This window comes from Enterobacteriaceae endosymbiont of Plateumaris consimilis, assembly GCF_012563145.1.
Classification (GTDB): domain Bacteria; phylum Pseudomonadota; class Gammaproteobacteria; order Enterobacterales; family Enterobacteriaceae.
Window position 1 is genome coordinate 175,346 of the sequence record NZ_CP046230.1, and the last position, 57,671, is coordinate 233,016.

Here is a 57,671-nt window from a genome sequence, read left to right on the forward strand (position 1 = left end):
AATCCAGTCAGGGGAGAATACTAAATAATAAATTTTATTTATTAATTTATGATTATATCTTTTTTCAATATTTTAAATTATATTAATAAAATTATGAATTATTAATTATTTATTTATTAATTTACTATTTTTATGAATATAAATTTAAAAGATCTTCTTCAACAAGACATTTTAAATGAACTTTTATCTATTAAAGATATGGTTCGTTGGTCAGCTAGTTGTTTTAGTATATCTAATATATGGTATGGACATGGAACTGATAATCCTTTAGATGAATCTATTCAATTAATATTACCTATATTAGGATTACCACCACATATATGGAATAATATATGTGATGCAAAATTAACTTTAAAAGAACGAAAATTAATATTTAAATTAGTGTCTAAAAGAATAAATAATAGGATACCTATAGTATATTTAACAAATAAAACTTGGTTTTGTGGACATGAGTTATATATTGATCAGAGAGTATTAATTCCTAGATCACCAATATCAGAATTAATTAATAATAAATTTCAATCTAATGGATTAAAATTAACATTTACTCCTAAAAATATATTAGATTTATGTACTGGAAGTGGATGTATTGCTATTGCATGTGCATATTTATTTCCTAATGCTCATATAGATGCTATAGATATTTCTTTAGATGCTATTAATGTCACCGAATATAATGTTGAATTACATGGTTTAGAAAACCGTATTACTCCAATTCATAGTAATTTATTCGAAAAATTATATAACTTTCCTACTTACGATTTAATAATAGCTAATCCACCTTATATTGATAAAAAAGAATTAAAATATTTACCTAAAGAATATTCATATGAACCACAATTAGGTTTAATATCTAAAAATAATGGATTAGATATTATTAATGATATAATCTTAAATTCTTTTTTTTTTCTTAAAAAAAAGGGTTTTTTAATATGTGAAGTAGGAAATCAAATAAAATATATAAAAAAAAAATATCATTTTATAAATTTTAAATGGTTAAAAATAAAAAATGGAGGTACAGGTATATTTAAATTAAGTCGAAATACAATAAAAAAAATAAGAATAATGAAAAGGTAAAAATATTATGTCAGGTAATAGTATTGGAAAAATATTTCGCGTAACTACTTATGGAGAATCTCATGGTATTGCTTTAGGATGTATTGTAGATGGTGTTCCTCCTGGTATTCCTCTAAAAGAATATGATTTACAAAAAGATTTAGATAAAAGAAGACCTGGACACTCTAAATATACCTCTCAAAGAAAAGAATTAGATATAATTAAAATTATGTCTGGGACATTTAATGGTTTAACTACTGGAACAAGTATTGGTCTTATGATTAAAAATATAGACCAAAGATCACAAGATTATAATAATATTAAAAATATATTTCGTCCTGGACATGCTGATTATACATATCAAAAGAAATATGGTATAAGAGATTATAGAGGTGGAGGACGTTCTTCTGCAAGAGAAACAACTATGCGTGTTGCCGCTGGTGCTATTGCAAAAAAATATTTATTAATAAAATATAATACTAAAATCAGAGGTTATTTATCACAAATGGGTAATATTATTTGTGATTTTAAAAGTTGGTCAGAAGTAAATAAAAATCCTTTTTTTTGTCCTAATATAGATCAAATACAAGATTTAAAAAATATGATAAATAATTTAAAAAAAATAGGAAATTCTATAGGAGCTAAAATTACTATTATTGTAGAAAATATACCAGTAGGACTAGGTGAACCAGTTTTTGATAAATTAGATGCAGATTTAGCTCATTCTATAATGAGTATAAATGCCGTAAAAGGAATAGAAATAGGTGATGGTTTTAAATCTGTTAATACATTAGGAAGTGATTATCGTGATGAAATTAGATCTAATGGATTTCAAAGTAATCATTCTGGAGGCATCTTAGGAGGAATCAGTACAGGACAAAATATTATTATCAACTTTGCTATAAAACCTACTTCTAGTATTTCTACTATAGGTAGAACAATAAATTTAGATAATAATGAAGTTCAATGTACAACACAAGGTAGACATGATCCTTGTGTTGGAATAAGAGCTATACCTATAGGAGAAGCAATGGTAGCAATCACAATATTAGATCATTTATTACGTTATCGAGCACAATGTGCAGATATTTTATTTAAATAATTAATTTAATTCATTTATGTTATTAGTTAAATAATCAGATATTCCTACTGATGTAGGTATTATGCTTTTTTTACCTTTTTCCCACTGAGCAGGACATACTTCACCATATTTTTCATAATGATTTAAAGCATCAATCATTCTTATCATTTCATTAACATTTCTACCAAAAGGTAAATCATTTACTAATTGATGTCTTATAATGCCTTTTTTGTCTATTAAAAAAGAAGCTCTTAATGCAACTCCTAGTTCAGGATATTCAATACCATATTTTTTTTGTATTTCTTTTTTCAAATCAGATATCATTATAAATTTAATTTTTCCAATACCGCCATTTTTAATAGAAGTATTACGCCATGCATTATGAGTAAATTGTGAATCACATGAAATTCCTAAAATGTTGACATTTCTTTCATTAAAATCATTATAATGATTATTAAATGATATTATTTCTGAAGGACAAACAAATGTAAAATCTAAAGGCCAAAAAAATATAACAGTAACTTTATTTTTAGAATATTCTATAAAATTAAAATTATTTATAATTGAACCATCATTTAAAACTGCTGAAGCATTAAAATCAGGAGCTTTTTTTGTAACTAAAACCATAGTAAATTCCTAAAATTTTATTTGATAAAACATAATTTTTTATGTTATTTTATATAATAATTGTTTATCATTCAATTAATTATTTTAAAATTTTAAAATAATTATATTTCATTATTAAGGAATAAACTAGATGAATTTTTTTATTTCCAATATAGAAGCTGCTACAACAGCTACAAATAACGGAATGCATTCTAAAGATAATATTATTTCTTTATTTGTTATGATTTTAATTTTTGGTATAATATGCTATTTTATAATAATTAAGCCTCAAAATAAAAAAAATAAAGAAAAAAGAGAATTAATAAATTCACTTTCTAATGGAGATGAAATATTAACAACTGGTGGAATTATTGGGAAAATTGTTAAAATATCAGATTGTGGATATATTACTATCTTAATAAATAAGAATAATCAAATTATTATTAAAAAAGATTTTGTAATTGCAATTGTACCTAAAGGTACTATAAAAAAACTTTTTTCATAATTTATTATTACCAATAGGAATATTGTCGTGTTAAATAAATATTATTGGTGGCAAAATACTTTAATAATTTTATTTATAATAATTGGTATTATATATTCATTACCAAATATATATAGGGATATTCCTGTTGTTCAAATTAATATTTTAAATAAAAATTTTTCAAAAGAAAAAATAATAATAAATATTAAAAATAAATTAATCTCTAATAAAATTAATTTTACAAAATTTTTTTTAAATAAAAATAATAACATTAATATTATTTTTAATAATATAAATAATCAATTGCAAGCATACGAAATTCTTAAAAAAAATTCATCTAAAAAATATATTGTAATAGTAAAATCCATTTCATCTATTCCAAGATGGTTATCTTTTTTAAGAGCAAAACCAATAAAATTAGGGTTGGATTTAAAAGGTGGTATTTATTTTTTATTAAGAGTTAATAATAATTATATTTTTCAAAAATTACGAGAACAAAATATTGAAGATTTAAAACTAATATTAAAAAACAAAAATATTTTGTTTAAATTAAAAAGGTCTTATAATTTTAATTATAAAATTTTTTTTAAAAATAATGATATAAGAGACAAAACAATAAATTATTTAAAAAAACAAAATAATAACTTTGTTAATTATAATGTTATTAAAAACGGTTTGTTAGTTTCTATGAAAAAACAATGGTTTGTAGATTTGAAAGAAACTATTATAGAAAATAACATAAACGTACTACGTAATCGAGTTAATCAAATAGGTATTTCTGATGCTATAGTACAAAGAAAAGGTATAAATAATATTGTTATAGAATTACCAGGTATACAAAATTTTTCAGAAGCAAAAGAAATATTAGGTAGTACAGCAACATTAGAATTTCATTTAGTTAATAATAATATAAATAATGTTCAAAATAAAAATGTTTCTTATTATTTATGGAATAATAAAATACCTATTTTGTTAAATAAAAAAATAATAATAGATGGATCAAATATTATTCATTCTAATGTTAGTAGAAATGAATATAATCAACCACAAGTTAATATTTTTTTAGATAAAAAAGGAGGAGATATTTTATCTAAATTTTCTGAAAAACATATTGGAGATAATATTGCAACAGTACTCGTAGATTATATAAATAGTAATAAAAAAGATATAAAAGGAAATATTATACAATATAAAAAAGAAGAAATAATAAATATAGCAACTATACAATCAAAATTAAATAATAATTTCAAAATAACTGGTTTAAAAAATATAAAAGAAGCAAAAAAACTATCAATTTTACTAAGATCTGGTTCATTAAGTGCACCTATACAAATAATAGAAGAACAAAATATTGGTCCTTCAGTTGGTCAAGAAAATATTAAACAAGGAATAAAAGCTTGTATTATAGGTATTTTGATATGTATCATATTTATGATATTTTACTATCATATATTTGGTATAATTGCAATTATTGCTTTATTTATTAATCTCATTTTTACTATTAGTTTTCTTTCTCTTTTACCTGGAGCAACACTAACAATGTCAGGTATTGCAGGAATAGTTTTGGCTTTAGCTATTGCTATAGATGCAAATGTTTTAATTAATGAAAGAATTAAAGAAGAATTAAATAATAAAGTATCTATTCAAAAAGCTATAGATTTTGGTTATAAAGGAGCATTTTCTAGTATTTTTGATGCAAATGTAACTACATTAATCACTTCTTGTGTTTTATATAGTTTAGGTTCTAGAGAAATACAAGGTTTTGCTATTACTACTTTTATTGGTATTTTAACATCTATGTTTACTTCTATAATTATTACTAGAGCAATAGTAAATATTATTTATGGTGGTAAAAAAATAAAAAAGTTACCTATTTAATAAATTATTAATTTTAATATAAATGGAGAATATTAAAAAATATGTATTTTTTTTTTAACAAAATCAAAATAATTAAACAAAATAAGTTAAAATATTATGATTTTATGAAATGGAATAATTATGCTTTATTTGTTTCAGGAATATTAATTATATTATCTATAATAATTATATCATATAAAGGTTTAAATTGGGGAGTAGATTTTACAGGTGGTACGATAATAGAATTACACTTTCAAAATCCAATTAGTAAAATTAATAATACTAGATTATTAATACAAAAATTATATTCTTCAAAAATTGAAATTAATTCAATCAATAATAATCATAATTTAACTCTCAAACTATCAAAAAATCAATCTATTTTAAAAGATAAACAAATAATGGATCCAAAACTAATAAATTTAATTCAAAAATTATATAAACAAAAATTTGTAATTAAAAAAATAGAATATATAGGACCAAATATAGGTAAAAATTTAATTTTATCTGGTATTGCTACTATAATGGTTACTTTAATAGGTATTTGGATATATGTAGGTTTACGTTTTGAATGGCATTTAGCATATAGTACAATAATTTCTTTATTACATGATTTAATTATTACTTTAGGTATAATATCAATATTTTATATTGAAATAGATCTCTCTATTATTTCTTCTCTTATGTCTATAATTTGTTATTCTCTTAATGATAGTATTGTTATTTCAGATAGAATACGTGAAAATTGTTATAAATTAAATAATTATAATATTTATAAAATAATTAATTTATCAATTAATCAAACATTTAAAAGAAGTATTATTACTTCACTAACAGTTTTAACTATGATATCTATTTTATATGTTTTTGGAGGTATTGTATTAAATAATTTTTCTTTAATTATGTTTATTGGTGTAATTTTTGGAACTATATCTTCTATATATGTAGTATCTTCTTTAGCACTTAAAATGGGAATGAACGTTAATAATATGATTAATAATAAATAATAATTAATATTATATTTTACAGAAAATTTTTATAATATTTATTATTAATATTTACTAAAAATATATTTACTAATAATATATTTACTATTAGATTAGTGTTTTTTATTAATTTTTATTAGATCTTTTATTAATACATAATTTATATTAAATATTTTTCATACTATATACTGTGTAATTTTTATTTTTAGATAAAGTATTTATTTTAAATTTTTTTTTCAATGATTTAAAATACGGTAAAAAATTATTTATAACAAAACGAAGTTCTCCACCATAATTTAGATAATTTTTTGCATTATAAATTATTTTATATAATATATCTAAAGAATAATTTAATCCTATATGAAGAGGTGGATTTGATACAATTAAGTCAAATTTTTCATAAATATTAGAATATATATTACTTGGAAATATATATGTATTTTTAATTTGATTTATAAAAATTGTTTTTTTACTTGACGTAATAGCATTAGAATTTATATCTACTAAAAATAATGAATACTTTTTATTAGTACTACTACCTATTATTGTAGAAATAATACCAGAACCACAACCAATTTCTAATATTTTACCTTTTATGTTGTTATTATTTTTAATAGTAGAAATTAATAATTTACTACCATAATCTAATTTTTTAGAACTAAACACACCAGGCAAACTATTAATAGTATAGTTTTTATAGAAATAATTAATCCAATAAATATTTTTATTAAAAATAATTTTTTTACGTAAAATTCCATAATAAATACTACATTTTCTTGCACTAATAATTTTATTAAAATGTATATCATTATTAAAGTTTGCTATATTTTTTATTTGATTTATACCACTATTATTTTCTCCTATTACATAAATATCACTATTTATATCTAAAATAGATAATATATTTTCTAACAGAAAAATTGATTCACTTTTATTTTTTGACCAAAAAAATAAAAGTGTATTAAAATTATTTATTAATATATTTTCAACTAAATCGTAATGTACTTTATTATTTAAAAACTTTTTTAACCATATATAATAATCATATTGATGAGTATTAATAAAGCTAATAAAAGTATTTAAATAAATTGGTATAGAATCTCTAATATTTCCAGAAAAAATTACATTACGATTTACAAATTTATTTTTAAATTTATGTAAAATATATTTACTAATAGGTAATAATTTAAACATAAGTTTTAAATTTTACAATTTTTTGTATAAAATTTTTTATTTTCCCAAGAAAACATTGTTAATTTGTTTCCCCAACAACAACCAGTATCTAATCCCATTATGTGTGGAGGAGTATATCTCCCATTTAAAGATGACCAATGACCAAATAATATTGTATATTTTTTATATATGTCATTAGGTATTAAAAACCATGGTTTTAATAATTGAGACACATTTTTAGGTTCTCCTTTTGTTATCATTTCTAATGTTCCATCTGGATAACAATATCTCATTTTTGTTAATGAATTTATAATAAAATTAAAACGTTTAAATCCTGTAAGTTTATTATTATTCCAGTTATTTATTTGATATTTTTGATTATACATAGAAGCAAAAAAAATTTTATTATTTTTACTTATTAAAATATTTTTTACTTCACGTGAAACAGATTTTAATATATCGATATTATTCCATTGTGGAGTAATACCAGCATGTGTCATTATAATTTTTTTTTCTTTATTTATTTGAATTAAAGGTTGATATTTTAACCAATTATCAACAATAATAGAAATTTTTTTATTTGCTAATAATTCTAATATTTTTTGATCATATATAGTTCCAGTATTAGGTATACCTGAATGTAAAGCTAATAAATATAAATCATGATTACCTAATACTAACTTTACAGATTCTTGAATATTATATAAATAAAATAATATTTTATCTGAATCAGGACCACGAGCAATAATATCTCCAGTTATCCATAATTGATCTTTTTTATAGTTAAAATTAACTTTGTTTAATAAATATAAGAATTCATTATAATAACCATGAACATCTCCAATAATATAAGTAGTCATATAATTTTTATGTATTAATTTAAATTAATGAATATAAGTTTTAATTGCTAAACGAAAAACAGGAATATCTACATGAAAAATATTTCCATTTTCATCTATCATAATGTAATGTCCTTGCATAGTACCAATTGGAGTTTCTAAAATAGTTCCACTAGTATATTTAAAATCACTCCCTGGTTTTATATATGGTTTTTTACCTATAACTCCTTCACCATGTATTTGAGTTTTTTTACCGTTACCATTTGTAATGATCCAATAACGACTTATTAGTTGTAATAATTTTTTACTCAAATTATTAACAGTTACAGTATATGCAAAAACATAACGATTAGATTTAGGAATAGATTGTGGTTCTATATAAATACTATCTATTTTTATATAAACTTGAGATAATGATTTCATCAGTTTATATCCTTTATAAAGAATGACTGTATAATTCTAAATATTTAGCTAATTGACAATATTCCGATATTGAAACATTTTCAGCACGAATTTTATAATCTATACCAAAATAGTTTAAATCATCTATTGAAAATAGATCTTTTAAACTATTACGTAATATTTTTCTTCTCATACTAAAAGCTTTTTGTACCACTATTTTTAATAAATTAATATTATTTAATTTATAAGGATTATTTTTATAAGGTTTTATATATACCATATTAGATAATACTTTAGGAACAGGATAAAAAGATACTGGTTTTATCTCTATTAAAGATTTTATCTTACAATAAAATTGTGACATAATACTTAAACATCCATAATTTTTTTCACCAGTATTTGCAATTAAAGCATTTACTACTTCTTTTTGCATTATAAAATTCATATCTTTTATATCATTTATATAATTTTTAAATAAATAAAAAATTAATGTAGTAGCAATATTATAAGGTAAACTACCAAAAATACGTATTTTTTTTTTGTATTTTTTAAATAAAATATTAAAATTAAATTTTAAAACATTAGCTAAAAAAATTATAATTTTAGATTCTATAATTTTTTTATTACATTTTAAATAATTTACAAAATTTTGATCTATTTCAATAACTGATATAAAATTATTATATTTTATCATAGGTATAGTTAATGCACCTAATCCAGGTCCTATTTCTACCATAATATTAGAAGATTTAGGATTAATAATAGAAATTATTCTATTAATAACTAATTTATCTTTTAAGATATGTTGTCCATATTTTTTTTTAAAAAATAATTTCATTTTATATTTCTTATAAAGATTAGTATATAATTAAATTATTAATAATTTAATTAATAATTATTATTTAACATATTATTTATATATACTCCACTTAAATATGTAAAAAACCAATGATTTAATTCTTGAAAAAATTTTTGACTAAAAATAATATCTTTTGCTTTTTTTTCAAAAAAAGAATCTTTTTTTGAAAGATCTTGAACATTTATCAATTTTAATAAAAAAAAACCATTATTATTCTCAATAATAGAACTAATTTCATTTATTTTTAATGTATTAATAATTTTTTGTATATCTAAAGAAAAATTTTCTAAAAGAATCCATTTATTATTTATTCTAGAATGTGATTGAATTAATTTATTTTCATCAGAAAACAAATTCATTGCTTTTTCAAAACTTACTTTATGATGAATAATCATATTACGGATATTATTTATTTTATTAATTAATAATTTTTTATTTAAATTATTTTTTTTAAAAAAAATGTATTTTATTAAAATTTTTTTATTCGTATTATTATTAATTTTTAAATTATTAATTCTTAATAAATAAAATCCTGAATCTAAATATATAGGACCTATTATGTCTTTTACATTTACTAAATCTAAATAATTAATAAATTTTTCTGGAATAAAATCTTGTGTTATCCAACCTAAATTTTTTACTTGAATATCTTCTTTTTTGTAAAAATTTATGTTTTTTTTACTAAATAAAATAAAATGATTATTTTTTAATTTATGTATTAATATTGTAGTTAAATACAATTTTTTATTGTAATCATTTTTTAATGAATTTTTATTAATTGGTATATAAAATATCGTAATGTTATATTGTATTCTTTTTTTATCTTTCATATATAAAAAATGTTTCAAAGATTGTACTTCTTCATCAAAAATAACAATAGTATTTTTTACTATTTCAAGTTTTATTAAATTAACAATTAATTCTTTTTTTATAAAATTATGATATTCATTATAGTTTATTTTATTATTTATAAGTTCTTTATTAAAAATATTAATATTAATATTAAAATTCATTAATATATTATTAATAATATTATTAATATTTATATCTGGTATATAAATATTATAATTTTTACTTATTTGTAAAGATATATTATTTAGAAATAAATTTTTAATAATTGTTTTGTTTAAAATATTTGAATTAATTAATAAGTATTGATTTTTTTGTTTATTAAATACATTAATTAAATTACAAATATCCTGTTTTGTAATCATATCATTATTAATAATAATTCCTACTTGATCAACCATTTGAAATGATGCATATAAATTATTATAATATGTTAAAAAACATAAAGTAATAATACAAATTATTTGTTTAATTTTCACTTTTTTCCTTTTTTTTAAATAAAATTTTTAATTATAAAAATTTAATTTATATTATAATTAAATAAATATTTAAAATAATATTTAAAATAATATTAATTTTTATTTATAAATAATATTAAAAAATATTTATTATATAATATAATATAAAATGAATTGTAAATAGTATAGTAATATTTATATAAATATATATTGATATTAAATAAAACTATAATTTTTCATATGTTTATTGAGGAGTATATGTTGTATTGGGGTAAATTAATTGGTTTTTTAATTAGTATAATTTTTGGAAATAATTTTTCTAGTATAATATTTGGTATTTTAATTGGTTCTATAATAGATAAAATAAATGAAATTTATAACGAAAATCAATATTTTGATAATCAAGAATTAATAAAAAAATTATACATAAAAACTATTTTTGAAGTTATGGGATATATTAGTAAATCTAAAGGTTTTATTAGTAATAAAGATATTAAAATGACTACAGACTTAATGAAAAATATGAATTTTGATAAAAAAGATATTTTATTTGCACAAAATTCATTCAAAAATGGTAAAAAAGATGATTACCCTTTAATTTATAAATTAAATAACTTATATAATATATTAATTACTAGAAATGATTTAATAGATAATTTTATAGAAATTCAAATTAAAATAGCATTTATAAATGATTATTTAGATAAAAAAACAAAAAAAATATTATTTATAATATTTAATCAATTCAATATATCTGAAACACAAATAAGATATTTTATAAATAATCTAATTATAAATAATTCAGCAAAAACATTCTTTTTTAAAGATTTTTTTAAATATTATAATAATAACAATAATAGTTATTATAATGATAATTTTTATTATGATTATAATCATCAATATAATTTTTATGATGATCAATATAATTATTATGATAATCAATCTAATTATTATTATAATGATCAAAATAATAACAATAAATATTATAATAATAAAGAGGATTCTAATCAATTAAATATAGATAAAGCTTATATAATATTAGGAGTACAAAAAAATGATAGTCTATTAAAAATCAAAAGAGCTTATCGAAAATTAATGAGTAAATATCATCCTGATAAATTAGTATCAAAAGGATATTCTCCAGAAATTTTAGAAAAAGCTAAAATAAAAACACAAAATATACAAGCAGCATATAATTTAATAAAAAAACAAAAATCTCATTAAGTAAAATATTTAATCTAATTAACTTAACCTTCAATTATAACAATTGCACAAACATATTTTTTTTCATCAGAAAATGATACGTGAATTTTTTTATATTTCATTTTATTTGCAATATTTAATGCTTGATGAAAAATTTTTAATTTTGGTTTACCATTTTTATTAGAATATAATTCAAATTGATTAAAAAATATTCCGTCAGTAAATCCAGTATTTAAAGCTTTTACTGCTGATTCTTTAATAGCAAAATGTTTAGCTAAAAAATATATATTATTTTTATAATTATTATTATAATTATTCTTTTCATTTATAGTAAGAATTTTATGTATAAAACGATATTTAAATTTATCAAAAATTTTTTTAATTCGACTAACTTTTACTATGTCAATTCCTATTCCAATAATTTTCATATTAAATTTTATTTAAAATTAATAAATCTAAAAAGATATTTAAATTTATTTAAGTTTAATCCATATTTTTAATGTAACTTTTTTATTAAAAAATTTTTCTATACTATTTTGAGATCTATTTATAATAAATTTTATCATATTAGCATTTTTACCTATTAATATTTTTTTTTGACTTAATTTTTTAACATAAAATAATACATTAATATTTTTTGAGAGAGTTTTTGGATTTTCAATAAATGATTCTATTTTAATTTTTAATTTATATGGTAATTCATTATGAATATATCTTATAATATATTCTCTTATTATTTCAGAAATAATTAGTTTTTTAGATTGATTTGTAATATAATTTTTTGGAAATACATGTTTTTTGTTAGGTAAAATTTTAAATATAATATGATTAATATCATTAATATATAACTTTTTTTTTGCTGAAATCATAACTACATCAGTAAAAAAGATTTTTTTTTTAATAAAATTAATATGTGATAACAGTATTGTTTTATTATAGATTTTATCTATTTTATTAATTACAATAATGATTGGAATAAAAATAATAATATTATTAATTATTTTTATAATTTTTTCTTCTATATAATTCCATTTGTTTTGATCTAAAACTAATAAAATTGCATCAAAATTATTTTTACTAAATAAACTATTATAAATAATATTATTATTCTCTATTAGACCAGGAGTATCAATATATTCAATTTGATAATTTTTGTGATTATATATTCCAGAAATATTAAAACAAGTAGTATTTATTTTATGAGATGTAATAGAAATTTTTTTTCCTATTAATTGATTTAATAATGTAGATTTTCCTGAATTAGTTCTACCTAACATTAAAACTCTACCAAAATAAAAAGATATTATTTTATTCACTTTTTTAAAAACCTATATTATAAATTAAATTCCTAATTTAATTAATGCATGTTTTGCTGCCGATTGTTCTGCTTTACGACGACTAGAACCTATTCCTGTTATTATTTCTGACATACCGTTAATTTTACATTGAATAGTAAATTTTTGATTATGTACTTCTCCATTTATCTGTATTATAAAATAATATGGTAATGGTAAATGAGATCTTTGTAAATATTCTTGTAATTTTGTTTTAGGATCTTTTTGATTATTTCCAGGTATGATTTCTTTTAATCTAAACTTATACCATTTTAATATAATTTTTTCTACAATTCTAATATTAGAATCTATACAAATACTACCAATTAAAGCTTCCATAGTATCTGCTAAAATAGATTCTCTATTATATCCTCCATTTTTTAATTCTCCTGGACCTAATAATAAATATTCACCTAATTTAAATGATCTAGCAATACTAGCTAATGTATTACCTCTTACTAAAGTAGCTCTCATACGACTCATATTACCTTCATTTATGTTAGGAAATTTATTGTATAATTCTTTAGCAATAATATAACTAAGTATAGAATCTCCTAAAAATTCTAATCTTTCGTTATGTTTACAGCTTGCACTTCGATGAGTTAAAGCTTGATACAATAAATTTTGATGTTTAAAAATGTAACCTAACTTTTGTTGTAATCGATTCATCATAATAAAATTCACAGAATTATATTCTTATATTTTTATATTTTATATAATAATTAATATTATTTAATTTTTTTTATTCTATAAAAACGTATTTTAGATGGCCATTTATTTTCTTGTTTTTCTAAACTCATCCAAATATAAGTAGCTTTACCTAATAAATATTTTCTATCTACAAAACCCCAATAACGACTGTCATAACTATCATCACGATTATCCCCCATAACAAAATAATGATTATAAGGTACTATCCATGTATAATCTGATTGATTCTTTTGACGATATATTTTTAATGTTTGCATTATTTCAGGTGAAAATAAAATTTTATGAGATAAATTATGTATTTTTTCTGTATATTCAAATAATTTTAAACCACCAAATATATATTTTTTATGAATATTATAAATAATAATATTCTTATTTAAATGTTTATTAAAACATTTAAACATTTGAACATAATCACTGATTTTAAAATTTTTATATTGAATAATTTTTTTATTTTTATTAATAGGATATATAAAAATTTGCTTATTTTTAGCATTATATATAATTTTATCTCCTGGTAAACCTATTACTCTTTTAATATAATTTTCTTTAGGATTTTGAGGGAATTGAAAAACAACAACATCTCCTCTTTTAGGATTTTTATTATTTATAATATAATTATTATTTAATGGATTTTTTATACCATAAATAAATTTATTAACTAAAATAAAATCTCCTATAAATAACGTTGGCATCATAGATTCTGATGGAATATAAAATGGTTCATATACAAAAGAACGAATTAAAAATACTATTAATATAATAGGGAATAAAGATCCAATTTCTCTTTTCCAAGATTCTCTATACTTACTAATATTATAATAATATATATTTTGATTATGTCTTTTTTTATAAAAAATATATAATATTATGATTTTATAATAAATCCATATACATCCTGTTATTAATAAACTAAAAATTAATATTAATTGAAATATATTATTATTCATATTTTTTATACTTACAGCAAATAAATTATTCATTTTGTTATCTTTAATATAGATAAAAATATAGAAGTAGGTAATAAAACATTACCAATAACTTTCATTTTTTTTTTTCCTTCTTTTTGTTTTTGAATTAATTTTTTTTTACGGCTTATATCTCCTCCATAACATTTTGCTATAACATTTTTTCTAAGTTGTTTAATAGTAGAACTAGAAATAATATTTCTTCCTATAGCAGCTTGTATTTTTATATCAAATTGTTGTCTCGGAATTAATTTTTTTATTTTTTCTACTAATAAATTACAATAATAATAAATTTTATTTTTATAAGTAATAGTAGTTAATGCATCAACACGTTTTTGATTAATTAATATATTAACACACACTAAATCAGATTTTTTAAATTTAATAAAATGATAATTAAGTGATGCATAACCACTAGATATTGATTTCAAATTATCAAAAAAACTAATAATAACTTCCAACATAGGTATTTCATATATTAATAATACTTGATTAGTATGATAAATCATATTAATATGTACTCCGTTTTTTTCTGCACATAACTTCATTATATTACCTATATATTTTATAGGAGATAAAATATTACATTTAGCAATTGGTTCCCTTAATTCTTTAATTTTATTAATTTCTGGAAATTTAGATGGATTATCTGCATAAATAATTTTTTTATCTATTGTTTCTATTTGGTATTTTACTGTAGGCATAGTAGTAATAATATGAATATTATATTCACGTTCTAATCTTTGTTGTATAATTTCCATATGTAGTAAACCTAAAAAACCACATCTATAACCATAACCTAATATACTAGAATTTTCTGGTTCAAAAAATAATGATGCATCATTTAAACTCAATTTTTTTAATGCATTATTAAATATATTATAATCACTAGAAGAAATCGGAAATAAACTTGCATATACTTGAGGTTTTATTTTTTGAAATCCAGATAATATAACATGAGATGGATTAGAATATAATGTTATAGTACTTCCTACTGGAAGTTCACTAATATTTTTTACACCAAAAATTATCCAACCAACTTCTCCACAATTTAATTTTTTTAATTCTATTTGTTTAGGAGTAAAAATACCTAATCGTTCTACAAAATATTTTTTTTGTGTATTCAAAATTATAATTTTATCTCCTTTACTAACACTACCATTTTTAATTCTAATTAATGATACTACTCCTAAATAATTATTAAACCAAGAATCTATAATTAATGCTTGTAAAGGAAAAGAAGATTTTCCAGAAGGAAATGGAATTTGATTTACTATTTCTTCTATTATTTCTAAAACACCAAATCCTGTTTTTGCAGAACATTTCAAATTAAGTTTCGATTTAATTCCTATAATTTCTTCTATTTCTTTTTGAACTTTATCAATATTAGCGTTTAACAAATCAATTTTATTAATAACAGGCAAAACTTTTAATCCCATTTTTATAGCAATATGACAATTAGATAATGTTTGTGCTTCAATACCTTGAACAGCATCTATTAATAATAGAGCACCTTCGCATGCAGATAAAGATCTAGATACTTCATAAGAAAAATCAACATGTCCTGGAGTATCAATAAAATTTAATTTATATATATTTTTATTTTTTGACTGATAATTTAGAGTTACACTCTGTGCTTTTATTGTAATTCCTCTTTCTTTTTCTAACTCCATAGTATCTAATACTTGTGATTTCATTTCTCTATTAGATAAACCACCACATAATTCTATTAAACGATCTGCAAATGTAGATTTTCCATGATCAATATGAGCAATAATGGAAAAATTTCTTATATTTTTCATAAAATATTTTATATGTATATTATTAATAATTATTTTTTTGAAATTTTAATTCCTTTATGTATAAGCAAAATATTACTATCTAATTTTCTATTTCTGAATTTTTCAAATAAAACAAAAGGATCTTTAATATTTATTTGAGATAAAAAGTTATCTAAAAATTTTTTTCCTATTTTTTTATTAAATAAATTATTTTCTTTAAAATATAAAAAAGAATCCGCAGCTAATTGTTCTGACCATAAATAACTATAATAACCAGCTGCATACTCTCCTGCGAATATATGATTAAAAATATTTATATATTTATTCCAAGATGGAGTTTGTACAATAGAAACTAGATTAGATCTAATTTCATACATTAATTGTAATATTTGATTATTATCTTTTATAGGATTAAATTCATTATGAATTTTTATATCAAATAAACTTAATTCAATTTGACGCATCATAGATAATGCAGAATTATATTGTTTAGATTTAACTAAATTATCCACCATTTTTTGTGGCATAATTTGATTAGTTTGATAATGTTTAGAAATTAAAGAAATAACTTTTGGTTCCCAACATAAAGACTCTATAAATTGACTAGGAAACTCTACTATATCAAAATAAATTCCATTTATTCCTGAAATGTTAGGTATATTAATTTTTGTTATTATATGATGTAGTGCATGTCCAAATTCGTGAAATAATGTTATAACATCATTATGAGTTAATAAAGTAATATCATCAACAATAGGAATAGTAAAATTACAGTTAACATAAGCTACTGGATATTGTAATATATTATCAGATTTCATTAATCTAGACTGACAAATATCCATCCAAGCTCCATTTCTTTTATTTTGACGAATATATAAATCAAAATATATACTTCCATATAACTCATTATTTTCATTAAAAACATCAAAAAATAATATATTTTTGTCCCACACATTTACTTTTCTTTTTTTAAAAATTAAACCAAAAATTTTATTTACAACTTTAAACAATCCGTATATAACATGAGATAATGGAAAGTAAGAACATATAATATCATCATTTATACCATAAAGATGGTATTTATATTTTTCTATATAAAATAAAGTATCCCATGGTTTAATTTCTATTAAATTATATTTTTTTTTAACAAAAATTTTTAAGTCAGAAACTTCTTTTTGAGCTTGATTGTAAGAATGTTTAATTAAATTTTTAAGAAAGAATATGATTTTGTTGTAATTTTTAACTGATTTGTCTATAAGAGATTTTTCTGTATAAGAATTATATCCTAATAAATTTGCTAATTCATAACGTGATTTTAATAATTTAATTATAATAGGAAAATTATCCCAACAATTTTTTTTATCTTTATTTGAAGCTCTAGTATTATAAGCATAATATAATGTTTTACGAAGTGTTTTATTTTCACAAAATTGCATTATTCCCAAATAGATTGGTATATCTAAAGATAATAAATATCCTTTTTGATTTTTTTTTTTAGCATTATCTTTAATTAAATTAAGAATATTATTAGGTATACCTTTTAATTCTATTTTGTTTAAAATATTTAATTTCCAAGATGTTATACTATCAAACATATTATTATTAAAAATAATACTTAAATGAGATAGATTTTTCATAATTTTCATATATTTTTTTTTATTTTTATCAGTTAACTTAATTCCTGATAATTCATAATAATGTAATATATTATTAATAGATTTTTTTTTCGTATGATCAAGTAAATAAAACTTATTTTTTTTTATAAAGATATAAGCATTATATAATGTTCTATTTTGTTTAATCCATAAATTATATTCATTAATTATTTCAATAAAAATATTATATATTTTACGTAATTCATCAGTATGTTTTACATAGTTTAAATGATTTATTATAGAACAAATACGATTAAAATTTTCATCTAATTCCAAAATTGGTTGACAAAAATTTTCCCAATTATAAATATTTTCATATTTTTTTAATAATTTATTTATTAATAATTTATTATTATTAATAGTTATTTGAATAGCAGGTATTATGAATTTATATTCAATTTTATTGAATGGAGGTAAAATAAAATTTTTAAGAAAAGGATTATTATTCATAATAAAATCTCAATTTTATATTAAATAGTAAAATTATTTTTTAAATAATACATTATATCATTTTTACTATTTTAAAAATAAATTTTGTCTTATTATTTCAAATAGAAAAATACCAGTAGATACAGAAACATTTAAAGAATTAACATTATTAAATAATGGTATGTTTAATAACATATCACAATTATTTTTTATAATAGGGCGTATTCCTTTATGTTCTGATCCCATAATTACACATATTGGTAGATATATTTTTTTATCAAAAAGAATATTTTTACTTTTAGTATCAGTTCCTATAATAGTTATATTATTATTTTTTAATAAATTAATAATTTGAACTAAATTATTTACAAATATAATCGGTAATTGTTCTGAAGTTCCACAAGATACCTTTTTAACTGTTGAATTTAATTTTGAAGAATGATGTTTAGATAATATAATAATATTTACTTTAGCTGCTACAGCAGTTCTTATACATGCTCCTAAATTATGTGGATCTGTTATCCTATCTAACATTAAAATAAATGGTTTTTTAAATTTTTTAATAATTTTTATTATATCATTTTTATGATATTTAGGTTGTTTAAAATATATTAAACCCAATATTCCTTGATGTACATGATTATTAGTTTTTTTATCTAACCATTGTTTTTTTACTTTATAACATGGAATATTATATTTTTTTATATTAATAAATATTTCTTTAATTTTATTTGTAATTTTTTTATTATTTAAAATACAAATTTTTTTAAATAATTTTGGATCTTTTTTTAAAAGATTTATTACAGGATAAATTCCAAAAATAACATCTTCCATAAATATAATTTATTTTAAAATAAAGAATTAATTATATCATTTAAAAAATTAAAAAAAAAGAGTTTAATTTATTTAAATAAAAATGTTTTTTTATATAAATAAATATAATTATAAAAAATTATCTAACATAATAACATGATTAAGATCGTAACCAGTAGAAATTATACTAATATTAATATTAGTTAACTCTTCTATTCTTTTAATATAATTAAAAGCTGCTTGAGGTAATTTTAATATATTTGTAATACCATGTGTATTTTCTTTCCATCCAGGATGAATTTCATATACTGGTTTTATACAATTCCAATCTTCTTTTTTTTTAGGTAAATTAAATATTTTTTTACCCGAAGTTGTTATATAAGCAATACATAATTTAATAAAATCTAAACCATCCAAAACATCTAATTTAGTTAAACAAAGACTGCTTAAAGAATTAATTACTATAGCTTTTTTTAAAAAATTAATATCTAACCAACCAATACGACGTTTTTTACCAGTTATTAAACTAAATTCTTTTCCTTTATTACTAATATATATATTATATTTGCCAAATATCTCTGTAGGAAGAGGTCCAGAATCTACTCTAGTAGTATAAGCTTTAACTATTCCTAAAATATAATTTATATATAAAGGACCTATTCCAGTACCAGTAATTGCACTTCCAACTGTATTATTAGAATAAGTAACATAAGGATATCCATGATCAATATCTAAAAATGAACTTTGGATACCTTCAAAAATAATTTTTTTATTTTTTTGTTTTGCTTTATATAAAAATTCACTTACATCTATAGACATTTTAGTAATATTTTCTGATATATCTAATGTATCTTCTAATACTTTTTTATAATTTACAGAATTACTTTTGTAAAAATTAACTAACTGAAAATTATAGTAATCAATAACTTTTTTCAATTTTTTAGCAAAAATATCTTTATTAAATAAATCATCTATACGTAATGTGTATTCAGATATTTTATCTATGCATGATGGTTTCATATTTTTATTCATAGTACCTATTAATTTTTTTTTAAAAAAATTTGCTTGAGCTAATTCCATAGCAATATGATTTTCTAAAATTAATGGACACATAGTAGATAAAAAAAGTTTATTTTTAACTATAATATTTAAATTTTCTAATTTTTTTATTTCTTTTAAAAGATTTTTAGGAGATATAACTACTCCATTACCTATAATGGTTTTAATATTATTATATATAGTTCCTGAAGAGATTAAATGTAAAATAATTTTTTTATTATTAATTGAGATTGTATGTCCTGTATTATTTCCTCCTTGATAACGTACAATATAATTTACTTTTTTACTAAGTAAATCTATAATTTTACTTTTCCCTTCATCTCCCCATTGTATACCTAATATGATTATATTTTTATTCATAATAATTATTATTAATCAATGAATTATATTTTCACCCTTTAAATTTAAAGTAAATAATTATATTTAAAAATGTTTTATTAAAAACAAATTATAAAATAATATAAACTATATGAATTATAATATTTTTTATATTTTAAAAATATATTAAATATTATTTATTAAAATAATGTTTTTATGTTTAATTTTACATTTAATTTTTTCTGCAATTTCTTTTGCTTGATTTTCTTGATTATAAATAATATATTTTTTTTCATAATTTATACGATCAAATATACTTTTTAATATTTCTTTAGATAAAAGAACATTTTTTATTCTAACATCAATAATACTAATTCCAATATCAGCTAAATTATTAATAATAATTTTGTTATTATTTTGAAAAATTAATTGAGATATAAAGTTTTTTTTCAAATTTTTAATTGTATTATAATTACAATTTAATAAATTTTTTATTGAAAATTCATCATCATTATTAAAAATATTTTCAATATTTAATTTATCAAGTTCAAATTGTAATTTCTCACTAAATTTTTTTTTAAGTATAATTTCAGTTTGAATCAAATTACCATTAGTTGCTGAAATATATTTCTTAAAATCAATAATTTTCCATATTATATATCCTTTAATTATTAAATCTTTTTTAGAATTTAAAACAAATTTTCCAATTTCAAAATTAGTATTTAATAATCCAGTATGTAAAATTTTAATTGTATTTAAAAATGGAATTTTAAAATATAATCCTGGTTTATATATAGTAATAATATCTTTTGTTTTATAGTTATTATTACATATGTGAATACCAACATATCCTTCATTAATAATAAATACAGATAAATAAAAAAAATTTAATAGAATTATTAATAAATAAATTAAACATTTATACATTTTTTTAAATTCTTTTAATTAAATTAGATTTATAAAAAATATTTTAAATATATTATTTTTATAATTTTTATCTATTATTAATAATATATTATTATTTTTAATAATAAATTGTTTACAATTACTAAATATATTTTCTATTATTCTTAAATTTGTACTTTGTATTTGAATTTTTTTGAATAAATTATATAAACATAAAAAATTATTACATTGTTTTACTTTAGACAATTTTTTAATAATTATTTCTAATATATATGATTTATCTTGTTTTTTTATACAAAAAATTATTTTTTTTCTTTGAAAACATTTTTTTTCACAATATAACATTGCATTTCTTATATAATGTTTTCTATTTTCTTGAATAAGAAAAAAATCATGAAATGATTTTTCTACTTCCTGAGGAAGTTTAAAATATTCAAGATTAATATCTAAAATATTAATACCAAAATTATATTTTCGTACTATTAATTGTAATTTTTGTTTAATTTCATTACTTATTATATTATCGTTTTTAGTTAAAATATAATTTATTGAGAATTTTCCTATTACTTCATTTAAAACACTATCAATAGATTGTTGAAAATTCTTCATTAAATATTGATTTGACATTGTATAAGCTAATGGATCAAATATTTTATATTGTACAGTTACTTTAGTATTAACTAAATTTAAATCTGAAGTTAATATCATCCCATCTGTAATTAATTGTTTTACAGAAATAATATTTACAATATTAATTTTATCTAAAAAAATAATTCTCCAATGTAATCCTGGAGAAACTAAATTATATAACTTACCTAATCTAATAATAATACCTTTATCTGTATTTTTTATAATATAAAATCCATTAACAAAGAAAAATAAAAAAATTAATAAAAAAAATATAGAAAAATATTTTATTGGTTTGTTTTTATTGAAATTATTTTGACCCATACTTTTTTAATTTTTGTTAAAATAAAAATTTTAATTTTATTATATAATTTTAGTTATTTATATATATCATATTTTTATATTAATCATAAAATTATTTTTATAAAAATATTTTATTTATGACTTTTATCATAGAATTATATGCAGAATCTAAATTTTCACTATTTAACCAATATATATTATTCCAATTTTTAAGCCATGTTAATTGCTTTTTAGCTAAATGACGTGTAGATAAAATTATTTGATTAAACATATCTGTATAATTTATTTCATTTTTAATATAAAAATACATGGGTTTATAACCAATGCAACGCATTGAAGGAAAATTTATTTGTAATTTTTTGTTATGTAAAAGATGTCTTACTTCTGTTTCAAATCCTAATTGAAACATTTTAATTAATCTTTCATTTATAGCATCATGTAATTTATTACGATTATAATAAGTAAGAGCAAATTGATATATTTTGTAAGGAATTTTATTTTTTTTAATTTTTATTAGTTGACTTAACGGTTTACCTGTTAGAAAAAATACTTCTAATGCTCTTAAATTTCTTTGTAAATCAGAAGGATGAATTTTATTTGCGGAACATGAATCCACTTTATTTAATAAATCATGTAAAGTTTTATATTTACTATGATTATTAATTTTCTTAATAATAAAATTACGAATGTGAACATTAGTCGATGGTAAAGAAGAAATTGGTTCAATTAATTTTTTATAGTAAAACATACTACCACCAACTAATAATGGTATTTTGCCTTTTTTAATTATTAGTTTAATAATTTTTAAAACATCATAATAAAATTCAAATACAGAATAATATTCATAAGGCTCTTTAATATCAATTAACCAATGTTTGGTATAATAAAGATCTTTTTTATTTGGTTTAGCTGTACCTATATTCATCCATTTATATATTAAAGAAGAATCTACACTTATTAATTCAATAGGAAAAATTTTCGATAATTTCATTGCTAAATAAGTTTTTCTTGAAGCTGTAGTACCCATTAAAAATATTATTGGTGGTAATTTATTATTCATATAATATATTATTAAAATTTATTGGATAAAATAACTTTTTAATTATAATAGTATTATTATTCAAAATAAATAATTCTAACTCCATTAATAAATCAATTGTTTTAAAATAATCCCATAATTTTGTTATATTAATAATATATGTAAATATCCATTTTAATATTTTTTTAAAAGTAATGTTATTTTTAATTAGACAATATTTGAATAAATTTATAAAAAATGATTGTATATCAAAATTTTCTAATAAAGAAGGTATTGATATTAATCTTAATTGATATTTATTAAATTTATTTATAACAAAATTAAATCCTAAAATTTTTAAAATTTTTTTTAATCTATTAAAAATATCTAATTCTTTTTGGATTAATTTTATTTGTAAATTTAAAAAAATAATTTCAATATTATTTTGATTTTCTAAATAAAATTTATATTTAATTTTAAGTAATAAAAATTCTATTTCTTTTACAGAAAGATAAAACAAAATATCATTTTTTTCAACTATAATCCAAGTATTTTTGATTATTGTTCTTAATATACCAAAATTTTTAAAATGAAAAAGAGGAATATTTTTTAATATAACTAGTTTTTTTTTATTAATTTTATTAAAAAAATTATTATTATAATAATTATCTATATTTTTTTTATTTTTTTTTATAACAACATCAGTATTTTTTTTATTTTGATTAAAAAAAATTTTTTTATTTGTAAAATAAAGTGAAGAATTTAATATACTTTTATAAAAAAAATTATAAATCAATTCTAATTGAAAAAAATTTACATCTTTTTTTTGTGGATGTACATTAATATCAATTTTATTTGGTTCAATTTCTAAATAGATTAAAAATGATTGATGATAGTAACAACCAAATTTAATTTTACATATTTCTTTAATAATATGATTAATAAATTTATTATTGATAAGACGATTATTAATATAAAAATATTTCTTTATATTATTCGAATAATATTTACTTTCAGGGATTGTAATCCAACCAAATAAACTCATTTTATAATCATTTGAGTTTATTTTTAATGATTGATTAATAAAATCTTTACCACATATTTTATTAATTCTATTAATATAGGAAATATTATTTTCTACTTTTGGAAAATTATAAATAACTTTATTATTATAAATAAATTTAATACCTATATTTAATTTCATTAAAATAAAAGATTTAATTATATTTTTAATATATATAAATTCTATTTTATTATTAGGTATAAATTTTCTCCTAACTGGCATATTATAAAAAAGATCTAATACTTCTATTGTTGTTCCTACAGAATTTGGTGATGGTTTTATATAAGTTATATTACTATCCATACCTTCTGTATATATTTCCCAAGCTGTCTTTTGGCATACTGTTTTTGAAATAATTTTTATTCTAGATATATTTTTAATACTAGTTAATGCTTCACCTCTAAAACCAAAACTTTTAAAAGACTCTAGATCATCTAAATTTTTTATTTTACTTGTTGCATATTTTTTTAAACATAATAATAAATCATCTTTAGACATACCAATTCCATTGTCATTAATTTTAATTAATTTAACTCCTCCTTTTTCAATAAAAATATTTATTTGAGATGATAAAGCATCAATACTATTTTCAATAAGTTCTTTAATAACTGCTGACGGTCTATCAATAACTTCACCAGCTGCTATTTGTTTTATAATTTCTTTAGGTAATATTTTTATAGACATTTATTTTAAATAATCAATTATTTTTAGCGGGAAACGAGATTCGAACTCGCGACCCCAACCATGGCAAGGTTGTACTCTACCAATCTGAGCTATTCCCGCATAATTGAACAAATTTTAAAAAATTATTTTATAATAATAAAAATATTATTTTATTGTCAATATTTATTATATAAATATATAATTAGACTTTAAAAAAATTTTTTCTATAAAATTTTAATTCTTCTAATGATTGATATATATCTTGTATAGCACTATGTGTGTTTTTTTTATTAAATTTAATAATAGTGTTTTTTTTCCATATTTTTATTAGTTCTTTTATAGTGCTTACATCAATATTACGATAATGAAAATATTTTTCTAAATTAGGCATATAATTATATATAAATCTTCTATCTTGACAAATACTATTTCCACACATAGGAGATTTTTGAGGATAAACCCATAATTTTAAAAAATTTAAAATATGTTTTTCAGCTTTTTTTTCATTAAATATACTTTTATTAACTTTATTAATTAATCCAGTTTTTGTATGTGTATTCATATTCCATGAATCCATTTTATCTAATTCTTGTTTTAATTGATGAATTGCTATAATAGGTCCTTCTATTAATATATTTAAATTATTATCTGTAATTATAATAGCTATTTCAATAATTCGATTTAAATTAGGATTTAATCCTGTCATTTCTAGATCTATCCATATTAAATTATTGTTTTTTATCATATTTTAAATATACTAGATTTAATTTTAATTAATAAATTTACAAAAATTTATTTAAATATAAAAGAGTTTAAATTTTTAATTATATTAAAATTTATTAACAAAGATTTTAATTATATCATTAATTAAATTTTAATTCTATATAATAATGAATTATTTTATTTTATAATTTTTATAATTAAGAAATTAATTATTTTTGTTTTATAAAATTGGATTTAATAGTAAATATTTTATAAAAATATTATATTTTAAATCATTAATTATTATGTTTATAATTAATCATTTATTTTTAATGCGAGAAATATAAGATTTATATCTAATATCTATTTTAATTTTATCACCTACTTTAATAAATGATGGAACTTTAATTATTTCTCCATTACTAAGAATCGCTTGTTTATTAACACTATTTATTGTTTCACTTTTTACATTCATATTTGTATTAATAACTGTTAACTTAATAAAATTCGGTAAATTTATAAATATAGGAGACTCATTCCAAAACACTATATTATACGTTTGATTAGGTACTAACCATTTATATTTATCTTTTATAATGAACTTACTAATCATGATTTGTTCAAAACTTTTTTTATACATAAAATAATAAAAATTATCTTTTTCAGTATACAGATACAATAAATCATTTTCTACTATATCTGCAGTATTTAGAGAATCAGTTGATTTAAAAGTTTTATCAATTAATTTTTCATTGATTAAATTACGCATTTTAATTCTAACAAATGCTTGGCCTTTACCTGGTTTTACAAAATCACTAGATTCTATAAAATATGGTTCATTCAAAAATATAAATTTCATACCAATTTTAAAATTATTACTAGAATAATTAATCATTATTTTATAACCTATACAATACATATTATTATAAATATTAATATATTTTAAAATAATAAATAAATGCTGTGCTTTTGATAAAGCACAGCAAAACAACTAAATAATTTATACTATTAATTTTAAAATATAATATAAAAATATGTTTTTTTATATTATTACATCATACCACCCATACCACCACCCATACCACCACCCATACCAGATGAAGGTGTGTTCATTTCAGATTTTTCATTCTTTGGTGAATCTGTTACCATACATTCTGTAGTAATCATAAGACCTGCAACAGAAGCTGAATATTGTAAAGCAGAACGTGTTACTTTAGTTGGATCTAAAATACCAAACTTGATCATATCACCATATTCTTCACTAGCTGCATTATAACCATAATTACCATGACCATCTTTAACATTATTTGCTACAACAGATGGTTCTTCTCCAGAATTAGATACTATTTGACGCAATGGAGCTTCCATAGCTCTTAACGCAACTTTAATACCCATATTTTGATCTTCATTTTGACCAGTTAAATTTTTTAATTTTTCTGCAACACGAACTAATGCAACACCACCACCTGCAACAACTCCTTCTTCTACAGCTGCTCTAGTAGCATGTAATGCATCTTCTACTCTTGCTTTTTTCTCTTTCATTTCTACTTCAGTAGCAGCACCTACTTTTAATACAGCAACTCCTCCAGCTAATTTTGCCACACGTTCTTGTAATTTTTCACGATCATAATCTGAAGTAGCCTCATCTATTTGTTGTCTGATTTGTACTACACGACCAGAAATATCATTTTGTTTACCCATACCATCTATTATGGTAGTTGTATCTTTATTTATTACAATACGTTTTGCTTGTCCTAAATCATTTAATTTAGTTTTTTCTAATTCTAAACCAATTTCTTCAGAAATAACATTACCACCTGTTAAAATTGCTATATCTTGTAACATTGCTTTACGACGATCTCCAAAACCTGGAGCTTTAACTGCAGCTACTTTTACTACTCCACGCATAGTATTTACTACTAATGTAGCCAATGCTTCTCCATCAACATCTTCAGCAATTATTAATAATGATTTATTTGCTTTAGCTACCATTTCTAAAATAGGTAACATTTCACGTATATTAGATAATTTTTTATCAACTAACAATATAAATGGATTTTCAAGTTCAACTGTTCCAGATTCTGATTTATTAATAAAATAAGGAGATAAATATCCTCTATCAAATTGCATTCCTTCAACAACATCTAATTCATCTTGTAATCCACTTCCTTCTTCAACTGTAATAACTCCTTCTTTACCTACTTTTTCCATAGCTTGTGCAATTAAATCACCAACAGCTTCATCTGCATTAGCAGAAATAGTTCCTACTTGAGCTATAGCTTTAGCATTAGAACACGGAACAGAAAGAATTTTTAACTCTTCTACTGCTGCTATTACTGCTTTATCTATTCCTCTTTTTAAATCCATAGGATTCATTCCAGCAGCAACAGCTTTTAATCCTTCACTAACAATAGCTTGTGCTAAAACACTAGCCGTTGTTGTTCCATCACCAGCTACATCATTAGCTTTGGAAGCAACTTCTTTGACCATTTGTGCTCCCATATTTTCAAACTTATCTTCCAATTCAATTTCTCTAGCTACTGTTACTCCATCTTTAGTAATAGCTGGTGCTCCAAATGATTTATCTAAAACTACATTTCTTCCTTTTGGACCAAGAGTAATTTTTACAGCATCTGCTAATAAATTTACACCACGTAACATTTTTACACGTGCATCATTACCAAATTTCACATCTTTAGCTGCCATTTTAAATGTTCCTTAAATTCATTTAAATTAAACTAAAATTATTAATAACATTTTTTATATAAAAATGTTTTATTCTTTAACAATAGCTAAAATATCACTTTCTGACATTATTAGTATTTCTTTATCGTCAATTTTTTCTGTTTTAACATTATAACCGTCATTAAATATTACTATATCTCCTTTTTTTACATCTAATGGTTTTACTTGACCATTATCTAAAATGCGTCCTTTACCTACAGCTAAAACTTCACCACGTGTAGATTTACCAACAGCAGAACCTGTTAATACAATACCACCTGAAGATTTAGTTTCAATTTTTTTTCGTTTAACTATAACACGATCATGTAATGGACGAATATTCATTAAATTCTCCTTTAGATAGATATATTCAAAAACTATTAATCACTATTATTTTATTTTATTAAGTAAGGTGACCTGAAAGATAAGGACATATTTTATCTGTTTCAAGGCCTATGTTTTAAAAAATTTTAAATATAATTCATTATATGATAATTTTATCAAAAAAAAATGAGAAATAGAATTTTTTTTATAAAAAGTGTAGTTTATAACTATATTGTTTTATTTTTAAATAATATAAATAAAACTAAAATAAAAGGTATATCATGATTTTTGTTGAATTAATTATTATTTTACTACTCATATATTTAGGATGTAAATTAGGTGGTATGGCATTAGGTTTGTTTGGAACTTTTGGAGTGTTAATATTAACAATATTTTTTCATAACAAAATTGGTAATATTCCATTTGATGTAATAGAAATTATTTTATCTGTAATAATTGCAATTTCTACTGTAAAATTGTCTGGAGGTATAGAATATTTAGTATTCTACATGAATAGAATTTTATCTAGAAAAAAAAAATATATTATTATTCTTTCTCCTTTAATGACTTATTTTATTACTTTATTTTCAGGAACTGGACATACTGCACTTTCAATATTTCCTGTGATTATTAAAATATCTAAAAAAAATGGTATAAAACCAGTATATCCACTATCAATATCTGTAGTATCATCTCAAATAGCAGTTACAGCATCACCAATATCTGCATCATTAATATATTTATCAAAAATATTAGATCCATTAGGAATTAGCTATAATCAATTATTAATAATTTTAATCCCATCAACATTTATATCAATTTTAATTACTTCAATAATAATTAATTTATTTAATAATCAAAATAAAAATTTATTACATACCAATAATGTTTCTTTTAATAAAAAATTAAAAAATAAAAAAAATGGTAAAAATTCAATTTTGTTATTCTTAATAGGAATTGTAGTAATACTTACATATAATGTTTTATGTGATTATGTATTTTTTAAAGAAACAAAAATTTTATCAAGAACAGAATCAACAGTAATATTTATGTTAACAACTGCTTTAATAATATCGATTATATGTAAAATTAAAATAAAACAAATTAATGATACAAAAATTTTTAAATCAGGAATTAATGCTTGTATTTGTGTAATGGGTGTATCTTGGTTAGGTGATACTTTTATTAGATCTCATTTTCATGAAATGAAATTTATTATTTTAAATATAGTAGAACAATACCCTTGGATGTTATCTATCATTTTATTTTTTATAACATCTTTGTTTTATTCTCAAGCTGCGACAACTAAAGCAATTATTCCAAGTTTAATTACTTTAGGTATTTCTCCTAAAATTATAATAGGATCATTTACTGCTGTTTCAGCTCTTTTTTTATTTCCAATATATCCAACTTTATTATCAGCAGTAGAAATGGATGACACTGGATCAACTAAAATAGGAAATTATATTTTTAATCATTCTTTTTTAATTCCTGGAATTATGATTACCGGTTTATCAATTATATTAAGTTTTTTTATAGTAACATTAATTTTATAAAATTTGATTATTAAAAAAATAATTTTTATTATTAATAATAAACTATTGACGTTAGATAGTAATTATTGTCATAATAAACCTTATTCTATATGCCCGGATAGCTCAGTTGGTAGAGCAGTGGACTGAAAATCCCCGTGTCGGTGGTTCAATTCCACCTTCGGGCATTTATTTTTATAGAATATTTATATTACAATAAACCAACTTTTAAATTATTAGCTTTATATACTAATTTATTGTCAACTGAAACTACTCCATTTGCTATACCAATTAAATAATTTATATTAATTACACGTTTTAAATGAATAAAGTAAGTAACTTTTCTAGATGTTGGTAAAATTTCTCCAATAAATGTTACATTTTTTACTCCTAAAGCTCTACCTTTACCGTTACCACCTATCCATCCTAAATAAAATCCAATTAATTGAAACATTGTATCTAATCCTAAACATCCTGGCATTATGGGATCACCAATAAAATGATAAGAAAAAAACCATATTTTAGGATTAATATATAAATTTGCTTCTATGTATCCTTTGTTATATTTTCCTCCATATTTTGTAATTTTAACAATTTTATCTATTAACAACATTTTATTTGAGGATAATTTAGGATTTGTATATTTAAATAGTTTTCCATAACTAGCAATTATTAATTCTTTTTTAGAAAAAAAATTTTTTTTACACATTATTAAATGATCTTGTATTAATATTACTTATAAAAATTAATATTAACTGATTTTAAAATTAATATTTAATATATTAAATATTAATAATTTATTAAATTTTTTCTTATACTTAAATAAGTAATACAGAAATATATATTTCTGTATTACTTATTTATTCATTTTAAAATTTAAAGAATTATTTTTTTGTAAAAAAAGGTTTTAATAAATGAGCATAATAACCTGTAATATCTATTTCTACAACACGATCTGATGCTAAACATTTTTTTAATAATTTATAATTTTTAATTTTTTTACAATTTGTATGATTTTCTGATTTAGTACTTCCTAATCCTTGGATATATAAATGTTTTTCTGGTATTCCTTGTAAAATTAAATATTTTGATACTATATCAGATCTTTTTTTAGAAAGAGATAAATTATATTGTTTTTTACCAATAAAATCAGCATATCCTATTATATAAGCATAATGATTTTGATATTGAATAAATTTTAATTTATGAACAACCTGATTTAACATCATTTTAGATCTATTTTGTAAAGTAAAATCATCATATTTAAAAAATATTTTGGATTTTAAATGAAAACGTTGATTATTTAATCTTTTAACAAAAATTTTATCAATTATTTCAGTAGATTTGTGTTTATTAAACAAATATGATAAACCAAATACTAACATTGAATTATTAGTTTCTTGACCAATAATATCATTATTACCAATTTCTTTTGTAAATTGATATTCTAATCTAGAAGACCAACTATTATTTAGTTTATATTCACCTCCTAAAGACAATAATGGAGTAGCATTATAAAAATATTCTGTATGATTATTTTTTTTAACATCTATACGTGTAACAATAGCTCCTAAACGACTATAAAAATCTAAACTTCCATAAATCGGACAAATAATTTTAGCAGATAATTGTATACCTTGTGCTTGAAATAAATTAATCAAATTTTTTTGTTTATGAGAAACTAATCCTAACCAATCATAACCTAGTTCAAAATTTAGAATATTATTTTCTTTGTATCCTATAAATAATCCACTACCTAATTTATTGACTTTTGAATCATTTTTTTCTGTATTGGAAAATCCTAAAAGATTGTCATATTGAGACCATCCAATCTTTGATCCTAAATACCAATTATTCTTAACAGTATTAGCTATGACATTATTTATGTTATAACAAAAACTAATAAATACTGTAAAAACTATAATAACTATTTTTTTCATTTTTCAATCCCTATTATTATACTAAACAACCATATAATAAAAATTAATAACACATAAATATTTAATTTTTAAATGATCAATTTAATTATAATATAAATATTGATTTAATAATTTATTGTTTGTAAATAAAATTTATTTAACTAATTAAATTTTTTAATACAAAAATTACTATGTTTATCTTTTATTAATTTTATTGAAGAAGAGAATTGGAATTCTTTCTTTAATATTGCTTGTATCCAAATAATATTATTATTAAATTTTATTGCAGATAATATACCTCCTCTTGAATATATTTTATAAATATCATTTTTTTGATTATTATAAAATTCTAATTCATCATAAAATGATGGCATAAAATTAGCGGACCCTTCTAATAAAAATAGTGATTTATTTTTTTTTTTTCTAATTTTTGAAATACTAATTATCTCTTGTCCTAAATAACATCCTTTATTAAAGTTAATAGCATTAAAAACTTCCATATTAGATTCTTGAGCAAAAAACTTAATACTATTATCTTTATTAAAAATAGGATAACCTATTTCCATATAAAATTTAGTCCATTGATCACTATCATATACTAAGATATTTCTCTTTATTAAATATTTTATTAAAAGTTTTGCATGCTTTTTATCTAAAATCATAAAATATCTTTTTATAGGACTCATAAATTTTAAAAAAATATTATTATTATAAATAAATAAATTTTGTTTATTAGAACTAAAATCATAATTATTAAATATTTGAGATAATATTTTGTTAGAATTAATTCCTGATACTCCTAAAAGAATTTGTGATTTCTGTAATAAAAAATCTATTTTATAAATATATCTATATTTTTTTATTTGATTTAAATAATATTTAACAATATTTTTTTTAACGATATAACAATATCCATATTTATATTTAAATATATGCATATTCGTTAATATTTTTCCTTTAACATTACAATGTAATGCATTAAAAAAACATAACGGATGATTATCTAATTCATCAATATCTATTGTAAGTTGATTTTGTAAAAAAATTTTACTATCTTGTCCTTGTATAATTATGAAACTCCATGTATCTAATAAAATTAATTTTAATATATCATTGGAAAAATCAACATTATTTTTATAAAAAAAATATTTTTCTATATTAAACATATCTTATTAAAATTATTTATTTATTCATTATAATATATTATTTGAAATAATAAAATATATTTATTTTTAAAAAGTAATATTTAAAATTATACATATAAGAAATATTATAACAAATAAATGTATTTATTTTCTATAAATTTTTAATCAATGTTTTATGAATTTCTTGTAAAGAAAATATTCTTTTTTGAGAATTAATTCTCATAGCTAATATTGTAGCTTTAGAACCATTAATTGTTGTATCACAATGAATACCATTTTCTAAAGCAGATATTCTAATTAGTTTAGATGTTTCAATAGAACTTTTAATTGATGTAGTATTAATAATATAATTATAATGTTTATTTTTTATAAAATCTATAATATTAGGTGATTTTTCTGTTACTTTTCTTACAATATTAACTTTGATATTTTTATTTTGTAAAAATTTAGCAGTACCATTTGTAGCATCAATTTTTAAACCATATTGAATTAATTGTTTTATTAATGGAATTACTGCAATTTTATCTTGATCTCTAACAGAAACTAATACTGAACCAATTTTATTTATATTAATTTTTATACTTAACATAGCTTTAGCAAAAGCTTCAGCAAAAGAATACCCAATACCCATTACTTCTCCTGTTGAACGCATTTCAGGACCTAAAATTGGATCTACACCATAAAACTTATTAAATGGAAATACTACTTCTTTTACAGAAAAATAATTAGGAATAATTTCTTTTTTAATTTTTAAATCAATTAAAGATTTTCCTACCATTACTAATGTTCCTATTTTAGCTAAAGGTATTCCTATAGCTTTAGATATAAATGGAATAGTACGTGAAGCTCTTGGATTAACTTCTATTAAATAAACTTCATTATTTTTAATAGCAAATTGTATATTAAATAAACCACAAATATTAATTGCTATAGCTATTTTTTTTACTTGTGATCTAATTTTTTTTAAAATAAAATCACTAAGATTGTTTGTAGGTAAAGAACAAGCAGAATCTCCAGAATGTATACCAGCTTGTTCTACATGTTCCATTATACCTCCAATAAAAATATTTTTTCTATCACAAATAGCATCTACATCAACTTCTATTGCATTATCTAAAAATTTATCCAATAAAACAGGAACATTGTTAATATTATAATATTCTTTTAAATCATTTATATTATATATTAATTCCATAGATCTCCCACCTAATACATAAGAAGGTCTTATTACTATAGGATATCCAATTATTTTAGATTTTTCTATTGCTTCATTTAAATTATATACAATAAAATTTTTTGGTTGTTTTAATTTTAAAGATTTAACAATATATTGAAACTTTTTTCTATTTTCAGCTTTATCAATAGAAGATGGACTTGTACCTATAATATTTACTCCTTGATTTTCTAATAACTTAGCTAAATTTAATGGAGTTTGTCCTCCGTATTGTACAATAACTCCTTGAGGTTTTTCTATTCTAATAATTTCTAACACATCTTCTAAAGTAATTGGTTCAAAATATAAACGATCTGAAATATCATAATCAGTAGATACTGTTTCAGGATTACAATTAACCATAATAGTTTCAAAATTATTTTCACGTAATACCATAGCAGCATGGACACAACAATAATCAAACTCTATTCCCTGTCCAATTCTATTAGGCCCACTACCTAAAATTATAATTTTTTTCTTATAATTACTGGGATTAGATTCACATTCTACTGCATAAGTAGAATATATGTACGCAGTGTTAGTTTCAAATTCTGCTGCACATGTATCTACTCTTTTATAGACTGGATGTAAGTTATGATTATAACGTAAATTACGTATTTTATTTTCAGATATTTGTAATAAATCAGCTAATCTAGAATCTGAAAAACCTCTTTTTTTTAAGTTAAAAAAATTATTTTTATTTTTTAGATAATTTATACCTAAAGATTTTACTTTATTTTCAATAATAATTATTTCTTTTATTTGAGCTAAAAACCAAGGATCTATATTAGAATAATAAGAAATATCTTTTACTGACATATTTAATCTAAAAGCATCAGCTATAAATCTAATTCTATTAGGTCCAGGTACTTTTAATTCATGTAAAATAAGATTTAAATTTTTTTTATTGAAATTTTTTATTATAGGTGTAAAACCGTTAATTCCTATTTCTAAACTTCGTAAGGCTTTTTGAATAGATTCTTGAAATGTTCTTCCTATAGACATTATTTCTCCCACAGATTTCATCTGTGTAGATAATCTATCACTAGCTCCAGTAAATTTTTCAAAATTAAATCTTGGTATTTTTATAACTACATAATCAATAGTAGGTTCAAAAGAAGCTGAAATTTTTTTATTAGTTATATCATTCATTAATTCATCTAATGTGTATCCTACAGATAATTTTGCTGATATTTTTGCTATAGGAAATCCTGTTGCTTTAGAAGCTAAAGCAGATGATCGTGACACACGAGGATTCATTTCAATTACTATTAATTTTCCATTTTTAGGATTAACAGCAAATTGTACATTAGATCCTCCTGATTCAATTCCTATTTCTTTCATAATTGATATAGAAGCATTTCTCATTTTCTGATATTCTTTATCAGATAAAGTTTGAGCAGGAGCAACAGTAATGGAATCTCCAGTATGAATACCCATAGAGTCAATATTTTCAATTGAACATATAATAATACAATTTCCATTTTTATCTCTTATTACTTCCATTTCATATTCTTTCCATCCTATTAAAGATTCATCAATTAATAATTCTTTATTAGGAGACAAATTCATGCCTATCTTACAAAGATGTATAAATTCTTTTAAATTCTTTGCTATACCACCACCACTACCACCCATAGTAAAAGATGGTCTAATAATACATGGAAATCCAATTTTATTAACAAAGTTAATAGCATCATCAATATTATTAATAATTTTAGAAATAGCTGTGTTTAAACCTAATTTTTTTATAATTTTTGAAAACAAATAACGATTTTCAGCTTTATGAATTGCTTCAATAGTAACTCCAATAATTTTTACATTAAATTTATTTAAAATATTATTTTTATTTAAATCTAAAATACAATTTAAAGCTGTTTGTCCACCCATAGTTGGTAAGATAGCATCAGGTTTTTCTTTTTTAATAATTTTAGTTATAATTTCCCATTGTATAGGTTCTATATAAGTAATATCAGCAATATCAGGATCTGTCATAATAGTAGCTGGATTAGAATTAATTAAAATTAATTTATATCCTTCTTCTTTTAAAGCTTTACAAGCTTGTGTTCCTGAATAATCAAATTCACACGCTTGTCCTATAACTATAGGTCCAGCACCTAAAATCATAATACTTTTTATATTAATATTTTTTGGCATTATTATAATCTCTTATATTTTTCTAAACAATATTGTTGAATTAATTCTATAAAGTAATCAAACAATATAGAAATATCATGAGGACCTGGACTGGCTTCAGGATGCCCTTGAAAACCAAAAGCAGGTTTATCAATACGATGAATACCTTGTATAGTATTATCAAATAATGATTTATGTGTTATTTTTAAATTAATTGGTAAATTATTTGTATCTACTGTAAATCCATGATTTTGTGTTGTTATAAATATTTTATTAGTTTTTAAATTTTTTACAGGATGATTACTTCCATGATGTCCTAAAACCATTTTTTTTGTTTTAGCACCACTAGCAAGTGCAAGAATCTGATGTCCAAGACATATACCAAATATTGGAATATTTATTTTTAATAATTGTTTTACAGAAGAAATAGCATAAAAACATGATTCAGGATTTCCTGGCCCATTAGATAAAAAAATTCCATCTGGATTTAAATTTATAATTTTTTTAAAACTTGTATAAGCAGAAATAACTGTTACGTGGCATCCACGATCTACTAAAATATTTAAAATATTTTTTTTAATCCCAAAATCATATGCTATTATATTCATGGGTAATAAAGATTTTTTTTTTATATTTTTTTTAATTGTTTGATAATTAGTATTTCCTTTTATCCAAGAATAGTTATTATTAGTTGTTATTTCTTTAACTAGATTTAATTCTTGTAAATTTGAAAAATGTTTCATTTTATTCATAATATATTGAAAATCAACGTTTTCTATATTCGTAATAATACATCCAATATTAATTTTTTTATTACGCAATAAACGTGTTAATTGACGAGTATCAATATCTGAAATAGCAACTACATTTTTTTTTTTCAAATAAACATCTAAAGTGTTTTGACTTCTATAATTACTTGATATTATAGATAAATTATGAATAATAAGTCCTTTTAGATAAATTTTAGATGATTCTTCATCTTCTTTATTAACACCAATATTCCCAATATGTGGATATGTAAAAACAAGAATTTGTTTATAATAAGATGGATCTGTAAGTATTTCTTGATATCCAGTCATAGATGTATTAAAAACTACTTCTCCTATAACTATTCCATTAACTCCAATAGATTTACCAAAAAATTTTGTTCCATCTTCCATTATTAAAAGTGCTTTATTATTAATCAAATAAACCTCCAAAATATTTAATTTTATTAAAATTAATATCATATATTTATATATATTTCTTATTAACAATTATTGTTAAATTTTATTATATAAGTTAAAATGATTTTTTTAAAATTAATTATCTAAATTTAAAAATTTTTTAATAAAGACTATATAATGTATAATAAGATTATTTATTCAGAATTATTATCTGCATCTGATGTTTTAAAAAGTTTTCTCAAAAATACTAAAAACATTAATAATATTGAATTAGCAGCTAATTTAATTGTTAAATCTTTTTTAAGTAATAATAAAGTTATTTCTTGTGGTAATGGTGGTTCACATTGTGATGCTATGCATTTTGCAGAAGAATTAACTGGGAAATACAGAAATAAAAGATCTGCATATCCTGCATTATGCATATCAGATGTATCTCATTTTTCTTGTGTTAGTAATGATTATGGTTATGAATTTGTTTTTTCTCGTTATATAGAAGCATTAGGCCAACCTGACGATATTTTATTTGCTTTAACCACTTCTGGTAGTTCTATTAATATAATTAATGCATTATATGCTGCAAAACAAAAAAATATGAAAGTAATATTACTGAATGGTAACTATTCTTCAAGTAAAATAAAAAATTTAATTGATGCAGAAATATCAGTAATTTATAATGGTTATTCAGATAGAATACAAGAAATACATATTAAAGTAATTCATATAATAATATTATTAATTGAAAAATTAATGAGTAAAAAAATATAATCTAGATATATCACTAAATATTTTTTACATAAATTATTTACTAATCATGTTATTTTTACTCTCTTAAATAATTTAAGAGAGTAAAAATTTTAATTATTTTGAAATACATTTCATATCAGTCATATATTTACGTAATATATAACCAATTTTTTCAATTGAATGATTTCTAGTAATAAGATTAATATCTAATAAATATTTGTTATTTATAGATATATTTTCTATATCTACAATACCCAAATCTTCATTTTGTAAGCTATTCATAAAATTTTCTAATAAAGGCATAGCTTTATTAGAAAATAAATAATTGCCATATTCTGCTGTATCAGATATGACTTTATTCATTTCATATAATTTTTTTCTTGCAATAGTATTTGCAATTAATGGTAATTCATGTAATGATTCATAATATGCTGATTTTGGTGAAATTCCTGTTTCTATCATTATCTCATATGATAACTCAACACTAGCTTTAACTATAGCTACCATAATGAGTCCACGATCAAAAATTTCTTGTTCATGAATCATATTATTAATAGCTAAAGTTTGCTCAAATTTATTGTTTCTTATCTTTTTTCTCCAATTTAATAAATTTTTATTATCATTATTCCAATCTTCTATTATTTCTTTAGAAAAATTTCCAGAAATAATATTATCCATATGTAATCTAAATAATGGTTTAAAAATTTTTTTTAAAATTAAAGAAAGTTCATAAGCTCTAATTTTACTCTTATTATTCAATCTATCCATCATTAAAGTAATACCTCCTTGTTTTAAGGATTCAGTAATATATTCCCATCCAAATTGGATAAACTGTGATGCATATTCTTTATTTACTTTACGATTAATTAATTGATTAAATAATATTATTGATGCAGTTTGTAACATACCACATAAAACAGTTTGTTCTCCCATTAAATCAGATTTAACTTCTGCAATAAAAGAAGATTCTAATATACCTGCTTTATGACTTCCTATTGCAACAGCCCAAGCTTTTGCAGTTTCTAATCCATTATTATTATTATAATTGTTTTGTTGATGTACAGCTATTAATGATGGTACTCCAAAACCACGTTTATATTCTTCTCTTACTTCTGTTCCTGGACATTTTGGAGCAACCATAATTACATTAATATTTTTAGGAATTTTTTCACCTTCTTCTACAATATTAAAACCATGAGAATATCCTAATGTAGCACCAGGTTTTATTAAGTTTTTTATGTTTTGTAAAAGTTGACTATGATTTTTATCAGGAGTTAAATTAATTATTAAATCAGCACTAGGAATTAATTCATTGTATGAACCAATTATAAATTTGTTTTTATAAGCTTTTTCCCAAGATAAATTTTTATTTTTAATAGATTTTTTTTTTAAAGCATAAGATATATTTAAACCAGAATCTCTCATATTGAGTCCTTGATTTAAACCTTGTGCTCCACATCCTATAATAACTATTTTTTTATTTTTTAAATAATTAATTCCATTAAGAAATTCTCTAAAGTTCATTAATCTACATTTTTGTAAATTTTTTAATTTTTCACGAAAATTTAATTCATTAAAATAATTCTTCATTTTTATAACCTTATATAAATAATTATTAAACTATAAATATATTTATTTATAAAATTATTATTTAATATTAATATTAATAACTGACATTAAAATTTAATAAAATTATTATAAAAAGTATTTTATATAATAAAAATATTTTTATAAAATGCTTAATTATTATTTTTTACAAATTTAATTTTAAATATTAAGTAATTTATAAAAATTAAAATTTTTTTATTTTTAAGAAAATAATTTTGATAAATGTTATTTATGGATACAAATTAATAATAATTATTATGTATAAATATTATTTATATCATTAATACAATAATTTTATTTAAAATATTTTAATTTATTTTTATCTCTTACTGCTCCTTTATCAGCACTTGTTGCTAGTGCGGCATAAAATTTTAATGCAAAAGATATTTTTCGTTTACGAATATTATGAGGATGGTAAGATAATTGACCACGGTTTTCTTCTTCTTTAATTCTTAAATTTATTTTTTCTTGTGAAATAAGAAGATTAATATATCTACTAGGTATATTAATTTCAATAATATCTCCATTTTTTATTAAAGCAATATATCCTTTATTTGCAGCTTCTGGTGAAATATGTCCAATTGATAATCCAGAAGTTCCTCCAGAAAATCTTCCATCTGTAATTAAAGCACAACTTTGATCTAATTTCATTGATTTTAAATACGATGTTGGATATAACATTTCTTGCATACCAGGACCACCTTTTGGACCTTCATAACGTATAACAACTACATCTCCTGGAAAAATTTTATTATTTAATATATCATTTATTGCAGATTCTTGACTATCATATACTTTAGCTGGACCTTTAAATATCATTAATTTTTTATTTACACTTGCAGTTTTAACTACACATCCATCTTGAGCTATATTACCATATAAAACTGCTATTCCACCATCTTTACTAAAAGAATATTTACATGATCTGATACATCCATTTTTTCTATTATCATCTAAATTATGCCATTTATTTTTTTGTGTAAAAGGTTGTGTAGTTTTAACATTTCCTGGAGCAGCTAAAAAAAATTTTTTAATCTCATCATCTTTATTATTAATAATATCATATTTAAAAATCATTTGTTTTATTGTTAAACCTAATATATTTTTTGTATTAGGATGTATTAACCCAATACGATATAATTCACCTAATAATGACATTACACCACCTGCTCTATGAAAATCTTCAATATAAAATTTTCTAGTACTAGGAGAGACCATACATAACCATGGAACTTTTTTTGATAAATTATCTATATCAGACAAATTTAATTTTAAATTTGCTTCTTGTACTAAAGCTAATATATGTAAAATTGTATTAGTAGAACCACCCATTGCAATATCAACCATTATAGCATTTTCAAAAGCTTTTTTACTAACAATATTCCTAGGTAAAACACTTTGATCATTATTTAGATAGTATTTTTTTGTAATATCAACTATAATTTTAGCTGATTGTATACATAATTTTTTGCGATATATATGTGTTGATAATAAAGTTCCATTACCAGGCAATGATAATCCTAAAACTTCTAATAAACAATTCATTGAATTTGCAGTAAACATTCCAGAACATGAACCACATGTAGGACATGCATTATTTTCGATTTTATTAATATATTTATCTGATTTGTTTAAGTCAGCTGAACTTACCATTGCATCTACTAAATCAATTCTTATTTTTTTTGATAAAATATTTATTTTTCCAGCTTCCATTGGACCACCGGAAATTATAACAGTAGGTATATTTAAACGTAAACTAGCCATTAACATACCAGGAGTAATTTTATCACAATTAGAAATGCAAATCATAGAATCCACACAGTGAGCATTAATAACATATTCTATTGAATCTGCAATTAGTTCTCTAGAAGGCAGAGAATATAACATTCCATCATGACCCATGGCAATACCATCATCAATAGCTATTGTATTAAATTCTTTTGGTACTCCTCCCATATTTTTTATTTCTTTTGAAATAATTTTACTTAGTTCTTGTAAATGAATATGACCAGGAACAAATTGTGAAAATGAATTAACTATAGCAATAATAGGTTTTTTAAAATCAGAATCATTCATACCAGTTGCTCTCCAAAGAGCACGAGCTCCTGCCATATTACGACCTGATGTAGTAATAGATGAACGATAATTAGACATTTTTTTTCTCTTATTTTTAATATTAAATTTTATCTAATAAATATAATCTAACCAATTCCATTTATCTTCTGTTATTCCATCAAATAAATTAAAAAATTCCTGTTGAATTATTTTCGTAATTTTACCTCTCCTACCGTAACCAATTTTTATACCATCTATACTTCTTACTGGAGTAATTTCTGCAGCAGTTCCTGTCATAAATATTTCATCAGCTAAGTATAATGATTCTCTTAATATCAAAGTTTCTTTAGTTTTAATGCCTATTTTTTTAGCTATTTTTAAAACTGAATCTCTAGTAATTCCTGGTAATATTGAAGAACTAAGAGGTGGAGTAAATAAAACATTATCTTTTATTTTAAATATATTTTCTCCTGCTCCTTCTGATACAAATCCTAAACTATCTAATGATATTCCTTCATGATATCCATTACGTCTTGCTTCACTGCCAATAAGAAAAGAAGATAAATAATTACCACCAGCTTTTGCAATACTAGGAATAGTATTGGGTCTAATTTTATTCCATGATGATATCATAGCATCAATACCATTAATCATAGCTTTATTACCAAGATAATTACCCCATGAAAAAGAACTAATTATTACATCAGTATAATAATTTTTAGGAGGATTAACTCCTAAACCAACATCTCCTATAAATATTAAAATTCTTATATAAGCTTCTTCTAATTTATTATATTTAAGTATAATATGTACTGCATTAATTAAATCTTGCATTGTAAATTTTAATGGTAAGCGATAAATTTTTGCAGAATTATATAAACGTTCAATATGATCTTTATGTCGAAAGATAGCTGGACCTTTAAAAGACTTATAACATCTTATTCCTTCAAATACAGAAGTTCCATAATGCAATGCATGCGACATTACACTAATTTTTGCATTTTCCCATTTAACTATATCTCCATTAAACCAAATAAAATCTGCTTTTTTCGTTTTCATTATAATATTTCCTTATTTACTATAATTAGCAGTATTATTATGACATTCATTAGATTATTTTAATATTACATACATCTATTAATTTAGATAATTGTTTTATAAGAAAATCTATAGGTTTTTTACTTTCTATAATTATTTTAATAAGTATCTTTCCTATTTTTAATTCTGAATTAACTTTCATATAACAAATTCTAAATCCTCTATGACGAATAATACGTAAAATACGTTCAATAACTTCAGGACTTATATATGTATTAATATATATTTTGTATTGATTCATTTAATTTCTTCTATCATGTTTTCATTACTATAACCTGGAGGAACTAATGGCCAAACATTATCAGATTCATTTATAGAAACATGTAATATATATGAATTTTTTTTATTAAACATATTTTTTAAACTTAAATCTATTTGATTAACATGATTTATACTTTCTCCAGTTATACCAAAAGCACTAGCTAATAATAAAAAATCAGGATTATCCCATAATATAGTTTCACTATATCTTTTAGAGAAAAATAATTGTTGCCATTGTTTAACCATACCTAATCTTTTATTATCAAGTAATATAATTTTTATAGGCAATTGTTTTCTTTTAATAGTATTTAACTCTTGAATATTCATCATAAATGATCCATCACCTGTAATACATATTACTGTATCATTAGGACGAGCTATTTGTGCACCAATAGCTGCAGGTAATCCAAATCCCATAGTTCCTAATCCACTTGATGTAATAAAATTTTTTGGAGATGTAAAATTTACATGTTGTGCAGTCCACATTTGATGTTGTCCTACATCTGTAGTAATAATAGTATTATTTTTTTTAAGATCTGATAATTTCTTTAAAAGAATAGGTGCATGAATTTTACTTTTATTTAATATTTTATAGTTCCAAGAATATTTTTTTATTATTTTTTTTATATAATCTTGCCATTCAAAAATTTTTTGTGGTTTTTGTAAAAATGGAATTATATAGTTTAAATTACCTAATAGATGAAAATCTGTTTTACAAATTTTATTAATTTCAGATGAGTCTATATCTAATTGTATTATATATGCATTAGAAGCAAAATTTTTTGGATCACCTGTAACTCGATCATCAAATCTTGCACCAATAGCTATTAATAAATCACATTTTTGTACTGCATAGTTTGCAGCTTTATTACCATGCATTCCTAACATACCAAGATAATAAGGATATGTATAATCTACAGATCCTAAACCTTTTAATGTAACTACTACTGGTATTTTAGTCTTATTGATAAAATTTTTTAATGTAGAAATAGCATTACTCATTCCAACACCACCACCTATATATAATATAGGCTTATTAGATCTTTTTAGAAAATTATTAATTTTATTTATATTTTTTTTTGAAATATTTATTTTATTTACTGAATTTTTTATTTTAAATGTATTGTTTATATGTTGAGGAATAAAATTAGATAATTGTATATCTTTTGGTATATCTATTAAAACAGGTCCTGGTCTATTAGATAAAGCTATTAAAAAAGCTTTATCAAAAATGTCATTTAATGATTCTATTGAATTAATTAAAAAACTATGTTTTGTACATGATAAAGACATTCCTATAATATCAATTTCTTGAAAAGCATCTGTTCCAATTAATGTAGTAGGTACTTGTCCAGTTATAGCTATGATAGGTATAGAATCTACCATAGCATCTGCAATACCTGTCATTAAATTAGTTGCTCCTGGTCCTGATGTTGCTAAACAAACTCCTATATTTCCAGTAGCTCTTGAGTAACCTATAGCAGCAATAGCTGCTGCTTGTTCATGTCGACATAATATATGTTCAATCTCTCCATCATATAATGCATCGTAAAGCGGCATAATAGCTCCGCCTGGATGTCCAAATACTGTTTTTACGTTTTGTTTTTTTAATGCTTGAATTATACATTCTGCTCCATTCATACTTATTGTTACCTCTTTTATTTATAAAAAATTATATGTATAATTCAATATTAATTTTTAATTAATATTTATACAAAAATCCCTAGATATAAATATGCGGGAGTTTATTTTTTAATAAAAAAATGAAAATATTTTTTTGAATGAAAAAAATTATTTTTAATAAATAAATTATTTTTATACTAATTATATATTTTAATAATAAATATTATTTATAAATCAAAACTCAGGGGTGGAGGGATTTGAACCCCCAACTACCGGTTTTGGAGACCGATGCTCTACCAATTTGAACTACACCCCTTAAATTTTATTATAATTAATATTTTAATAATTTAATATATGGAAGTAATATAATACTATATGAATAATTATTATGATTCAATATAAAAAAATATAAATAATTATATTAAAATTGATTTTATTTGATAATTTATCTAATAAATAAAATTATAAATAATTATAATTATTTAAATATTATTAAATATAATAAAATTATGATAAAAAAAAATAATAAATATGCATTCATTAGTATTTCGAGTAAATCAGATATTCTTTTTTTAATTCAAAAATTAATAGAATATAATTCTGATTTAATATTTACTAAAAAAAATATTTTTTTAAAAAATATTAAAAATGATATAATAATATAATTGAAATGTTTCAATATCTTAATTTAATTTCATTCATTGATAAAATAATGTAAAGATTACATCTTAAATTATATAGAGAAATATGCAGTGATATGAATAATAATGATATTATTTTTATGAATATGAATAACATTAAATCTATAAATATAATAATAATTAATTTTTATCTTTTTGAGAAAAAATTAATAAAAAAAGTAATAATATTTTTTTTAGAAAAATTAATATTGTATAATCTTGTATTATTTGTACTGTAGTTAAAATTTATAAAATACAATATTAATTTATAATAAAGATTATTTATTAATAATCAATGAATTAAAAATAATAATAATATATTATTAAATACAAAAATTAAATTAGCACAAAAAATTTTTATTATATTTCATAATATAATAAAAAAATATTAGAATATTTAAATATAAAATATCAAAAATTAACATATTTACTAAACAATAAAAAAAATAATATTTTTCTTGAAAAAATAATATTAAATTTATTAAAAAAACAAAATTTAAAATATAATGAAAATTATCATCAAAGATGTGCTTTAGCATTATACTAATGATAATTAATTTATTAAAAATAATAACTTTAAGTAAATATAAGGTAAAAAAACTTTCATATAATAATATTATTGATGCTAATGTTACTTTAGAATGTATAAAATAATTTTTAAAATCACTTTTTTTGTTATTATTAAACATGTAAATCCATGTAATTTTTCAGTTAGCAATAAAACTTAAAAAACATATATTAATGAATATAATACTGATTCAATTTCATATTTTGGAAGTGTAATAATTTTTAATAGAAAGTTGAATTTAGAAATTGTTAATATCATTATACAAAATAATTATTTTGAATTAATAATGATTTCATCAATTACTAATAAAGTCAAAATTTTAATTGCTAAAAAAATAATATACGTTTATTATTATATAACTTTAATAGTAAAATATTATTTGAAATGAAATATATTAATAATTGCATGATTATATAAATTACTAATTTAAATTATTATTAATAATAAATAATATTAATGTTTTTATTAACAAGATACTAAAAAAAAATGAAATAAATGATTTATTTTTAAATGTAAAATAGTAAAATTTGTTAAATCTAATACTATTATTTATTGTAAAAATAATATGATTTTATCAGGTATAGTGTATAGTAGTTGGTCAAATAAGTAGAATTGATACATTGATACTGTAAAATTAGCTACTATAAAAATAAAAGAAAAGAAATTTATTTTTTAATAAGTTTCATCAATAATTTCTGATGTATTTTTACTCTTTAAAGACAGTGTTAACTTTATTTCGAAGTTAGGAATAAAGTATATTATTCAAACAATAGTTTTTATAAGGAATAAAGAAGTGATTAATATTATTAACTAGTATAATTTATTTATGGTGCTTACTAATAATATACGTTATTTTCATCATTACATATTATCTAATCATACATAATATATTATTAAATAGTTTAAAATAATAATTAAAATATATTAATATTATTATATAATAATTATTATATCAATAATATTTAAGGTTAAAAAATATGACTGAATGGGTTATAGGAAAAGTAAAAAAAATAAATTATTGGGAAAATAATTTATTCACTATTATATTAAATGCAAAAGTCAATCCTTTTGTTCCAGGACAATTTACAAAATTATCTTTAATTATAAATGGTAAACGTATACATAGAGCATATTCTTATATAAATTGTCCTAAAAATATTAATCATGAATTTTATATAAAAAACGTAGATAATAAAGGTCATTTAACACCTTATTTATATAAATTAAATTATAATGATAAAATTATGATTTCTAAACATGCTTTAGGAACTTTTACTATTAATAATATCCAAAATTGTGAAAATTTATGGATGATATCTACTGGAACAGGTATTGGACCTTATTTATCAATATTACAAAATGGAAATTATTTAGAAAATTTTAAAAAAATTATTTTAATATATGCTGTACGATATATATCAGATTTTAGTTATATTTATTTAATAAATAATCTTAAAAATAAATTTAAAAATAAGTTAATTATTCAAATTATTACTAGTAGGGAAAAACAAAAAAACAATTTACTCAAAGGACATATACCAGAATTAATTCAAAATGGTATTTTAGAAAAAAAAATAGGAATTTTAATTGATAAAAATAATACTCATATAATGTTATGTGGTAATCCTAAAATGGTTTATGACACACAAAATTTATTACAAAAAAATTACGGATTATCAAAAAATTTAAAAAATAAAATAGGAAATATTACTACTGAAAAATATTGGTAATATTAATATTAAAATTAATATAAAAGAATTTTAAATATGAAGCAATTTTTAATTGTTGGTAATTGGAAACTTAATGGTAATGTTATATTTGTACAAAATTATATAAATAAAATTAAAAAATTTTTAAATATAAAAAAATTAAATTTTTGTAAAATTTCTATTGCACCATCTTATACTTATTTATATTTGTCTAATATTCATTTAAAAAATAATCAAATGAGTTTAACAGCACAAAATGTAGATATTCATCTTTCTGGATCTTTTACAGGAGAAATATCAATAAATATGTTAAAAGATATGGGTGTAAAATATGTTATTGTTGGACATTCAGAAAGAAGAATTTTCCATAAAGAAACTAATCAATATATATCTGAAAAATTTCATATAATTAAATCTCATGGTTTAATACCAATTTTATGTTTAGGAGAAACAGAAATACAAAGAAATATGAATCAAACAAAAGATATTTGTGCTAAACAAATAGATATAATTTTAGATACTTATGGAATAGAAGAATTTAATAATACTGTAATAGCTTATGAACCTATTTGGGCTATTGGTTCAGGTAAATCAGCTGATCCAATAGAAGTTCAAAAGATTCATAAATTTATTAAAGAATATATTGCTCAAAAAGATTATAAAGTATCAAAAAATATTATTATCCAATATGGTGGATCAATTAATAAAAATAATATGGATACGTTTATTCGACAAAAAGATATAAATGGTTTTTTAATAGGTAAAGCTTCTTTAACAGCAGAAAATTTCATATCTATCGTTAAAAAAGCTGAAAAAATTATAAGTTCTATTTGATAGGTCTTAAAGTAGGAAATAAAATTACATCTTTAATAGAAGGAGAATTTGTAAATAACATTACTAATCTATCTATTCCAATACCTAATCCTGCTGTAGGTGGTAATCCATACTCTAATGCTTCTATATATTCTTTATCATAAAATTTATTTTGGATATTATTATCATCTTCTTCATTTTTACAAATCATTTGTTGTTTAAATCTTATTTTTTGATCTTCAGGATCATTTAATTCAGAAAAACCATTAGCTATTTCCATTCCACAAATAAAAAATTCAAATCTATCAGTCATAGTTTCATCTAATTCATTTCTACGTGATAATGGCGATATTTCTGTAGGATATTCTGTAATAAAAGTTGGTGTAATTAATTTATTTATTATTTTTTCTTCAAAAATAGAAGAAATTATTTTTCCTATACTCCAATTATAATCAATTTTAACTTTTAACATATTACTAATATCTATTAATTTATTAAAATTATTTAAATGATTATAATTAATATTAGGATAGTAATACACTATAGATTCTTTCATAGTTAATTTATTAAATGGTTTACTAAGATCAAACTCATTATTATTAAATAATAATTTATTAGAATTTAATATTTTTTTACCTATATGAAATAACATCTTTTCAAAAAAAGTCATTAAATCAGTATAATTAGCATATGCTATATATAACTCCATCATAGTAAATTCAGGATTATGCTGTGTAGAAATACCTTCATTACGAAAATTTTTATTAATTTCAAATATTTTATTAAATCCGCCTATAATTAATCTTTTTAAATATAATTCTGGAGCTATACGTAAATACATATCACGATTAAAAGTATTATGATGTGTTATAAATGGTCTAGCTGTAGCTCCACCAGGAATAATTTGCATCATTGGTGTTTCTACTTCAATAAATTTTTTTTTATTCATAAAATTACGTATAAAAAATATTATTTTTGATCTTGTCTCAAAAACTTTTTTTGATTTATCATTTACAATAAGATCTAAATATCTTTTTCTATATTTGATTTCTTGATTATTCAAACCATGAAATTTACTAGGTAAAGGTCTAATAGATTTTGTTAATAAATAACATTTATTAGAATAAATAGATAAAACTCCAGTTTTAGTTTTAAAAATATTACCAATAATACCTATTATATCTCCAAGATCTAATTGCTTTATAATATTTTTATATTTTTTTATAGATAAACTATCAGTTGATAAATATATTTGAATATATCCTGTTTCATCTTTAATTTTAATAAAAGATGCTTTACCCATAATTCGAAAATTAATAATACGTCCAGCAATATGAAATATTAAATTTTTATCTAAAATAGAATTAATATTATTATATTTTTTATATAAAATATCAGATGTAATATTAATTTTAAAATTATTAGGAAATGCATTATTATTTTTTCTTAATGTTATTAATTTTTTTATACGTGTTTCTCTTTCATTATTAATTGTTTTAATACATATATTCTTTTTTTCAGACATAATAAATATTATCCTATATTTTTATAAACCTATTTTTAAACTAGCTTTAATAAATATATCTATATTACCATTTAGAACAGACTGAATATTATTAGTTTCTATTCCTGTACGTATATCTTTAATTCTTGCATTATCTAAGATATAAGATCTGATTTGATAACTCCAACTAATATTTAATTTACTATCTTCTATTTTTTTTTTTGCTATATTTTTATTTTTAAAATCTAATTCATATAATTTTTTTTCTATTTGTTTGATAGCTTGGTATTTATTCTTATGTTGTGATCTATTATTTTGACATTGAGTTACTATTCCTGTAGGAATATGAGTAATTCTTACAGCTGATTCTGTACGATTAACATGTTGACCACCTGCACCAGAAGATCTATATACATCAATCCGTAAATCATCTGGTTTTATTATTATATTTGAATTATTATTAGTTTCAGGATATATAAATGTTGAGCAAAATGAAGTATGACGTCTTCCATATGAATTAAAAGGACTTTTTCTTACTAAACGATGAATACCATTTTCTGTTCGTAACCAACCAAAAACATAATTTCCCATTATCTTTATAGTTGCTGATTTTATTCCTATTTTTTCTCCAAGAGATTGTTTAATTATATATGTTTTAAATTTTTTTTTTTCTGCCCATTTTAAATACATTCTCATAATCATTTGTGCCCAATCTTGTGATTCTATTCCTCCTGATCCTGCTTGTATATCAATAAAACAATTTTTGTTATCATTTTTTTTTACAAAAAATTTTTGAAATTCTAATTTATCTATTTTATGTTTTATATTATATAATATTTGAATAGAATCATGTAATATATTATTATCATTAGTATTAATAGCTATTGTAATTAATTCATCAATATCTATTATTTCTTGATTAATTATATCTAAAGTAAGTAGAATATTTTCTATATAAGACTTTTTTTTACTCAATTGTGTTACAAAATTAATATTTTTCCAAATATTAGAATTTGTAAATTGATTATTTATTATAAGTAATTTTTGTTTTAATTTTAAATAATCAAAGAAAATTCCTAATAAAATTATTTTTTTTTTTTATTTTTTGTAAATTATTTTTTATTAAATTTATTTCAAACATAATAAATTGTTTTCCTTTAAATAAAATTAAAAAAAATTTTATAATGATTGATAATAATATCAAACAAATATTATAAGAAACAAATAAAAATTAATATTAAATATGGCCCTTGTTGGATTTGAACCAACGACCTAACGATTATGAGTCGTTTGCTCTAACCACTGAGCTAAAGGGCCAAACATTAATTATATTAATAAATAATTATACTTATTACAACAATTAATAATTTTAATTTCAATAATGACTTATTTAAAAAATAATCCTATTAATTAACCACTCTAGGTACTACTGTTAGTAAATACATATTAGAATTATCTCTTAAAATATGTATAACAAGAATTGATAGTTTCTTTTTAGATGAAATAATTCTTTTTATATCTTTTATTGTATGAATTCTAATTTTATTAATATCTACAATAATATCTTCTGTTTCAAAACCGATATCATCTGCAAAAGATCCATCAGATATATTTGTAACTTTAACATATCTAAATTTCTTTTTACCTTTAGTAATTATTATATTTTTAAATACACCACCTTCTATTACAGAAGTTTTAAGTGTAAAATATAGTTTACTTTCTTTATCTTCTTGTAATGTAAGAATTAAATGTTTAATTTTACTATTACGTATAACAGTAAGTTCTACTTTAGAACCAACAGGTAATATACTCATTAGTGATCTTAATGAATAAAAACCATGTAATTTTTTACCATTTAATGCAATAATTATATCACCAGCTTTAACTCCACCATTATATGCGGTACTATTGTTTATAACACTACCAACAAATGTACCTCCATCAATATATTTAACAGGAGCATTCATAATACGAGCTAATTCTTTATTAACACCTATTCCTACAACACCAAATGAAACATGCTTAATTCTACCATATTTAATTAATTGGTGACTTAAAATCATAATTGAATTACTAGGTATAGCAAAACCAACTCCTACATTACCTCCATCAGGAGATACAATAGCAGTATTAATACCAATTAATTCACCATTTAAATTTAATAATGCACCACCAGAGTTACCACTATTCATAGCAGCATCTGTTTGAATGAAATTTTCAAAATGTTTTGTTGAATTAATTCCATTACGTCCTAAAGCAGATATAATACCAGTAGTTGCAGTATTACCTAATCCAAAAGGATTACCTATAGCAACAGTATAATCTCCAACTTTTAATTTATCAGAATTTGCTATTTTTAAACCTACAAGATGTAAGTTTTTAGCATTTTTTATTTTAATTAATGCTATATCTAATAGTTCATCCGTACCTATTAAAGTAGCTTCAAAAGAACGACCATCTGATAATTCAACCTCAATTCTTGTAGCATTTTCTATAACATGATTATTAGTAATAATATATCCATTTTTAGCATCTATTATGACACCTGATGCTAATGAATTATAATTTGATTCCATTATGGCATCATCATTCCCTTTACATAATAAAGTTCCTTTTAATATAGATCCTTCTTGACAATATTGTGGATGTTCTCCTATATATTGTTGTAAATTTAAAGGTAAATTAACATTATGAAGTATGATAGTACTATCTACTGTTATCCTTACAACGGCCGGCATTACTTTATCTAACATTTTAGATAGACTAGGTAATGTGTTATTTAATGATTTTTGTGGGGGTATTGGCGTTGCATTAATTTTAATTAATGTTGGCGTAGATATGATAATACAAAATAAAAAATATATAATTAATTTTAATTTTTTCATTCTATTGACTCATAATAAAATTAAATAGTTCACTTTATATATAAAAAACATATAAAAATAGTTTTTAAAAATTAATAATTTTATATATAAGAATAATATAAAAAATACATATATAAAATTTTTACAAATTTATATAGTTGATATAATATGTACTATACTCTTATATTTAATATTAATAAATATATATGTCAAATAAATTTAAAAAAATTGCTTCTCAAGTTGCTTTAAAATATATCAAGAATAATAATATTATTGGTATTGGTACTGGAACAACAATAAAATATTTTATAAATATGTTATATAAAATTAAAAATAAAGTTGATGGATTTGTTTCTACCTCTATCACATCTACGAATGAATTAAAAAAATATAATTTTCATATATATAATAGTAATGAGGTAGATTTAATAGATATATATTTTGATAGTGCTGATGAAATAAATAATAATATGGAAATGATAAAAGGAGGTGGAGCTGCATTAACAAATGAAAAAATTATTGCTAATATTTCTAATACATTTATATGTATTATAGATCAATCTAAACATGTAAATATTTTAGGTAAAATACATCCTTTACCTATTGAAGTTATACCTACAGCTAAATCATATGTTTTTAAAGAATTATCTAAATTAGGAGGGTTACCAAAACTTAGAAAAGGAATTATTACAGAACATGGCAATATAATTTTAGATATATATAATTTAAATATTATTGAACCGATAAAATTAGAAAAATATATTAATTCTATTGCTGGAGTAGTAACAGTAGGTTTATTTGCTAATAGATGTGCAGATATTGTTATAACAGGAAATTATGATTATACTGTCTCAATTAAAAAAAATACAAAATTATTATCTAATAATTAGTTATTTTAAAAAAATATTTTTATAATAATTCAATTTAAGGTATATACATAAAATTTATTATATATTATGAAAATAAAATTTACTAAAATGCATGCTTTGAGCAATGATTTTATCATTATAAATAATATAAAACAACATTATCGTTTAAACAAAAACATTATTAAAAAATTGTCCAATAGATATACAAGTATAGGATTTGATCAATTATTAATGGTAGAGTCATCTAAAAATAAAAATATCGATTTTCATTATCGTATATTTAATGCAGATGGCAATGAAGTAAATCAATGTGGTAATGGAGCAAGATGTTTTGCAAAATATGTAAAATATAAAAAATTAATTTTTAAAAACAATATATGTGTTAGTACTAATAATAGTATTATATATTTAAAAATTTTAGATAATAATGAAATATGTGTTAATATGGGCACTCCTTTATTTAATCCAGAATCAATACCTTTCTTAGGTATATTATCAAATAATAGTTATTCATTATTTTATAATAATAAACAGATTATTTTTGATATTGTTTCTTTAGGTAATCCTCATTGTATTATTCAAGTAAATAATTTATCTAATATTCATATTGATTTAATAGGTTCTTTTATTCAAAATCACAAGTTATTTCCAAATAAAGTTAATGTGGGTTTTATGGAATTAGTCAATTCTAATAATATTAAATTACGTGTTTTTGAACGTGGTGTAGGAGAAACTAATTCTTGCGGTACAGGAGCTTGTGCAGCTGTAGCAATAGGTATTAAAAAAAATTTTTTATCTAATAAAGTTAAAGTTAATTTAATAGGTGGATCTTTAATTATAAAATGGAAAAATAATAATATATTTATGAAGGGTGATGCTCATTATATTTATGATGGTATAATAAAATTATAATATAATTAATTATATAAAATTAAATTTTAAAATTTTATTATTTATATGGTATTTTAAAAATAAATGTATAATAAAAAATTATTAAATAATTTAAATGATAAACAAAAACAAGTAGTATCTGCAATACGTAAAAATTTATTAGTATTAGCAGGTGCAGGAAGTGGAAAAACACTTGTATTAGTTCGTAGAATAGCATGGTTAATATCTATAGAAAATTGTTCTCCAAAATCTATTTTAGCTGTAACTTTTACCAATAAAGCTGCTAAAGAAATAAAAATGAGAGTTTCACAACTTATTGGATATAAAGAACAACAAAATATTTGGATAGGAACTTTTCATAGTTTTGCTTATTATGTATTAAGAATACATTATGCAGAGGCAAAGTTACCTAAAAATTTTCAAATAATAGATAATGAAGATCAAAAACGTTTAGTAAAACGTATTATTAATATAATGAATTTAAGTACAAATGATGAAAAATACTCAATTAAATATATTATAAAATGTATTAATGCAATTAAAAATAATTGTTTAATAAATCATAAAAAAAATATAGTTAATATTCCAATTTATAAGATTTATGATGAATATCAAAAATTATGTGAAACTAACGGTGTTATAGATTTTAATGATTTAATATTTAAATTACATAAATTATTATTACATAATAAAGATATATTAAAAATATATCAAAAACGTTTTCAAAATATTTTAATTGATGAATTTCAAGATACTAGTAGTAGTCAATATAATTGTATATATTTATTATATAAAAATAATTATAAAGTTAAAATTACTATAGTAGGTGATGATGATCAATCTATTTATGGATGGCGTGGTGCAAAGATAGAGAATATTAATCATTTTTTAAAAGATTTTCATAATGTTCAAACAATTTTATTAGAACAAAATTATCGTTCTACAAGTAATATTCTTAATGCTGCAAATAAATTAATATCCAATAATAATTCCATTAGATTAGAAAAAAAATTATGGACAAATACTAATAATGGAAAATTAATATCAATATATTTTGCATTAAATGAATTTGATGAAGCTGAATACATTATAAATTATATAAAAAATAATTTAATAAAGAAAAATATACAATTAAATAATTGTGTAATTTTATATAGAAATAATTTTCAATCACGTATTATAGAAGAAAATATGTTAAAAAATAATATTCCTTATAAAATTACTGGAAGTATTCGTTTTTATGCAAGACAAGAAATAAAAAATACTTTATCATATTTAAAATTAATATCTAATTATAATGATGATAGTTCTTTTGAAAGAATTATAAATATTCCTAAAAGAAGAATTGGAGTTGTTACTATAAATACCATAAAATCTATAGCTAAACAATTAAATTTAACATTATGGAAAGCAAGTAATTTTATTATTAATGAAAAAAAAAATATTTTAAGTAAAATAACATATAATTCATTAAAAAAATTTGTGTATTTAATAAAATCTTTAAAAGAAAATACTATTAATTATTCATTACCAATAAAAATTGAAAAAATTATAAAATCTTCAGGATTATGGAATTTATATTTACAGAATAATGATGAACTAAATAATACTAAAATAAACAATTTAAAAGAATTAATTAACTCTGCAGTACAATTTACAAAGTTTAAATCTAATTCTAATCTTAATCTAAGTAAAGATGATGATAATTTAATAGAATTTTTATCACAAACTATACTAGAATATGAGAGTAAAAATGAACAAAAAGAAGATAAAAATAATGATTTTGTACAAATGATGACAATTCATTCTTCAAAAGGATTAGAATTTAATCAAGTTTTTATGATTGGTATGGAAGAAGGTATATTTCCTAATAAAACATCATCAAGTAAAAATGAATACCTTTATGAAGAAAGACGGTTAGCATATGTAGGTATTACACGAGCTAAGAAAAAATTAATATTAACTTATACAAAAAAACGCTATTTTTATGGGAAAGAGGTAGATTCATTACCATCTAGATTT

Annotated in this window: 50 protein-coding genes and 5 tRNA genes (2 of these 55 running past the window's edge); 17 read left to right on the forward strand and 38 right to left on the reverse strand. The window is 20.3% G+C overall.

Going from position 1 to position 57,671, the window contains the following annotated elements; translation table 11 throughout:
- The 3 genes from GJT81_RS00815 to aroC all read left to right on the forward strand — a co-directional run.
- A tRNA-Asn gene (locus GJT81_RS00815) sits at positions 1 to 16 on the forward strand; it begins 57 nt to the left of the window's first position.
- Between the two features lie 116 nt (positions 17 to 132).
- A complete protein-coding gene (gene prmB, locus GJT81_RS00820; protein WP_169785456.1) occupies positions 133 to 1,077 on the forward strand; it encodes a 50S ribosomal protein L3 N(5)-glutamine methyltransferase in 945 nt (314 codons plus the stop codon).
- A 7-nt stretch (positions 1,078 to 1,084) separates the two neighbouring features.
- Complete coding sequence (aroC, locus tag GJT81_RS00825; RefSeq protein ID WP_169785457.1) at positions 1,085 to 2,158, forward strand: chorismate synthase; 1,074 nt, start codon at positions 1,085 to 1,087, stop codon at positions 2,156 to 2,158.
- On the opposite strand, the gene GJT81_RS00830 is transcribed toward aroC, so the two are convergent.
- Positions 2,159 to 2,764 carry a peroxiredoxin gene (locus GJT81_RS00830; RefSeq protein ID WP_169785458.1) on the reverse strand — a complete coding sequence of 202 codons (606 nt, stop codon included), beginning with the start codon at positions 2,762 to 2,764 and terminating at the stop codon, positions 2,159 to 2,161.
- A 130-nt stretch (positions 2,765 to 2,894) separates the two neighbouring features.
- Here GJT81_RS00830 and yajC point away from each other — a divergent pair, with 130 nt between their 5' ends.
- From yajC to secF, 3 genes are read left to right on the forward strand one after another with little or no spacing between them, the layout of a single operon-like run.
- Positions 2,895 to 3,248 (forward strand): preprotein translocase subunit YajC, encoded by a 354-nt coding sequence (yajC, locus tag GJT81_RS00835; protein WP_169785459.1) that lies wholly within the window; start codon positions 2,895 to 2,897, stop codon positions 3,246 to 3,248.
- A 27-nt stretch (positions 3,249 to 3,275) separates the two neighbouring features.
- On the forward strand, positions 3,276 to 5,105 hold the full coding sequence (gene secD, locus GJT81_RS00840) for a protein translocase subunit SecD (RefSeq protein ID WP_169785460.1): 1,830 nt from the start codon (positions 3,276 to 3,278) through the stop codon (positions 5,103 to 5,105).
- A gap of 41 nt (positions 5,106 to 5,146) precedes the next feature.
- Positions 5,147 to 6,091 (forward strand): protein translocase subunit SecF, encoded by a 945-nt coding sequence (secF, locus tag GJT81_RS00845; RefSeq protein ID WP_169785461.1) that lies wholly within the window; start codon positions 5,147 to 5,149, stop codon positions 6,089 to 6,091.
- 144 nt (positions 6,092 to 6,235) lie between these two features.
- Here the strand turns inward: secF and rsmC are convergent, their stop codons facing one another.
- From rsmC to GJT81_RS00870, 5 genes are read right to left on the reverse strand one after another with little or no spacing between them, the layout of a single operon-like run.
- Positions 6,236 to 7,264 (reverse strand): 16S rRNA (guanine(1207)-N(2))-methyltransferase RsmC, encoded by a 1,029-nt coding sequence (rsmC, locus tag GJT81_RS00850; RefSeq protein ID WP_169785462.1) that lies wholly within the window; start codon positions 7,262 to 7,264, stop codon positions 6,236 to 6,238.
- A 5-nt stretch (positions 7,265 to 7,269) separates the two neighbouring features.
- Positions 7,270 to 8,103 carry a symmetrical bis(5'-nucleosyl)-tetraphosphatase gene (locus GJT81_RS00855; RefSeq protein ID WP_169785463.1) on the reverse strand — a complete coding sequence of 278 codons (834 nt, stop codon included), beginning with the start codon at positions 8,101 to 8,103 and terminating at the stop codon, positions 7,270 to 7,272.
- 24 nt (positions 8,104 to 8,127) lie between these two features.
- The gene (gene apaG / locus GJT81_RS00860; RefSeq protein ID WP_169785464.1) at positions 8,128 to 8,505 is read right to left on the reverse strand and encodes a Co2+/Mg2+ efflux protein ApaG; all 378 of its coding nucleotides are present in this window, start codon (positions 8,503 to 8,505) and stop codon (positions 8,128 to 8,130) included.
- 13 nt (positions 8,506 to 8,518) lie between these two features.
- Complete coding sequence (rsmA, locus tag GJT81_RS00865; protein ID WP_169785465.1) at positions 8,519 to 9,322, reverse strand: 16S rRNA (adenine(1518)-N(6)/adenine(1519)-N(6))-dimethyltransferase RsmA; 804 nt, start codon at positions 9,320 to 9,322, stop codon at positions 8,519 to 8,521.
- A gap of 50 nt (positions 9,323 to 9,372) precedes the next feature.
- Entirely contained in the window at positions 9,373 to 10,671 is a 1,299-nt protein-coding gene (locus GJT81_RS00870; protein ID WP_169785466.1) for a peptidylprolyl isomerase, read from the reverse strand.
- A 219-nt stretch (positions 10,672 to 10,890) separates the two neighbouring features.
- On the opposite strand from GJT81_RS00870, the gene djlA reads away from it, so the two are divergent.
- On the forward strand, positions 10,891 to 11,874 hold the full coding sequence (gene djlA, locus GJT81_RS00875) for a co-chaperone DjlA (RefSeq protein WP_169785467.1): 984 nt from the start codon (positions 10,891 to 10,893) through the stop codon (positions 11,872 to 11,874).
- A 23-nt stretch (positions 11,875 to 11,897) separates the two neighbouring features.
- Here the strand turns inward: djlA and acpS are convergent, their stop codons facing one another.
- The 17 genes from acpS to GJT81_RS00960 all read right to left on the reverse strand — a co-directional run bounded on the left by acpS (position 11,898) and on the right by GJT81_RS00960 (position 29,272).
- Positions 11,898 to 12,281 (reverse strand): holo-ACP synthase, encoded by a 384-nt coding sequence (gene acpS, locus GJT81_RS00880; protein ID WP_169785468.1) that lies wholly within the window; start codon positions 12,279 to 12,281, stop codon positions 11,898 to 11,900.
- Between the two features lie 45 nt (positions 12,282 to 12,326).
- A complete protein-coding gene (era, locus tag GJT81_RS00885; RefSeq protein ID WP_169785469.1) occupies positions 12,327 to 13,169 on the reverse strand; it encodes a GTPase Era in 843 nt (280 codons plus the stop codon).
- 24 nt (positions 13,170 to 13,193) lie between these two features.
- Positions 13,194 to 13,871: a ribonuclease III gene (gene rnc, locus GJT81_RS00890; RefSeq protein WP_169785470.1), complete on the reverse strand. Its 678-nt coding sequence runs from the start codon at positions 13,869 to 13,871 to the stop codon at positions 13,194 to 13,196.
- Positions 13,872 to 13,915: 44 nt separating this feature from the next.
- The gene (gene lepB, locus GJT81_RS00895; RefSeq protein WP_247645446.1) at positions 13,916 to 14,881 is read right to left on the reverse strand and encodes a signal peptidase I; all 966 of its coding nucleotides are present in this window, start codon (positions 14,879 to 14,881) and stop codon (positions 13,916 to 13,918) included.
- A complete protein-coding gene (gene lepA / locus GJT81_RS00900) occupies positions 14,878 to 16,668 on the reverse strand; it encodes a translation elongation factor 4 (RefSeq protein WP_169785471.1) in 1,791 nt (596 codons plus the stop codon). Before lepA ends, lepB begins: the two co-directional genes overlap by 4 nt.
- A 29-nt stretch (positions 16,669 to 16,697) precedes the next feature.
- Complete coding sequence (locus GJT81_RS00905; RefSeq protein ID WP_169785472.1) at positions 16,698 to 18,752, reverse strand: M3 family metallopeptidase; 2,055 nt, start codon at positions 18,750 to 18,752, stop codon at positions 16,698 to 16,700.
- 66 nt (positions 18,753 to 18,818) lie between these two features.
- Positions 18,819 to 19,565: a 23S rRNA (guanosine(2251)-2'-O)-methyltransferase RlmB gene (rlmB, locus tag GJT81_RS00910; RefSeq protein ID WP_169785473.1), complete on the reverse strand. Its 747-nt coding sequence runs from the start codon at positions 19,563 to 19,565 to the stop codon at positions 18,819 to 18,821.
- Positions 19,566 to 19,673: 108 nt separating this feature from the next.
- Positions 19,674 to 20,963, reverse strand: coding sequence for an adenylosuccinate synthase (locus GJT81_RS00915; protein ID WP_169785474.1), 1,290 nt, complete (start codon positions 20,961 to 20,963; stop codon positions 19,674 to 19,676).
- Positions 20,964 to 21,107: 144 nt separating this feature from the next.
- Positions 21,108 to 21,848 (reverse strand): protease modulator HflC, encoded by a 741-nt coding sequence (hflC, locus tag GJT81_RS00920; protein ID WP_169785475.1) that lies wholly within the window; start codon positions 21,846 to 21,848, stop codon positions 21,108 to 21,110.
- A gap of 18 nt (positions 21,849 to 21,866) precedes the next feature.
- Positions 21,867 to 22,778, reverse strand: coding sequence for an FtsH protease activity modulator HflK (hflK, locus tag GJT81_RS00925; protein ID WP_169785476.1), 912 nt, complete (start codon positions 22,776 to 22,778; stop codon positions 21,867 to 21,869).
- Between the two features lie 97 nt (positions 22,779 to 22,875).
- Positions 22,876 to 23,817, reverse strand: coding sequence for a tRNA (adenosine(37)-N6)-dimethylallyltransferase MiaA (gene miaA / locus GJT81_RS00930; RefSeq protein ID WP_169785477.1), 942 nt, complete (start codon positions 23,815 to 23,817; stop codon positions 22,876 to 22,878).
- Positions 23,810 to 25,522 carry a DNA mismatch repair endonuclease MutL gene (mutL, locus tag GJT81_RS00935; RefSeq protein WP_169785478.1) on the reverse strand — a complete coding sequence of 571 codons (1,713 nt, stop codon included), beginning with the start codon at positions 25,520 to 25,522 and terminating at the stop codon, positions 23,810 to 23,812. The genes miaA and mutL overlap by 8 nt, the downstream gene beginning before the upstream one ends.
- Before the next feature lie 25 nt (positions 25,523 to 25,547).
- Positions 25,548 to 25,621: transfer RNA gene (locus tag GJT81_RS00940), tRNA-Gly, on the reverse strand.
- A gap of 82 nt (positions 25,622 to 25,703) precedes the next feature.
- Positions 25,704 to 26,246 carry an oligoribonuclease gene (orn, locus tag GJT81_RS00945; RefSeq protein ID WP_169785479.1) on the reverse strand — a complete coding sequence of 181 codons (543 nt, stop codon included), beginning with the start codon at positions 26,244 to 26,246 and terminating at the stop codon, positions 25,704 to 25,706.
- Positions 26,247 to 26,522: 276 nt separating this feature from the next.
- Positions 26,523 to 27,098: an elongation factor P gene (gene efp / locus GJT81_RS00950; protein WP_169785480.1), complete on the reverse strand. Its 576-nt coding sequence runs from the start codon at positions 27,096 to 27,098 to the stop codon at positions 26,523 to 26,525.
- A 155-nt stretch (positions 27,099 to 27,253) separates the two neighbouring features.
- Positions 27,254 to 28,909, reverse strand: coding sequence for a chaperonin GroEL (gene groL / locus GJT81_RS00955; RefSeq protein ID WP_169785481.1), 1,656 nt, complete (start codon positions 28,907 to 28,909; stop codon positions 27,254 to 27,256).
- Between the two features lie 69 nt (positions 28,910 to 28,978).
- Positions 28,979 to 29,272: a co-chaperone GroES gene (locus GJT81_RS00960; RefSeq protein ID WP_169785482.1), complete on the reverse strand. Its 294-nt coding sequence runs from the start codon at positions 29,270 to 29,272 to the stop codon at positions 28,979 to 28,981.
- Between the two features lie 260 nt (positions 29,273 to 29,532).
- Between GJT81_RS00960 and GJT81_RS00965 the strand changes: the two genes are divergently transcribed.
- Positions 29,533 to 30,807 (forward strand): anaerobic C4-dicarboxylate transporter family protein, encoded by a 1,275-nt coding sequence (locus tag GJT81_RS00965; RefSeq protein WP_169785483.1) that lies wholly within the window; start codon positions 29,533 to 29,535, stop codon positions 30,805 to 30,807.
- Positions 30,808 to 30,898: 91 nt separating this feature from the next.
- A tRNA-Phe gene (locus GJT81_RS00970) sits at positions 30,899 to 30,971 on the forward strand.
- Positions 30,972 to 30,994: 23 nt separating this feature from the next.
- Here the strand turns inward: GJT81_RS00970 and fabA are convergent.
- The 5 genes from fabA to carA all read right to left on the reverse strand — a co-directional run bounded on the left by fabA (position 30,995) and on the right by carA (position 38,380).
- Complete coding sequence (gene fabA / locus GJT81_RS00975; RefSeq protein WP_169785747.1) at positions 30,995 to 31,495, reverse strand: bifunctional 3-hydroxydecanoyl-ACP dehydratase/trans-2-decenoyl-ACP isomerase; 501 nt, start codon at positions 31,493 to 31,495, stop codon at positions 30,995 to 30,997.
- 172 nt (positions 31,496 to 31,667) lie between these two features.
- Positions 31,668 to 32,723 carry an OmpA family protein gene (locus GJT81_RS00980; protein ID WP_169785484.1) on the reverse strand — a complete coding sequence of 352 codons (1,056 nt, stop codon included), beginning with the start codon at positions 32,721 to 32,723 and terminating at the stop codon, positions 31,668 to 31,670.
- 140 nt (positions 32,724 to 32,863) lie between these two features.
- The gene (gene ygfZ / locus GJT81_RS00985) at positions 32,864 to 33,868 is read right to left on the reverse strand and encodes a tRNA-modifying protein YgfZ (protein ID WP_169785485.1); all 1,005 of its coding nucleotides are present in this window, start codon (positions 33,866 to 33,868) and stop codon (positions 32,864 to 32,866) included.
- Positions 33,869 to 33,998: 130 nt separating this feature from the next.
- Positions 33,999 to 37,217 carry a carbamoyl-phosphate synthase large subunit gene (gene carB / locus GJT81_RS00990; RefSeq protein WP_169785486.1) on the reverse strand — a complete coding sequence of 1,073 codons (3,219 nt, stop codon included), beginning with the start codon at positions 37,215 to 37,217 and terminating at the stop codon, positions 33,999 to 34,001.
- Between the two features lie 2 nt (positions 37,218 to 37,219).
- Positions 37,220 to 38,380: a glutamine-hydrolyzing carbamoyl-phosphate synthase small subunit gene (gene carA, locus GJT81_RS00995; RefSeq protein WP_169785748.1), complete on the reverse strand. Its 1,161-nt coding sequence runs from the start codon at positions 38,378 to 38,380 to the stop codon at positions 37,220 to 37,222.
- Between the two features lie 159 nt (positions 38,381 to 38,539).
- Between carA and lpcA the strand changes: the two genes are divergently transcribed.
- The gene (gene lpcA, locus GJT81_RS01000; RefSeq protein WP_169785487.1) at positions 38,540 to 39,127 is read left to right on the forward strand and encodes a D-sedoheptulose 7-phosphate isomerase; all 588 of its coding nucleotides are present in this window, start codon (positions 38,540 to 38,542) and stop codon (positions 39,125 to 39,127) included.
- A gap of 93 nt (positions 39,128 to 39,220) precedes the next feature.
- On the opposite strand, the gene ilvC is transcribed toward lpcA, so the two are convergent.
- The 6 genes from ilvC to GJT81_RS01030 form a co-directional block, all read right to left on the reverse strand.
- On the reverse strand, positions 39,221 to 40,696 hold the full coding sequence (gene ilvC / locus GJT81_RS01005; RefSeq protein ID WP_169785488.1) for a ketol-acid reductoisomerase: 1,476 nt from the start codon (positions 40,694 to 40,696) through the stop codon (positions 39,221 to 39,223).
- A 312-nt stretch (positions 40,697 to 41,008) separates the two neighbouring features.
- Complete coding sequence (gene ilvD / locus GJT81_RS01010; RefSeq protein ID WP_169785489.1) at positions 41,009 to 42,868, reverse strand: dihydroxy-acid dehydratase; 1,860 nt, start codon at positions 42,866 to 42,868, stop codon at positions 41,009 to 41,011.
- A gap of 33 nt (positions 42,869 to 42,901) precedes the next feature.
- Positions 42,902 to 43,828, reverse strand: a complete 927-nt coding sequence (locus GJT81_RS01015; RefSeq protein ID WP_169785490.1) for a branched-chain amino acid transaminase — start codon at positions 43,826 to 43,828, stop codon at positions 42,902 to 42,904.
- Between the two features lie 49 nt (positions 43,829 to 43,877).
- Positions 43,878 to 44,108 (reverse strand): acetolactate synthase 2 small subunit, encoded by a 231-nt coding sequence (gene ilvM, locus GJT81_RS01020; RefSeq protein ID WP_169785491.1) that lies wholly within the window; start codon positions 44,106 to 44,108, stop codon positions 43,878 to 43,880.
- Positions 44,105 to 45,769, reverse strand: a complete 1,665-nt coding sequence (gene ilvG / locus GJT81_RS01025) for an acetolactate synthase 2 catalytic subunit (protein WP_169785492.1) — start codon at positions 45,767 to 45,769, stop codon at positions 44,105 to 44,107. The genes ilvM and ilvG overlap by 4 nt, the downstream gene beginning before the upstream one ends.
- Positions 45,770 to 45,993: 224 nt before the next feature.
- Positions 45,994 to 46,067 (reverse strand) — tRNA-Trp (locus tag GJT81_RS01030).
- Positions 46,068 to 46,260: 193 nt separating this feature from the next.
- Here GJT81_RS01030 and GJT81_RS01035 point away from each other — a divergent pair.
- The 4 genes from GJT81_RS01035 to tpiA all read left to right on the forward strand — a co-directional run bounded on the left by GJT81_RS01035 (position 46,261) and on the right by tpiA (position 49,542).
- A complete protein-coding gene (locus GJT81_RS01035; RefSeq protein ID WP_169785493.1) occupies positions 46,261 to 46,416 on the forward strand; it encodes a hypothetical protein in 156 nt (51 codons plus the stop codon).
- 752 nt (positions 46,417 to 47,168) lie between these two features.
- Entirely contained in the window at positions 47,169 to 47,387 is a 219-nt protein-coding gene (locus tag GJT81_RS02520) for a hypothetical protein (protein ID WP_169785749.1), read from the forward strand.
- A 589-nt stretch (positions 47,388 to 47,976) separates the two neighbouring features.
- Complete coding sequence (locus GJT81_RS01045; protein WP_169785494.1) at positions 47,977 to 48,729, forward strand: FAD-binding oxidoreductase; 753 nt, start codon at positions 47,977 to 47,979, stop codon at positions 48,727 to 48,729.
- A gap of 36 nt (positions 48,730 to 48,765) precedes the next feature.
- Positions 48,766 to 49,542 (forward strand): triose-phosphate isomerase, encoded by a 777-nt coding sequence (tpiA, locus tag GJT81_RS01050; protein ID WP_169785495.1) that lies wholly within the window; start codon positions 48,766 to 48,768, stop codon positions 49,540 to 49,542.
- Here tpiA and lysS read toward each other — a convergent pair.
- The 4 genes from lysS to GJT81_RS01070 all read right to left on the reverse strand — a co-directional run bounded on the left by lysS (position 49,535) and on the right by GJT81_RS01070 (position 53,910).
- Positions 49,535 to 51,046, reverse strand: a complete 1,512-nt coding sequence (gene lysS / locus GJT81_RS01055; RefSeq protein ID WP_169785496.1) for a lysine--tRNA ligase — start codon at positions 51,044 to 51,046, stop codon at positions 49,535 to 49,537. The genes tpiA and lysS overlap by 8 nt on opposite strands.
- A gap of 21 nt (positions 51,047 to 51,067) precedes the next feature.
- Positions 51,068 to 52,166, reverse strand: a protein-coding gene (prfB, locus tag GJT81_RS01060; protein ID WP_211080532.1) for a peptide chain release factor 2 whose coding sequence is annotated in 2 segments (ribosomal slippage) — positions 51,068 to 52,090 and positions 52,092 to 52,166 — 1,098 coding nt in all. Because the reading frame shifts where the segments join, the coding sequence is not laid out codon by codon here.
- Positions 52,167 to 52,269: 103 nt separating this feature from the next.
- Positions 52,270 to 52,342 (reverse strand) — tRNA-Ile (locus GJT81_RS01065).
- 89 nt (positions 52,343 to 52,431) lie between these two features.
- Complete coding sequence (locus tag GJT81_RS01070) at positions 52,432 to 53,910, reverse strand: trypsin-like peptidase domain-containing protein (protein ID WP_169785497.1); 1,479 nt, start codon at positions 53,908 to 53,910, stop codon at positions 52,432 to 52,434.
- A gap of 185 nt (positions 53,911 to 54,095) precedes the next feature.
- Here GJT81_RS01070 and rpiA point away from each other — a divergent pair, with 185 nt between their 5' ends.
- The 3 genes from rpiA to GJT81_RS01085 all read left to right on the forward strand — a co-directional run.
- Positions 54,096 to 54,779, forward strand: a complete 684-nt coding sequence (gene rpiA, locus GJT81_RS01075; protein WP_169785498.1) for a ribose-5-phosphate isomerase RpiA — start codon at positions 54,096 to 54,098, stop codon at positions 54,777 to 54,779.
- Between the two features lie 72 nt (positions 54,780 to 54,851).
- Positions 54,852 to 55,670, forward strand: a complete 819-nt coding sequence (gene dapF / locus GJT81_RS01080; RefSeq protein WP_211080536.1) for a diaminopimelate epimerase — start codon at positions 54,852 to 54,854, stop codon at positions 55,668 to 55,670.
- 63 nt (positions 55,671 to 55,733) lie between these two features.
- Positions 55,734 to 57,671 carry the 5' portion of a UvrD-helicase domain-containing protein gene (locus tag GJT81_RS01085; protein ID WP_169785500.1) on the forward strand. The gene runs 246 nt beyond the window's last position, so the window shows 1,938 of its 2,184 coding nt (coding positions 1–1,938); its start codon is at positions 55,734 to 55,736; its stop codon lies beyond the right edge, outside the window.

Excerpts from the sequence above, each read along its gene's own strand:
- GJT81_RS00915 (WP_169785474.1), bottom strand. The coding sequence starts at position 20,963 with ATGAATAAAAATATAATCATATTAGGTATACAATGGGGAGATGAAGGG.
- acpS (WP_169785468.1), bottom strand. The coding sequence starts at position 12,281 with ATGAAAATTATTGGAATAGGAATTGACATAGTAAAAGTTAGTCGAATT.
- ilvC (WP_169785488.1), bottom strand. The coding sequence starts at position 40,696 with ATGAAGAATTATTTTAATGAATTAAATTTTCGTGAAAAATTAAAAAAT.
- rsmA (WP_169785465.1), bottom strand. The coding sequence starts at position 9,322 with ATGAAATTATTTTTTAAAAAAAAATATGGACAACATATCTTAAAAGAT.
- ilvD (WP_169785489.1), bottom strand. The coding sequence starts at position 42,868 with ATGTCTAATTATCGTTCATCTATTACTACATCAGGTCGTAATATGGCA.
- carB (WP_169785486.1), bottom strand. The coding sequence starts at position 37,217 with ATGCCAAAAAATATTAATATAAAAAGTATTATGATTTTAGGTGCTGGA.
- GJT81_RS01070 (WP_169785497.1), bottom strand. The coding sequence starts at position 53,910 with ATGAAAAAATTAAAATTAATTATATATTTTTTATTTTGTATTATCATA.
- GJT81_RS00960 (WP_169785482.1), bottom strand. The coding sequence starts at position 29,272 with ATGAATATTCGTCCATTACATGATCGTGTTATAGTTAAACGAAAAAAA.
- lysS (WP_169785496.1), bottom strand. The coding sequence starts at position 51,046 with ATGTCTGAAAAAAAGAATATATGTATTAAAACAATTAATAATGAAAGA.
- groL (WP_169785481.1), bottom strand. The coding sequence starts at position 28,909 with ATGGCAGCTAAAGATGTGAAATTTGGTAATGATGCACGTGTAAAAATG.
- djlA (WP_169785467.1), top strand. The coding sequence starts at position 10,891 with ATGTTTATTGAGGAGTATATGTTGTATTGGGGTAAATTAATTGGTTTT.
- apaG (WP_169785464.1), bottom strand. The coding sequence starts at position 8,505 with ATGAAATCATTATCTCAAGTTTATATAAAAATAGATAGTATTTATATA.
- GJT81_RS00965 (WP_169785483.1), top strand. The coding sequence starts at position 29,533 with ATGATTTTTGTTGAATTAATTATTATTTTACTACTCATATATTTAGGA.
- miaA (WP_169785477.1), bottom strand. The coding sequence starts at position 23,817 with ATGAATAATAAATTACCACCAATAATATTTTTAATGGGTACTACAGCT.
- ygfZ (WP_169785485.1), bottom strand. The coding sequence starts at position 33,868 with ATGTTTAATATAGAAAAATATTTTTTTTATAAAAATAATGTTGATTTT.
- GJT81_RS01035 (WP_169785493.1), top strand. The coding sequence starts at position 46,261 with ATGATAAAAAAAAATAATAAATATGCATTCATTAGTATTTCGAGTAAA.
- GJT81_RS00980 (WP_169785484.1), bottom strand. The coding sequence starts at position 32,723 with ATGAAAAAAATAGTTATTATAGTTTTTACAGTATTTATTAGTTTTTGT.
- GJT81_RS00830 (WP_169785458.1), bottom strand. The coding sequence starts at position 2,764 with ATGGTTTTAGTTACAAAAAAAGCTCCTGATTTTAATGCTTCAGCAGTT.
- tpiA (WP_169785495.1), top strand. The coding sequence starts at position 48,766 with ATGAAGCAATTTTTAATTGTTGGTAATTGGAAACTTAATGGTAATGTT.
- lepB (WP_247645446.1), bottom strand. The coding sequence starts at position 14,881 with ATGAATAATTTATTTGCTGTAAGTATAAAAAATATGAATAATAATATA.
- aroC (WP_169785457.1), top strand. The coding sequence starts at position 1,085 with ATGTCAGGTAATAGTATTGGAAAAATATTTCGCGTAACTACTTATGGA.
- prmB (WP_169785456.1), top strand. The coding sequence starts at position 133 with ATGAATATAAATTTAAAAGATCTTCTTCAACAAGACATTTTAAATGAA.
- orn (WP_169785479.1), bottom strand. The coding sequence starts at position 26,246 with ATGATAAAAAACAATAATTTAATATGGATAGATCTAGAAATGACAGGA.
- yajC (WP_169785459.1), top strand. The coding sequence starts at position 2,895 with ATGAATTTTTTTATTTCCAATATAGAAGCTGCTACAACAGCTACAAAT.
- rsmC (WP_169785462.1), bottom strand. The coding sequence starts at position 7,264 with ATGTTTAAATTATTACCTATTAGTAAATATATTTTACATAAATTTAAA.
- hflK (WP_169785476.1), bottom strand. The coding sequence starts at position 22,778 with ATGGGTCAAAATAATTTCAATAAAAACAAACCAATAAAATATTTTTCT.
- secF (WP_169785461.1), top strand. The coding sequence starts at position 5,147 with ATGTATTTTTTTTTTAACAAAATCAAAATAATTAAACAAAATAAGTTA.
- GJT81_RS00905 (WP_169785472.1), bottom strand. The coding sequence starts at position 18,752 with ATGAATAATAATCCTTTTCTTAAAAATTTTATTTTACCTCCATTCAAT.
- GJT81_RS00855 (WP_169785463.1), bottom strand. The coding sequence starts at position 8,103 with ATGACTACTTATATTATTGGAGATGTTCATGGTTATTATAATGAATTC.
- lepA (WP_169785471.1), bottom strand. The coding sequence starts at position 16,668 with ATGAAAAATATAAGAAATTTTTCCATTATTGCTCATATTGATCATGGA.
- mutL (WP_169785478.1), bottom strand. The coding sequence starts at position 25,522 with ATGTCTATAAAAATATTACCTAAAGAAATTATAAAACAAATAGCAGCT.
- ilvM (WP_169785491.1), bottom strand. The coding sequence starts at position 44,108 with ATGAATCAATACAAAATATATATTAATACATATATAAGTCCTGAAGTT.
- GJT81_RS01045 (WP_169785494.1), top strand. The coding sequence starts at position 47,977 with ATGACTGAATGGGTTATAGGAAAAGTAAAAAAAATAAATTATTGGGAA.
- rpiA (WP_169785498.1), top strand. The coding sequence starts at position 54,096 with ATGTCAAATAAATTTAAAAAAATTGCTTCTCAAGTTGCTTTAAAATAT.
- GJT81_RS01015 (WP_169785490.1), bottom strand. The coding sequence starts at position 43,828 with ATGAAAACGAAAAAAGCAGATTTTATTTGGTTTAATGGAGATATAGTT.
- rlmB (WP_169785473.1), bottom strand. The coding sequence starts at position 19,565 with ATGGAAGATGTTATTTTTGGAATTTATCCTGTAATAAATCTTTTAAAA.
- lpcA (WP_169785487.1), top strand. The coding sequence starts at position 38,540 with ATGTATAATAAGATTATTTATTCAGAATTATTATCTGCATCTGATGTT.
- efp (WP_169785480.1), bottom strand. The coding sequence starts at position 27,098 with ATGATTAATTATTCTAGTAATAATTTTAAAATTGGTATGAAATTTATA.
- ilvG (WP_169785492.1), bottom strand. The coding sequence starts at position 45,769 with ATGAATGGAGCAGAATGTATAATTCAAGCATTAAAAAAACAAAACGTA.
- hflC (WP_169785475.1), bottom strand. The coding sequence starts at position 21,848 with ATGTATAAATGTTTAATTTATTTATTAATAATTCTATTAAATTTTTTT.